The 57,121-nt window shown below is 67.2% G+C and carries 51 protein-coding genes (1 of these 51 cut by a window edge); 36 read left to right on the top strand and 15 right to left on the bottom strand.

The genetic code is table 11. From position 1 onward, the window contains the following. The 5 genes from K2Y56_RS22010 to K2Y56_RS21990 all read right to left on the bottom strand — a co-directional run. On the bottom strand, positions 1-749 hold the 5' portion of the coding sequence (locus K2Y56_RS22010) for an ABC transporter permease (RefSeq protein WP_292512801.1). The gene continues 193 nt to the left of window position 1, outside the view; only the first 749 of its 942 coding nucleotides appear in the window; it begins with the start codon at positions 747-749; its stop codon lies beyond the left edge, outside the window. Between the two features lie 145 nt (positions 750-894). Continuing rightward, positions 895-2,166 carry an extracellular solute-binding protein gene (locus K2Y56_RS22005; RefSeq protein ID WP_292512797.1) on the bottom strand — a complete coding sequence of 424 codons (1,272 nt, stop codon included), beginning with the start codon at positions 2,164-2,166 and terminating at the stop codon, positions 895-897. A 33-nt stretch (positions 2,167-2,199) separates the two neighbouring features. Beyond that, a complete protein-coding gene (locus tag K2Y56_RS22000) occupies positions 2,200-3,186 on the bottom strand; it encodes an ABC transporter ATP-binding protein (RefSeq protein WP_292512794.1) in 987 nt (328 codons plus the stop codon). Positions 3,187-3,246: 60 nt separating this feature from the next. Then, the gene (hydA, locus tag K2Y56_RS21995; protein ID WP_292512790.1) at positions 3,247-4,668 is read right to left on the bottom strand and encodes a dihydropyrimidinase; all 1,422 of its coding nucleotides are present in this window, start codon (positions 4,666-4,668) and stop codon (positions 3,247-3,249) included. Between the two features lie 24 nt (positions 4,669-4,692). Then, positions 4,693-5,814 (bottom strand): ring-opening amidohydrolase, encoded by a 1,122-nt coding sequence (locus tag K2Y56_RS21990; protein ID WP_292512787.1) that lies wholly within the window; start codon positions 5,812-5,814, stop codon positions 4,693-4,695. 214 nt (positions 5,815-6,028) lie between these two features. Here K2Y56_RS21990 and K2Y56_RS21985 point away from each other — a divergent pair, with 214 nt between their 5' ends. Further along, on the top strand, positions 6,029-7,345 hold the full coding sequence (locus K2Y56_RS21985; protein ID WP_292512784.1) for a Zn-dependent hydrolase: 1,317 nt from the start codon (positions 6,029-6,031) through the stop codon (positions 7,343-7,345). Here K2Y56_RS21985 and K2Y56_RS21980 read toward each other — a convergent pair. Continuing rightward, complete coding sequence (locus K2Y56_RS21980) at positions 7,273-7,779, bottom strand: ureidoglycolate lyase (protein WP_292512781.1); 507 nt, start codon at positions 7,777-7,779, stop codon at positions 7,273-7,275. The genes K2Y56_RS21985 and K2Y56_RS21980 overlap by 73 nt on opposite strands. 263 nt (positions 7,780-8,042) lie before the next feature. Here K2Y56_RS21980 and K2Y56_RS21975 point away from each other — a divergent pair, with 263 nt between their 5' ends. The 7 genes from K2Y56_RS21975 to K2Y56_RS21945 all read left to right on the top strand — a co-directional run bounded on the left by K2Y56_RS21975 (position 8,043) and on the right by K2Y56_RS21945 (position 14,563). Then, the gene (locus K2Y56_RS21975; protein WP_292512777.1) at positions 8,043-9,551 is read left to right on the top strand and encodes an ABC transporter substrate-binding protein; all 1,509 of its coding nucleotides are present in this window, start codon (positions 8,043-8,045) and stop codon (positions 9,549-9,551) included. A gap of 244 nt (positions 9,552-9,795) precedes the next feature. Then, positions 9,796-10,749 carry an ABC transporter permease gene (locus K2Y56_RS21970; protein ID WP_292512774.1) on the top strand — a complete coding sequence of 318 codons (954 nt, stop codon included), beginning with the start codon at positions 9,796-9,798 and terminating at the stop codon, positions 10,747-10,749. Positions 10,750-10,793: 44 nt separating this feature from the next. Further along, positions 10,794-11,672 (top strand): ABC transporter permease, encoded by an 879-nt coding sequence (locus tag K2Y56_RS21965; protein WP_292512842.1) that lies wholly within the window; start codon positions 10,794-10,796, stop codon positions 11,670-11,672. Continuing rightward, entirely contained in the window at positions 11,669-12,712 is a 1,044-nt protein-coding gene (locus tag K2Y56_RS21960; RefSeq protein WP_292512771.1) for an ABC transporter ATP-binding protein, read from the top strand. Before K2Y56_RS21965 ends, K2Y56_RS21960 begins: the two co-directional genes overlap by 4 nt. Next, a complete protein-coding gene (locus K2Y56_RS21955) occupies positions 12,709-13,746 on the top strand; it encodes an ABC transporter ATP-binding protein (protein ID WP_292512769.1) in 1,038 nt (345 codons plus the stop codon). Before K2Y56_RS21960 ends, K2Y56_RS21955 begins: the two co-directional genes overlap by 4 nt. A gap of 80 nt (positions 13,747-13,826) precedes the next feature. After that, entirely contained in the window at positions 13,827-14,150 is a 324-nt protein-coding gene (locus K2Y56_RS21950; RefSeq protein WP_292512767.1) for a nucleotidyltransferase domain-containing protein, read from the top strand. Then, positions 14,147-14,563 (top strand): HEPN domain-containing protein, encoded by a 417-nt coding sequence (locus K2Y56_RS21945; RefSeq protein ID WP_292512764.1) that lies wholly within the window; start codon positions 14,147-14,149, stop codon positions 14,561-14,563. Before K2Y56_RS21950 ends, K2Y56_RS21945 begins: the two co-directional genes overlap by 4 nt. 54 nt (positions 14,564-14,617) lie before the next feature. Here K2Y56_RS21945 and K2Y56_RS21940 read toward each other — a convergent pair whose 3' ends face one another. Continuing rightward, positions 14,618-15,772 carry a putative zinc-binding peptidase gene (locus tag K2Y56_RS21940; protein WP_292512762.1) on the bottom strand — a complete coding sequence of 385 codons (1,155 nt, stop codon included), beginning with the start codon at positions 15,770-15,772 and terminating at the stop codon, positions 14,618-14,620. 368 nt (positions 15,773-16,140) lie between these two features. Between K2Y56_RS21940 and K2Y56_RS21935 the strand changes: the two genes are divergently transcribed. The 3 genes from K2Y56_RS21935 to K2Y56_RS21925 are packed head-to-tail and all read left to right on the top strand — an operon-like array spanning position 16,141 to position 22,834. After that, on the top strand, positions 16,141-19,410 hold the full coding sequence (locus K2Y56_RS21935; protein ID WP_292512758.1) for a DUF2126 domain-containing protein: 3,270 nt from the start codon (positions 16,141-16,143) through the stop codon (positions 19,408-19,410). After that, on the top strand, positions 19,407-21,917 hold the full coding sequence (locus K2Y56_RS21930; protein ID WP_292512756.1) for a circularly permuted type 2 ATP-grasp protein: 2,511 nt from the start codon (positions 19,407-19,409) through the stop codon (positions 21,915-21,917). The genes K2Y56_RS21935 and K2Y56_RS21930 overlap by 4 nt, the downstream gene beginning before the upstream one ends. After that, complete coding sequence (locus K2Y56_RS21925) at positions 21,914-22,834, top strand: transglutaminase family protein (protein WP_292512754.1); 921 nt, start codon at positions 21,914-21,916, stop codon at positions 22,832-22,834. The genes K2Y56_RS21930 and K2Y56_RS21925 overlap by 4 nt, the downstream gene beginning before the upstream one ends. 21 nt (positions 22,835-22,855) lie before the next feature. Here K2Y56_RS21925 and mntR read toward each other — a convergent pair whose 3' ends face one another. After that, positions 22,856-23,308: a manganese-binding transcriptional regulator MntR gene (gene mntR, locus K2Y56_RS21920; protein WP_292512751.1), complete on the bottom strand. Its 453-nt coding sequence runs from the start codon at positions 23,306-23,308 to the stop codon at positions 22,856-22,858. Between the two features lie 91 nt (positions 23,309-23,399). After that, on the bottom strand, positions 23,400-24,344 hold the full coding sequence (locus tag K2Y56_RS21915) for a LysR substrate-binding domain-containing protein (RefSeq protein ID WP_292512838.1): 945 nt from the start codon (positions 24,342-24,344) through the stop codon (positions 23,400-23,402). 77 nt (positions 24,345-24,421) lie between these two features. Here K2Y56_RS21915 and K2Y56_RS21910 point away from each other — a divergent pair, with 77 nt between their 5' ends. The 7 genes from K2Y56_RS21910 (at position 24,422) to lpdA (ending at position 31,277) form a co-directional block, all read left to right on the top strand. Continuing rightward, on the top strand, positions 24,422-24,733 hold the full coding sequence (locus K2Y56_RS21910; RefSeq protein WP_292512747.1) for a septum formation initiator family protein: 312 nt from the start codon (positions 24,422-24,424) through the stop codon (positions 24,731-24,733). Positions 24,734-24,860: 127 nt separating this feature from the next. Beyond that, on the top strand, positions 24,861-25,928 hold the full coding sequence (gene pdhA / locus K2Y56_RS21905) for a pyruvate dehydrogenase (acetyl-transferring) E1 component subunit alpha (RefSeq protein WP_292512745.1): 1,068 nt from the start codon (positions 24,861-24,863) through the stop codon (positions 25,926-25,928). Between the two features lie 42 nt (positions 25,929-25,970). Next, on the top strand, positions 25,971-27,416 hold the full coding sequence (locus K2Y56_RS21900) for a pyruvate dehydrogenase complex E1 component subunit beta (RefSeq protein ID WP_292512742.1): 1,446 nt from the start codon (positions 25,971-25,973) through the stop codon (positions 27,414-27,416). Positions 27,417-27,426: 10 nt separating this feature from the next. Next, the gene (locus tag K2Y56_RS21895; RefSeq protein WP_292512739.1) at positions 27,427-27,702 is read left to right on the top strand and encodes a DUF5076 domain-containing protein; all 276 of its coding nucleotides are present in this window, start codon (positions 27,427-27,429) and stop codon (positions 27,700-27,702) included. 11 nt (positions 27,703-27,713) lie between these two features. Then, complete coding sequence (locus K2Y56_RS21890) at positions 27,714-28,307, top strand: Uma2 family endonuclease (protein ID WP_292512736.1); 594 nt, start codon at positions 27,714-27,716, stop codon at positions 28,305-28,307. 4 nt (positions 28,308-28,311) lie between these two features. Next, entirely contained in the window at positions 28,312-29,715 is a 1,404-nt protein-coding gene (locus K2Y56_RS21885; RefSeq protein WP_292512734.1) for a pyruvate dehydrogenase complex dihydrolipoamide acetyltransferase, read from the top strand. Between the two features lie 122 nt (positions 29,716-29,837). Next, complete coding sequence (gene lpdA / locus K2Y56_RS21880; protein ID WP_292512731.1) at positions 29,838-31,277, top strand: dihydrolipoyl dehydrogenase; 1,440 nt, start codon at positions 29,838-29,840, stop codon at positions 31,275-31,277. A gap of 54 nt (positions 31,278-31,331) precedes the next feature. On the opposite strand, the gene K2Y56_RS21875 is transcribed toward lpdA, so the two are convergent. Next, on the bottom strand, positions 31,332-32,153 hold the full coding sequence (locus K2Y56_RS21875) for a transglutaminase family protein (RefSeq protein ID WP_292512728.1): 822 nt from the start codon (positions 32,151-32,153) through the stop codon (positions 31,332-31,334). A 177-nt stretch (positions 32,154-32,330) separates the two neighbouring features. Then, a complete protein-coding gene (locus K2Y56_RS21870) occupies positions 32,331-33,239 on the bottom strand; it encodes a YihY/virulence factor BrkB family protein (protein WP_292512724.1) in 909 nt (302 codons plus the stop codon). Positions 33,240-33,391: 152 nt separating this feature from the next. On the opposite strand from K2Y56_RS21870, the gene K2Y56_RS21865 reads away from it, so the two are divergent. Together K2Y56_RS21865 and K2Y56_RS21860 are read left to right on the top strand one after the other, a co-directional pair. Further along, a complete protein-coding gene (locus tag K2Y56_RS21865; RefSeq protein WP_292512722.1) occupies positions 33,392-34,270 on the top strand; it encodes a DMT family transporter in 879 nt (292 codons plus the stop codon). Between the two features lie 122 nt (positions 34,271-34,392). Next, positions 34,393-36,075, top strand: coding sequence for an acyl-CoA dehydrogenase family protein (locus tag K2Y56_RS21860; RefSeq protein ID WP_292512719.1), 1,683 nt, complete (start codon positions 34,393-34,395; stop codon positions 36,073-36,075). A gap of 109 nt (positions 36,076-36,184) precedes the next feature. Here K2Y56_RS21860 and K2Y56_RS21855 read toward each other — a convergent pair whose 3' ends face one another. Both K2Y56_RS21855 and K2Y56_RS21850 read right to left on the bottom strand, forming a co-directional pair. Further along, a complete protein-coding gene (locus tag K2Y56_RS21855) occupies positions 36,185-36,370 on the bottom strand; it encodes a hypothetical protein (RefSeq protein WP_292512716.1) in 186 nt (61 codons plus the stop codon). A 92-nt stretch (positions 36,371-36,462) separates the two neighbouring features. Further along, the gene (locus K2Y56_RS21850; protein ID WP_292512712.1) at positions 36,463-37,737 is read right to left on the bottom strand and encodes a glycosyltransferase family 4 protein; all 1,275 of its coding nucleotides are present in this window, start codon (positions 37,735-37,737) and stop codon (positions 36,463-36,465) included. Between the two features lie 121 nt (positions 37,738-37,858). Between K2Y56_RS21850 and K2Y56_RS21845 the strand changes: the two genes are divergently transcribed. From K2Y56_RS21845 to K2Y56_RS21825, 5 genes are all read left to right on the top strand, one after another. Then, positions 37,859-39,103, top strand: a complete 1,245-nt coding sequence (locus K2Y56_RS21845; protein WP_292512710.1) for a glycosyltransferase — start codon at positions 37,859-37,861, stop codon at positions 39,101-39,103. A gap of 74 nt (positions 39,104-39,177) precedes the next feature. Continuing rightward, positions 39,178-39,540, top strand: coding sequence for a phasin (locus K2Y56_RS21840; RefSeq protein ID WP_292512707.1), 363 nt, complete (start codon positions 39,178-39,180; stop codon positions 39,538-39,540). Positions 39,541-39,680: 140 nt separating this feature from the next. Beyond that, the gene (locus tag K2Y56_RS21835) at positions 39,681-40,229 is read left to right on the top strand and encodes a hypothetical protein (RefSeq protein WP_292512705.1); all 549 of its coding nucleotides are present in this window, start codon (positions 39,681-39,683) and stop codon (positions 40,227-40,229) included. Positions 40,230-40,367: 138 nt separating this feature from the next. Then, the gene (locus K2Y56_RS21830) at positions 40,368-41,810 is read left to right on the top strand and encodes a Do family serine endopeptidase (protein WP_292512702.1); all 1,443 of its coding nucleotides are present in this window, start codon (positions 40,368-40,370) and stop codon (positions 41,808-41,810) included. A 937-nt stretch (positions 41,811-42,747) separates the two neighbouring features. Next, the gene (locus tag K2Y56_RS21825) at positions 42,748-44,805 is read left to right on the top strand and encodes a TonB-dependent siderophore receptor (RefSeq protein ID WP_292512700.1); all 2,058 of its coding nucleotides are present in this window, start codon (positions 42,748-42,750) and stop codon (positions 44,803-44,805) included. A 144-nt stretch (positions 44,806-44,949) separates the two neighbouring features. On the opposite strand, the gene K2Y56_RS21820 is transcribed toward K2Y56_RS21825, so the two are convergent. Further along, positions 44,950-45,636 carry an intradiol ring-cleavage dioxygenase gene (locus K2Y56_RS21820; RefSeq protein WP_292512698.1) on the bottom strand — a complete coding sequence of 229 codons (687 nt, stop codon included), beginning with the start codon at positions 45,634-45,636 and terminating at the stop codon, positions 44,950-44,952. Positions 45,637-45,774: 138 nt separating this feature from the next. On the opposite strand from K2Y56_RS21820, the gene K2Y56_RS21815 reads away from it, so the two are divergent. The 11 genes from K2Y56_RS21815 (at position 45,775) to K2Y56_RS21765 (ending at position 56,133) form a co-directional block, all read left to right on the top strand. Beyond that, positions 45,775-47,091 (top strand): replication-associated recombination protein A, encoded by a 1,317-nt coding sequence (locus K2Y56_RS21815; protein ID WP_292512695.1) that lies wholly within the window; start codon positions 45,775-45,777, stop codon positions 47,089-47,091. Between the two features lie 85 nt (positions 47,092-47,176). Beyond that, the gene (locus K2Y56_RS21810; protein ID WP_292512693.1) at positions 47,177-47,953 is read left to right on the top strand and encodes a hypothetical protein; all 777 of its coding nucleotides are present in this window, start codon (positions 47,177-47,179) and stop codon (positions 47,951-47,953) included. A 212-nt stretch (positions 47,954-48,165) separates the two neighbouring features. Beyond that, the gene (locus tag K2Y56_RS21805) at positions 48,166-48,714 is read left to right on the top strand and encodes a TerB family tellurite resistance protein (protein ID WP_292512690.1); all 549 of its coding nucleotides are present in this window, start codon (positions 48,166-48,168) and stop codon (positions 48,712-48,714) included. A 58-nt stretch (positions 48,715-48,772) separates the two neighbouring features. Continuing rightward, entirely contained in the window at positions 48,773-50,020 is a 1,248-nt protein-coding gene (locus K2Y56_RS21800; RefSeq protein ID WP_292512687.1) for an Hsp70 family protein, read from the top strand. 58 nt (positions 50,021-50,078) lie between these two features. Further along, positions 50,079-51,494 (top strand): RluA family pseudouridine synthase, encoded by a 1,416-nt coding sequence (locus K2Y56_RS21795; RefSeq protein ID WP_292512684.1) that lies wholly within the window; start codon positions 50,079-50,081, stop codon positions 51,492-51,494. 58 nt (positions 51,495-51,552) lie between these two features. Beyond that, a complete protein-coding gene (locus tag K2Y56_RS21790) occupies positions 51,553-52,056 on the top strand; it encodes a hypothetical protein (protein ID WP_292512682.1) in 504 nt (167 codons plus the stop codon). A gap of 49 nt (positions 52,057-52,105) precedes the next feature. Further along, positions 52,106-52,768, top strand: coding sequence for an HAD-IA family hydrolase (locus K2Y56_RS21785; RefSeq protein WP_292512679.1), 663 nt, complete (start codon positions 52,106-52,108; stop codon positions 52,766-52,768). A 49-nt stretch (positions 52,769-52,817) separates the two neighbouring features. Continuing rightward, positions 52,818-53,648 carry an ATP12 family protein gene (locus K2Y56_RS21780; protein WP_292512676.1) on the top strand — a complete coding sequence of 277 codons (831 nt, stop codon included), beginning with the start codon at positions 52,818-52,820 and terminating at the stop codon, positions 53,646-53,648. 73 nt (positions 53,649-53,721) lie between these two features. Beyond that, the gene (locus K2Y56_RS21775; protein WP_366849301.1) at positions 53,722-54,264 is read left to right on the top strand and encodes a chlorite dismutase family protein; all 543 of its coding nucleotides are present in this window, start codon (positions 53,722-53,724) and stop codon (positions 54,262-54,264) included. 110 nt (positions 54,265-54,374) lie between these two features. Then, the gene (locus K2Y56_RS21770; RefSeq protein ID WP_292512670.1) at positions 54,375-55,907 is read left to right on the top strand and encodes an acyl-CoA carboxylase subunit beta; all 1,533 of its coding nucleotides are present in this window, start codon (positions 54,375-54,377) and stop codon (positions 55,905-55,907) included. 97 nt (positions 55,908-56,004) lie between these two features. Beyond that, positions 56,005-56,133 carry a hypothetical protein gene (locus K2Y56_RS21765; protein ID WP_292512667.1) on the top strand — a complete coding sequence of 43 codons (129 nt, stop codon included), beginning with the start codon at positions 56,005-56,007 and terminating at the stop codon, positions 56,131-56,133. A 3-nt stretch (positions 56,134-56,136) separates the two neighbouring features. Here the strand turns inward: K2Y56_RS21765 and K2Y56_RS21760 are convergent. Next, positions 56,137-57,121, bottom strand: a 985-nt coding sequence (locus tag K2Y56_RS21760) for a right-handed parallel beta-helix repeat-containing protein (protein WP_292512664.1), incomplete at its 5' end; no start/stop codon positions are given.

The raw sequence follows: 57,121 nt of genomic DNA, 5'->3' as shown, positions 1-57,121 counted from the left end.
AGGGTGATCACGAAGATCGAGCCGATGGCGATGCCTGGCTTGGTCAGCGGCACCACGATATTCCACAAGGTCTGCCAGCCCGAGGCACCGGCATCGTAGGCGGCCTCCAGGAGCGATCGGTCGATCCGGGCCATCGAGTTGAAGATCGGGACGATCATGAAGACCGTGTTGAGGTGGACGAAGGCCAGCACCACCGAGAAGTCGGAATAGAGCAGTCCCTCGATCGGCCTGTCGATGATGCCGAGCCCGCGCAGGGTGTCGTTGACGAGGCCGTTGCGGCCGAGCAGCGGGATCCAGGAGATCATGCGGATCACGTTCGAGGTCCAGAACGGGATCGTGCAGATCAGGAACAGCACCATCTGGGTGCGGGGCGAGCGCACGTGGAAGGCGAGGAAATACGCCACCGTGAACCCGATGCCGAGGGTGAAGACCCAGGTCAGGAAGCAGAATTTCAGGGTCGAGAGATAGGTGCGCAGGGTGGTGCAGGGGTCCGATGTCGACAGGCAGCCATCGAACACGTCGATGTAGTTCTGCACCGTGAAGGCCGGGATGATCTCGTACTCGTTGTACTCCCAGAAGCTGACCATCAGCGTCAGGGCGAGCGGCACGATGAAGAACACCAGGAACACCAGCGCCATCGGCGCGGCCTGAAGGTACGCGAGGCGCCGTGCACGACGGGACGTCTTGGTCAGGCTCGGCGTCGCCGTGGCGGGAGCAACGGCAGGAGCGGTGAGGGCGATGTCGGTCATCGACGTTCCCCTCCCCTTTGCGGGAAGGGGGTAGGGGGGTGAGGGTTGCTGGGTGACCCGCCGCGGCGGCAAGCGGAACCACCCCCACCTCCTGTTCCTCCCCACAAGGGGGAGGAGCGCGCGTTCCGGAACGCAGCCATTCCCGTCACGCCGCGATGAACTCGTTCCATTTGCGGACCATGTAGGTGTTCTCGTCCATCACGGCGTTCCAGCAGGCGACGCCGCCCATGCGGTCCGCGAACGAGCCGCCGTCGCGCACGGCGCCGGCCTTCTCCAGGAGCGAGCCGTCGGGACCCTTGATGTCCTTCTCGGCCGGCTTGCCCTCCATCCAGAAGGCCCACTCGTAGGGCTCCATCTGGGTCTTGGCCGTCTCCAGCACCGCCGAGTAATAGCCCTGGCGATTGAGATAGGCCCCGGCCCAGCCCGACAGGAACCAGTTCACGAAGTCGTAGGCGGCATCGAGCTTCTTCCCGGACAGGGTCTTGGGCAGGCCGAAGCCCGAGGCCCAGGCGCGGTAACCCTCCTTGAGCGGCTGGTAGGTGCAGGCGACGCCCTGGCTGCGGACCTTGGTGACCGCGGGCGACCACATCGACTGGATCACCGTCTCGCCCGAGGCCATCAGGTTCACGGATTCGTTGAAGTCCTGCCACAGGGCACGGAACTGGCCGGCGCGTTTCGCCTCGATCAGCACCTTGATGGTCCGGTCGATCTCGGCCTTCGTCATGTTGCCCTTGTCGGGATAGGTGTAATCGCCCGACGCCTCGATCACCATCGCCGCATCCATGATGCCGATGGAAGGGATGTTGAGGATCGAGGCCTTGCCCTTGAACTCGGGGTTCAAGAGCTCCTTCCAGCTCGTGATCGGGCGCTTGATCAAGTCCGGGCGGATGCCGAGCGTATCGGCGTTGTAGGTCGTCGGGATCAGGGTGATCCACTCGGTCGGCGAGGACGCAAAGGTCTTGCCCGTCTGGCCCTCGAGGTAGAACACCTTCTTCGGGGCCGTGCCCTGGTCGCCGATCTTCTTCCCGTTCAATTCTCCCTTGGTGAAGACGGTGGTGATGTTGTCGGCCTGTTTGATGCGCCTTGCATCCATGCCCATCATGTTGCCCGAGGGGATGAGCTTCTTGAGGCTGAAATACTCGGAATCGACGATGTCGAACGAGTTCGGCTGCGTGATGACGCGCTTGGCCACCTCGTCGGTGACGACGGGGATGTACTCGATGATGATCCCGAGATCCTCCTTCACCTTGCGGGCGATGTCGGCCGATTGGTTCACGGCGGTGCCGAGGTAGCGCAGGGTCACCGGCTCGGCGGCGATGACGTTGGGAAAGCCGGTGATCGGCCCTGCGCCCAGCATCACACCGGTGGCGCCGGCACCCTGGAGCAATGTGCGGCGGCTCAGCTTGATCTCGGTCATCGTCGATTCTCTCGGTCGGGAGGGAAGAAGATATCAGGCGGAGAGCCGGTGCGCGGCCTCGGCATCCCAGCCGAGCGGCACGGTTTCCCCGAGGGCGACAGGGTTCGCGGCGAAGGCGTCGTCGTCGAGGATCGCCGTCAGGGGTCCGGCCTCGCTCATGCCGTCGGCTTCGAGCCCGACATGGACGGTGCTGCCCTGGTACTCCACGGAGACGATCCGGGCCGGCCGCGCGGCGGCGCCGGCTTGCGCTCCGAGCCGCATCCGGTCGGCGCGCACGGCGATGGGCGCCTCGCCAGGAAGCGCGATGATGTTGTGGCCGCCGATGAACTTGGCGACGAAGGCCGAGGCCGGACGCTCGAACACGTCGCGCGGGGTTCCGGCCTGCTCGATCCGGCCGCCATTCATCACCACGGCGAGGTCGGACAGCGCCATCGCCTCCTCCTGGCTGTGGGTGACATGGATGAAGGTGAGGCCGAGCTCCTTCTGAATTCGTTTCAGCTCGGTCCGCATCCTGACCCGCAGGAACGGGTCGAGGGCCGAGAGCGGCTCGTCGAGGAGGAGCACCTTGGGTCCGGTGACCAGCGCGCGGGCGAGCGCCACGCGTTGCTGCTGGCCACCGGAGAGCTGAGCCGGCAGGCGCTCGGCAAGGTGGGACATCTGGACGAGGTCGAGCATCGCCATCGCCTTGGTACGCCGCTCGGCCTTGCCGATCCCGCGCATCTTGAGGCTGAAGGCAACGTTGTCGCGGCAATTCAGATGAGGGAACAGGGCGTAGCTCTGGAACATCATCGCGGTGCCGCGCTCGGACGGCGCAGCGTCGCCGACCGCACGAGGTCCGATCACCACGTCGCCGCTGGTCACCGTCTCGTGGCCGCCGATCATGCGAAGCGTCGTGGTCTTACCGCAGCCCGACGGCCCGAGCAGGCAGCAATAGTCGCCCGACCGGATCTTGAGGTCGATGCCGTCGACGGCGGCCGTGCCACCGTAGCGCTTGGTCAGCCGGATCAGCTCGACGTCCATGTGGCCCCCGTTTTCGCCGACATCAGCAAAGGTCGGGCCAGGGCGCGGCGAGTGTCCCGCTTACTGCCGCGCCGCCGGATCAACCGCCCTGTCGATCACCCGCCCGTGCCCGACATCCCCGGTCACCCGGCCATCCTCCGCGATGACTTCACCGCGTGCAATCGTCATCACCGGCCAGCCGGTCACGGCAAATCCCTCCCAGGGGGTGTAGTCGGCGCCATGGTGGAGCGCCTCCTGCCGGATCGTCTCGCGGCGGTTCGGGTCCCATAACGTCAGGTCGGCATCGAAGCCCGGGCCGATCGAGCCTTTCCGCGGATAGAGCCCGTAGAGCTTGGCGTGGTTGGTGGCGCTGAGTTCGACGAAGCGGTTGAGGGAGATCCGCCCGGCCGAGACCCCTTCGGAAAACAGGATGGGCAACCGCGTCTCGATGCCCGGGATACCGTTGGGCACCCAGCGGAACGAGGTCCGGCCCTTCGGGTTCAGCTTGCCGGCAGGGTCGTCGTATCGGAACGGGCAATGGTCGGAGGAGACCACGTCGAACAAACCGGTCTGGATTCCGCGCCAGATCGCCGCTTGGTTCGAGGCCTCGCGGGGAGGCGGCGAGCAGACGTATTTCGCCCCCGCCATCGGGTCGTCGGAGCCGAGACCCTTCATGTGGTCGGCGGTCAGAGTCAGGTATTGCGGGCAGGTCTCGGCGCGGATGTCGAGCCCGCGCGAGCGTGCCCAGGCGATCTGCTCCATCGCCTCCTCGCCCGAGACGTGGACGATGACGATGGGGAGATCCACGAGCTCGGCATGGGCGATCGCCCGGTGCGCCGCCTCGCGCTCCACCACCTGCGGACGCGACAGGGCATGACCGAAGGGCCGGGTCTCGCCCGCCTTCTCGAGCCGGTCGGTCATGTAGCGGATGGCATCGTAGCCCTCCGCATGGACCATGACGCGGGCGCCCTTGCTACGGGCAAGGTCGAACACATCGAGGATCTGGCGGTCGTTCAGCACCAGGTCGTCGTAGGTCATGAACACCTTGAACGAGGTGTAGCCCTCGGCGATCAGCGCCGGCAGCTCCTGGCCGAGCACCGCCGGCGTCGGGTCCGAGAGGATGAGATGGATGGCGACATCGATATGGCACTGGCCTTCGGCGAGCGCCCTGTAGGCGTGCGTCGCCTCGCGTAAGGACGCGCCCCGCGGCTGAAGCGCGAAGGGCATGACGCAGGTATTGCCGCCGGCCGCCGCCGCCCGCGTCGCGGAGGCGAAATCGTCGGCCATGACGATGCCGGGGCCTGACGCCTGAGCGATGTGGACATGGCTGTCGATGCCGCCGGGCAGGACGAGGAGCCCGCTCGCGTCGATGGTGCGGGCGGCATCGGTGACCTTGTCTGCCACCGCCGCGATGCGGCCTTCGCGGATGCCGAGATCGGCGCGGATCGTGTCGGTGGCGGTGACGATGGTGCCGCCGCGGATGGCAAGGTCGAATTTGGGCACGTTTCTCAGACCTCCAGGATTTTTCTAGGCGTCGACGCGGGCGATGATCGCCACCGGGCCGCCGCCATCCGGCCCCTGATGCTCGGCGCCGCCGGACACGAACAGGTCTGTCCGCCCGATCGCAGCGGCCGCCACTCCGCCGACCAGGGCCCGCGCATGGCGGGTCGCGTTGATGTCGCTGTCGTCGTTCATGATGTGACGCCGCCCCCGGATCAGGCCGTCATACGAGGGCTCGGCCTTGGCGAGGAAGGCGATCACGCGCTCGGAATCCGCCGGGCTCAGTTGCCCGGCTCCTGAAAAGCCGAGATCGGCAAGAGCACCGTGGATCGCTCCAAGATCGATGCCGTCGCGCATGACCCGGTGGGCAATCCGATAGGGGCCGCTCCAGCCGGGTGCTTGCCCGAGCACGATGACCTCGTTGCGCATCAGTTCGATCCCGGCGGAGGCGCTGGCGCGGCCGGACCACAGGTCGCGGGCAACGCCGATCGCCTCATCGTCTAGGGCAGACCGGGCGATTTCACCGAGCGCAAGGCCGATGCCCAGGGCAGAGGCGCCGCGCGATAGGCCCATCGAGGCGTAGGTGTCGTGGGTGGCGACGCCGTGCCCGCGGGCAGCGGCCTCGGCGATGCGCGCGCTTGTGAGGAGCGGGCATTTCACCTGGACGAAATGCACGTCCGCCTCCGACGCGATGCCGGCCTGCGCCATGGCGCTCGCCACTGCCTCGGCGGTCGCCTCGACCTGCGCCATGCGGCCGATCTCTTCGGGCAGGAAGTCTCGCGAGAAGGCCGCACCCACCGCGAGGGCAGGGCCTTTCACGCCGGCCTCGCTCTCCCGCCGGGCGAGAATGAGGATATGCGGCGACAACCCGCCCTCGGTGCCGCCCGACATGACAAGAGCAACGCGGGCGGCCACGTCCGGCAGGGTGCAGCCGAGTGCCTCGGCGAGGAAAGCCTCGAGGGCCATCACCGAAAGCTGGCGGGTGAAATCGTTGACGCAGCCATTGCCCTCTGTCTTGCCGAAGATCGCGACGATCTCCTCCGGCCTGACCGCGCCATCGCCAATCAGGGTGCGCAGACCCGACACGTCGGCAGGATTGCCGGTCGGAACACGGAAGACGAGGCATTGCGGCATGATCGATTCCGGCATGAACTCCGCTGCCGATCTAGCGTATGCGGTGGGCATCGGGCGAGCACCGGATTGCGTGCAAGGTGCTGCCAAAAACAGCACGGTCGCGCACTCAATTGAGCAGCAACCCCGGATGAAAAGTCTCCGGCGCCCGTGATCTTGCGCCCTCGTTGCGAGAACGGCACGAGTCCCGCGTCAGGGTTTAGCGGACACCAACCGAGGAAGACGGCGACGCATGCACGAGACACGGCATAACCTGCGGGTCGATGGATCGCGCCTCTGGGCGATGATCCAAGAAACGGCGCGGTTCGGCGGCACGCCCGAGGGCGGCGTCGATCGGCTCACCCTGTCGGCGACGGACGGGCAGGTGCGGGACTGGTTCCGCGATGCCTGCGAAGCGGCCGGACTCGAAATCCATGTCGACGAACTCGGCACCCAGTTCGCCCTGCGCAGAGGCCGCGACATGAGCCTCGCGCCGGTAGCCTGCGGCTCGCACCTCGATACCCAGCCGACCGGCGGGCGCTTCGACGGCATCCTCGGCACGCTCGCCGGTCTCGAAGTGATGCGCACCCTCAATGATGCGGGGATCGAGACCGAGGCGCCGCTCATGGTGGTGAACTGGACCAACGAGGAGGGCTCTCGCTTCGCACCCGCCACCATGGCCTCGGCCGCCTATGCAGGCCTCTACACGGCAGAGGACATCCGCTCCCGCCGGGACGCGGCCGGGATCAGCGTCGGAGAGGCCCTCGACGCCATCGGCTATCGCGGCGGCGAGCCGACGGGTGCAAGGCCGATCGGCGCCTTCGTCGAACTGCATATCGAACAGGGACCGATCCTTGATGCCGAGGGTGAAACCATCGGCGTGGTCGACCGCTGCCAGGGTGTGGCCTGGTACGACGGCACGATCACTGGGTTCGAGAGCCACGCCGGGACGACGCCGATGCCGCGCCGTCGCGACGCCCAATGCGGCCTCGCCGAGATCGCCCTGGCAGCGGAGGCGATCGCCCTGGCCCACGCTCCCTCCGCCGTGGCGACGATGGGCGAGGCAGTGATCGCCGCGCCCTCGCGGAACGTCGTGCCGGGCCGCATCGCCTTCACTCTCGACATCCGTGATCCCGACCAGGGAACGCTCGATGCCATCGACGCGGCATTGCGCGAGCGCATCGCCGAGATCGGCACTCGCCGCAACCTCGCGATCACGCTCGACAAGATCTGGTCGCGGGCGCCGGTGGTGTTCGATGCGAGCGTCGTCTCGGCGGTGGAATCCGCGACGCGGGGGCTTGGACTTTCCCATCGGCGGATGGTGTCTGGCGCCCAGCACGACGCCTGCAATCTCGCCGACACGGTGCCGACCGCGATGATCTTCGTACCCTGCAAGGACGGAATCAGCCACAACCCGGCGGAATCGGCGACCCTGGCCGACTGCACTGCCGGCGCCGACGTCCTGCTCCAGACCCTTGTGGCGCTCGCGAACGCGCCTCAGGCCGGCTCGACGAGCAGCGTCTCGGGGATCGCGGCGAAGACGCAATCGGCCTCCGATCCGTCCTCGTAGGCGAGCATCGCGAAGGTGCCGGGTGTCTCGCGCGTCATCATGTGGGCGTGCCAGGCACCGGCCCGGTAGGTGAGGCCGACATGGCCGGGCACCGCGAAGGCGGTGAGCGTGCCCGGATCGGGCGCGCCATCGCGATCCTGCGCGACCACCACGACGTAGCCGGCGACGGAGAGCGGCAGGAAGCTCTGACTGGATAACGGGTGCTGCTCAAGGCGCCGCAGCGGCATGACGTCAGCGTAGGGCTCGCTGCGGATGAGGGCGAGGTTAGGCGGAACGGCCGGACGCCCGTTCCAGACCGGCGCGGCCCGGTCCTGGCGGGGAAGGGGGTCAGGCTCGGCGTGGAGCGTGCCGAAGCTCGCGAACAGGTCGGGCGCGATTGGCCGGATCACCAGGCGGATCGGGTCTCGGGGAGCGGGTGATGGCAGGGTCGTCATAAGCCTGTTCGTCTGTTGGCCGGGGCGCATTGGGTCCACGCAGTTTCCGCGCCGCCTGCGCCGCGGAGTTGGCCGCCCGCTTGCATACACCTTCCCGTCACAGTGCAGGGGAGGGTGTCATCAGTCAGTCGGCTCAGTTCACGCGTGCGGAAGCACAGTCCAACGGCCGGTCGAGCCGCCGATGGCTGCACCTGGGAGCCGCCCTGCTCCTGTCGAGCCTCGGTCCGTCCGCGGCCCAAGCACAGGGAACCCTGCGGATCGGCATGACAGCCTCCGACATTCCACTGACCACCGGCCAAGCCGACAATGGCGGCGAAGGCATGCGGTTCATGGGCTACACGGTCTATGACGGGCTCATCAACTGGGACCTGTCGAGCGCCTCGAAGCCGTCGGTCCTGATGCCCGGCCTCGCCGTGAGCTGGGGCGTCGACGGCACCGACAAGACCAGGTGGACGTTCAAGCTGCGCGAGGGCGTGACCTTCCACGACGGCTCGCCCTTCACGGCCGAGTCGGTGGTCTGGAACCTCGACAAGCTCCTCAAGAACGACGCGCCTCAATTCGATCCGCGCCAATCGGCGCAGGGTCGCTCGCGCATCCCGGCCGTGGCCAGCTACAAGGCGGTGGATGCGACGACGCTCGAAGTGGTGACGAAGTCGCCCGACGCGACGCTCCCCTACCAGATCGCATGGATCATGATCTCGTCCCCGGCCCAGTGGGAGAAGGTCGGCAAGAGCTGGGACGCATTCGCCAAGACGCCGGCCGGGACCGGGCCCTGGAAGCTCACCCTGTTCGCCCCGCGCGAGCGCGCCGAAATGGCGCCCAACAAGGAATACTGGGACAAGGCGCGGGTGCCCAAGCTCGACAAGCTCGTGCTGGTGCCGCTGCCCGAGGCCAATGCCCGTGTCGCGGCCCTGCGTTCGGGTCAGGTCGACTGGATCGAAGCCCCCCCGCCGGACGCCGTCGCATCGCTCAAGGGCGCCAAGTTCACCATCGTCACCAATGCTTATCCGCATAACTGGACGTGGCACCTGTCGCGGGCCGAGGGTTCGCCCTGGAACGACATCCGCATCCGCAAGGCCGCCAACCTCGCTGTCGACCGCGAGGGCATGAAGGAGCTCCTCGGCGGCCTGATGATCGCGGCGCAAGGGTTCGTGCCGCCGGGCCACCAATGGTTCGGCAAGCCGACCTTCAAGCCGACCTACGACCCGGAAGGCGCCAAGAAGCTCCTGGCGGAAGCGGGATACAGCCCGGCGAAGCCGGTCACGACGAAGATCCTGATCGCGCCTTCGGGCTCGGGCCAGATGCAGCCGCTGCCGATGAACGAGTTCATCCAGCAGAACCTCGCCGAGGTCGGGATCAAGATCGACTACGAAGTCGTCGAGTGGAACACCCTGATCAACCTCTGGCGCGGCGGCTCAAAAGCGGAGATGTCGCGCAAAGCGACAGGGATGAACTTCTCCTACTTTATCCAAGACCCCTTCACTGGCTTCATCCGTCACCTCCAGTGCAATTTGGCGGCGCCCAACGGCACTAATTGGGGCCATTACTGCGATCCGGAGATGGACAAGCTTTTCGACGAGATCCGCAATACCTTCGATCCGGCCGAGCAGGCCAAGGTGCTCGAGAAGGTCCACGAGAAATACGTCAGTGACGCACTGTTCCTGATGGTCGCCCACGACGTGAACCCGCGGGCGATGAGCCCGAAGGTGAAAGGGTTCGTCCAGGCGCAGAACTGGTTCCAGGATTTCTCACCGATCACCGTGGAGAAATGAGCGTCATGGTTCATTGCGAAGGACGGCACGCCTCGCGCGCACCGTCCCTCCCCCCAACGGACCTCGGGCTTGCCCGAGATCCGCACCTTGGTGCTCAAGTCGGACAGGCCCGTCTTGAGCGGGGGAGGGCAGCCCGCGAAGCGGGTCGGGACAGGAAAGCGCTGCGTTCGCCGGAGAGGTCGCGGTCCCTTCTCACGCCAGCTTCGCAGGCAGCCTTCCCCGTGTTGCGGAGAGGGTCGCCATCATGCTGAGCTTCATCCTCCGGCGCCTCGTCGCCGTGACGCCGGTGGCGCTCGGCGTCAGCGTCGTCTGTTTCATGCTGGTGCATCTCGCACCGGGCGATCCCTTGAGCGCGGTGCTCCCGGTCGACGCGACGCAGGAGACCATCGATTCCATGCGCGCCGCCTACGGCTACGACAAGCCACTGCCGGTGCAGTATTTCATCTGGCTCTGGCACGTGCTGCAGGGCGACCTCGGGACCTCGATCTCGAGCGGGCGCCCGGTGGTGTCCGAAGTCGGCCGCGCCGTCGTCAACAGCCTGATCCTCGCTTCGGTGGCGACACTGATCGGCTTCACCTTCGGCACCTTCTTCGGCTTCGTCGCCGGCTACTTTCGCGACTCCCTTCTCGACAGGCTGGCCTCGGCGGTATCGGTCTTCGGCGTCTCGGTGCCGCATTACTGGCTCGGCATGGTGATGGTGATCATCTTCTCGGCGACGCTCGGCTGGCTGCCGCCGACGGGTGCCGGGCCGGACGGCTCGGGCAACTGGCGGCCCGACTTCGAACACCTTCGCTACATGATCCTGCCGGCGCTCACGATGTCGGTGATCCCGATGGGCGTGATCGCCCGCACCATCCGGGCCCTCGTCGGCGACATCCTCTCCCAGGATTTCGTCGGCGCTCTGCGTGCCAAGGGCCTGTCGGAATTCGGCGTGTTCAAGCACGTCGTCAAGAACGCCGCGCCGACGGCCCTGGCCATCATGGGCCTCCAGCTCGGCTACCTCCTCGGCGGCTCGATCCTGATCGAGACCGTGTTCGCGTGGCCGGGCACGGGCTTCCTCCTCAACTCGGCGATCTTCCAACGCGACCTGCCGCTCCTTCAGGGCGCCATCCTGGTGCTGGCGATGTTCTTCGTCGCCCTCAACCTCATCGTCGACGTCGTGCAGACGGCACTCGACCCGCGCATCGAGAGGGGCTGATGGCCGGAACAACCACTCCCGTCACGGCCGGCATCGACCCTGCCATGGGCGCCGCCGGGCCGAAGCCGGAGGCCTTCGTCGCCTCGGTCGGATTCTGGGGCGGGGTCGGGCGCAAGCTCGTGCGCGACCCCGTGGCGATGACGGCCGCCGCCATCATCCTGATCATCGTCGCGGTCGCGATCCTGGCTCCCTGGATCACGCCGATGGACCCCTATCGCGGCTCGATGCTCAAGCGGCTGAAGCCGATCGGCGACGCGACCTACATCCTCGGCTCGGACGAGCTCGGCCGCGACATGCTGAGCCGCCTCATGATGGGGGGGCGGCTCTCGTTGTTCATCGGCGTTACGCCGGTCATCCTCGCCTTCATCATCGGCTCCGGGATCGGCATCCTCGCCGGCTACGTCGGTGGATGGCTCAACGTCATCCTCATGCGCACCATCGACGTGTTCTTCGCCTTTCCCTCGGTACTTCTCGCCATCGCCCTGTCGGGTGCCCTGGGCGCCGGCGTCCTCAACTCGATCGTGTCGCTGACCTGCGTGTTCGTGCCCCAGATCGCCCGGGTGGCTGAGAGCGTGACGACGCAGATCCGCTCGCGCGACTATGTCGACGCGGCCAAGCTCTCGGGCGCCTCGACGCTGACGATCCTGCGGGTACAGGTGCTCGGCAACGTGCTCGGTCCGATCTTCGTCTACGCGACGAGCCTGATCAGCGTCTCGATGATCCTCGCCTCGGGCCTGTCCTTCCTCGGTCTCGGCGTAAAGCCGCCGGAGCCCGAATGGGGCCTGATGCTCAACACGTTGCGTACCGCGATCTACGTCAACCCGCTGGTGGCGGCCCTGCCGGGCCTCGCCATCTTCATCGTGTCGATCTCGTTCAACCTGTTCTCCGACGGCCTTCGGTCCGCCATGGAGGTGAAATCGTGAGTGCGGCGATCGACATTCGGGACCGGGGTGGGCCGGCTCAGCCGCTCCTCACCGTGGACAAGCTCATCAAGCACTTCCCGATCAAGAAGGGCTTGGGCGGCAAGAAGGCGGTGGTGCGTGCCGTCGACGGGGTCGATTTCGAGATCCTGAAGGGCGAGACCCTCGGCATCGTCGGCGAGTCTGGTTGCGGCAAGTCCACGACCGCCAAGCTGATCATGGGTCTGATCGAGCATGATTCCGGGCAGCTGCTGTTCGACGGCGAAAAAATCGGCAGCCGCGCCCTGCCGATGCGTTCCTTCCGCGCCCAGACCCAGATGGTGTTCCAGGACAGCTACTCGTCGCTCAACCCGCGCATGACCGTCGAGGCCTCGATCGCCTTCGGCCCTCAGGTCCACGGCGTTCCGAAACGCCAGGCGATCGAGCGTGCGCGGTCCTTGCTCGCCCGCGTAGGCCTCGAGCCGACCCGCTTCGCCGCGCGCTATCCCCACGAGCTCTCCGGCGGCCAGCGCCAGCGCGTCAACATCGCCCGCGCTCTCGCCCTGGAGCCACGCCTCGTGGTGCTCGACGAGGCGGTCTCTGCCCTGGACAAATCCGTCGAGGCGCAGGTGCTCAATCTCCTCCTCGACCTGAAGCAGGACTTCAACCTCACCTATCTGTTCATCAGCCACGACCTCAACGTGGTGCGGTTCATCTGCGACCGGGTCGCGGTGATGTATCTCGGCCAGGTCGTGGAGATCGGTCCGGCCGACACGGTGCTGGCCTCGCCCTCCCACCCCTATACTGCCGCCCTCCTGTCCTCGATGCCGTCCCTCGATCCTGATAACCGGACCGAGGTGGCGCCGCTCGCCGGCGACCCGCCGAACCCGATCGACCCGCCCAGCGGCTGCCGCTTCCATCCGCGCTGCTCGCTGATGGAGCCGGTCTGCCCGGCCAACGTCCCGCCCCTCGACGGTGTCGGCGAGCTTCACCGCGTCGCCTGCCTCGCCCGCCAACCGGGCTCGGGCCACAGCCTTGCGCCGGCCCAGCAGGTGGCGGCATGACGGCATCCGCGATTCCCCCCACTTCCTCCGATCCGGCGGTCGAGATCCGCGGCCTCAGCGTCACCTTCGGCGGGAAGGTCCGTGCCGTCGACGGCGTCGATCTCGTCCTCGGCCGTGGCCAGGCGGTGGCGCTCATCGGCGAGTCTGGCTCGGGCAAGAGCGTGACGCTGCGGGCGATCATGCGCCTCAACCCCGAGAACAAGACCAAGATCGAGGGCTCGATTCGTGTCGCCGGCCAGGACGTCATGGCGATGTCCAAACGCGAACTCACCCGTCTGCGCGGGCGGGCCGTGGCGATGATCTTCCAGGAGCCGTTGCTCGCCCTCGACCCGGTCTACACCGTCGGGCGCCAGATCACCGAGGCGATCCGCCGGCACGAGGGCCTGAGCGAGACGCAGGCACGGGCGCGTGCCCTGGAGCTGTTCGAGCGCGTCCGCATCCCAAGTCCGCAGAGGCGTCTCGACGCTTATCCGCACGAGATGTCCGGCGGCATGCGCCAGCGCGCGATGATCGCCCTGGCGCTCGCCTGCCGGCCCAAGGTTCTGCTCGCGGACGAGCCGACGACGGCCCTGGACGCCACGGTCCAGATCCAGATCCTGCTGCTGCTGCGCGAATTGCAGGCCGAACTCGGCCTCTCGACGATCTTCGTCACCCACGACCTCGGCGCCGCGGTCGAGGTCGCCGACCGGATCGCCGTGATGTATGCCGGCCGCATCGTCGAATCCGGCACGGCGCGCCAGGTCGTGCTGAGCCCGAACCACCCCTACACGATCGGCCTGCTCAGCAGCCGCGCCGACGGGGCTTTGGTCAAGGGCTCGCGCCTGGAGACGATTCCCGGCAGCCCGCCCGACCTCGCCAACCGCAAGCCCGGCTGCCCCTTCGCACCGCGCTGCTTCCTCGCCATCGACCGCTGCCACAAGGAGGTCCCGCCCACCGTCGAGGTCGGCCCAGGCCATGGCGCCGCCTGCTGGCGCTCGGACGAGGCGGGAGCGGCGTTCAGGGAGCGGTTGGAGGCGGTGGCGGCGGTCGCATAGTCCGCGCCTTCATTTCTCCCGGCAGCACGCCATGATAGATGGGTCATGAGGAAGACGTGGGCGGTAAGGAGATCAGCGCGATGGCCGTGCGTCTGGACGACGATCCGGTACTCGCACGCTTCCGCGCTGCGGTAGAGCGGATCTACGGCGCGCAAGTCGAGCGCCTGGTGCTCTTCGGCTCGCGTGCCCGCGGCGAAGCCCGACAGGATTCCGACTACGATGTCGGTGTGTTCCTGCATGACCTGCGCGATTTCGACCGGGAAGCCCGGACCCTGGCCGAGATCGAGACCGACATCGTGATCGAGACTGGCGCCGTGATTCATGCGCTGCCGCTACGGGCAGGCTCCCACCGCGAACGCACCGGACTGATGCAGGAACTGCGGCGCGACGGCCGAGACCTGTGACTCCCGAAGCCGGCGATTATCTCGCCAAGGCGCGGGAGGAACTCGCCGAAGCCGGCGCGATCATGGGGATCGGCCTCGCAAAGGCCGCCGCACGCGGAGCGTATTACGCGGCGTTTCACGCCAGCGAGGCTCTGCTGGTGGCCCGGACCGGCAGGATCGCCAAGACACATACGGGCGTTCGCGCGGCGCTGGCGCAATTGCTGCGCGGGCCGCCACCATCCGATCGCGATCTGCTGACGTTCCTGGCGCGCGCCTACAAATACAAGGAAATCGGCGATTACGGTGTCGGACCGGGTATCGCGATCACCATCGGCGATGCCGAGGCCTTGCTGGCAGGGGCTGATCGGTTCATTGCCCGCGTGACGGCGTTGCTGGAAGCTGATCCGGCAGGGAGTCGTCCGGAACCGGATTGATCGCCCATCGTCTTGGCGGACCGTATCGGCCGGTTGGCGACACGCGGCTCTTCCTCACACGTTAGGCGCCGCGACCCGCTGGCGAAGCCCGGTGATCATCGCCTTGAGGGTTTCGGTGCTTGCGTCGCCCTGTGACGGCGTATGGCCCTGCACCGCGTAGACACGCTCATGCACGAAGGACAGCTTCGCGATCACCGCGGGCGTCAGCTTGAACGGGTAGAGGGCAGGCTGGCCCATCGAGCGGCTCAGAGAGTTGATCGCATAGGTGAGCGGCAGCCACGCCTCGATCATCCGGTCGAGGTCGGGGCTCTGGTAGGGATCGAAATCCACCGTCACGGCCGGCGTCATCTTCTGCCGTAGTCGTGGGTCGATGCACAGGCCGAACACGCTGGCCGTCTCCAGCGTGTCGACGATGTGGAGGTAATGCGCCCAGGTCTCGGCGAAATCTTCCCACGGGTGGCAAGTCGCGTAAGCGCTGACATAGCCCTCCGCCCAATCCTCGGGCGGACCGTGACTGTGATGGCGTTGAAGTGCGGCGGCGTAGTTCCGGCTCTCGTCGCCGAACAGGTCGCGGAAGGCCCACAGGCTGTCGTCGTGGCGGACGAGGACAGTCCAGAAATAATGCCCGATTTCGTGTCGGAAATGGCCGAGGAGGGTGCGGTAATACTCTCCGAACAGCATCCGGCGGCGCTCGCGCTCGACGTCGTCCGCTTCGGCGATGTTCATGGTGATGAGGCCGTCGAGGTGGCCGGTCAGCACCGGAGGCCCGATCCGATAGCTCTCTGCCGGGTCCACCAGGAAGTCGAAGGCGAGGCCGCTGACAGGATCCTCGTCGCGCGTCGTCAAAGGCAGGTTGAGGCGCATCAGCGAGTAGAACAGCCGGTGCTTGGCAGCCTCGATCTGGCGCCAGCGGGTCAGGTTCCAAGCGATGGCGAGGTCCGGAACCATTCGGTTGTGGCGGCAGGCGGAGCAGAAGCGGTCGGTGCTGTCCTCCGGCACCAGCCAGTTGCATGCGTCGTAGGCGGCGTTGGCGCAGAAGCGGTACTTGCGGCCCGGATCGGCATAGGCGTGCCAGAGGTCTCCGGACGGCTCCAGGGCAGAGACCTCGTGGACGCCTCCGACATAGCCGAGCCGGCGCTGGCAGCTGTCGCAACGGCTGCTCTCGAAGCTGACCGGCTGGTCGCAGGCCTGGCATTGGAAGATCTTCATGACGGGGTCACGCTGGCCAAACCAACTCCTCGGCGATCCCCGATGCCGGTGCGCCGTCGATGGCCGTCATCGGACAAGGCACCGGCGGCTCGCGAAGTTCCCGCCATGACCTACACGGGCCCATGATGCACGGGATTTGCTTCCGGCCGAAGGCGCGGCTCGAAGCCATGGCAACAACTCCCGGGACGCCTTGGAGGACCATGCCGGAATCGGGGTCGCGCCGGCGCCGTTACAGACGTACCATCGCCGTCCTATAGAACGCGCGGACCGGTTTCGATCTGCGGATCGATCCGGGGTTTCGATCGTCCGCTCGCCAGAGCGGGCCTCGCTGCCGAACACCTTGCAGACTCAACCTCGCGGGAGCCTCCGTGTCGATCAAAGCCGCCCTGCACCACGTCACGCACTACACCTACGACAGGCCGATCTCGCTCGGCCCTCAGGTGGTGCGCCTGCGTCCTGCGCCGCATACGCGCACGAAGGTGCCGGCCTATTCGCTCAAGGTCACGCCCGAGAACCACTTCATCAACTGGCAGCAGGACCCGAACGGCAACTGGCTCGCCCGCCTCGTCTTCCCTGAGAAGGCCAAGGAACTGAAGATCGAGGTCGACATCACCGCCGACATGGCTGTGATCAACCCGTTCGACTTCTTCGTCGAGGATTACGCACAGGCCCGGCCGTTCGACTACGACCCGGAACTCACCGCCGAGCTCAAGCCCTATCTCGCCACCGACGACGCCACAGGGCCGGAGATCGACGCCTTCCTGGAGCGGCTGCCGAGCGAGCCGAACACGGTGCTGTTCCTCGTGGCGCTCAACGCGCAGATCGCCTCCGAGGTCGCCTACGGCGTCAGGATGGAACCGGGCGTCCAGAGCCCGGCCGAGACCCTGACCCTCAAGAGCGGCTCCTGCCGCGACTCCGCCTGGCTCCTGGTGCAGGTGCTGCGGCGGATCGGACTCGCGGCGCGGTTCGTGTCGGGCTACCTGATCCAGCTCATCCCGGACACCACCGCCGTCGACGGCCCGGCCGGCACCACCACGGACTTCACCGACCTTCACGCCTGGGCCGAGGTCTACCTACCGGGCGCGGGCTGGATCGGCCTCGACGCCACCTCGGGGCTTCTCTGCGGCGAAGGCCACATTCCGTTGGCAGCAACGCCGCATTATCGCTCCGCAGCGCCGATCTCGGGCCTCGCCGAACCGGCCAAGGTCGAGTTCGGCTTCGAGATGACGGTGACCCGCGTGGCCGAGGCGCCGCGCATCACCAAGCCGTTTTCGGACGACGTCTGGACGGCGATGGACGCACTCGGCGAGCGCATCGACGCTGACCTCGCCGAGCAGGACGTCCGCCTTACCATGGGTGGCGAGCCAACCTTCGTCTCGATCGATGATTTCGAGTCGCCCGAGTGGAACGCCTCGGCCGTCGGTCCGACGAAGCGCGGCCTCGCGGACAAGCTCATTCGTCGCCTGCGTACCCGGTTCGCGCCCGGCGGGATGCTCCATTACGGCCAGGGCAAGTGGTATCCGGGCGAGAGCCTGCCGCGCTGGGCCTTTGCCCTGTTCTGGCGCAAGGACGGCAAGCCCATCTGGCGAAACCCCGATCTCATCGCCTCGGAGACCGGACCAGGCGAGGCGACGATCGACCAGGCGAAGGCCCTCATCGACGGCCTCGCCTCGACCCTCGGGCTCTCGGCCTATGTCCTGCCGGCCTATGAGGATCCGGTCTATTGGGAGGACAAGAAGGACGAGTTGCCGGTCAACGTCACGACCGCCGATGCCAAGCTGCCCAACCCCGAGACCAATACCCGAATCGCCCGAGTCTTTGCCCGTGGCCTTGGGGAACCCACCGGCTACGCGCTGCCATTGGCGAGCCTTCCCATCGGCAAGGGCGACGACGAGGTCCGGCAATGGATCTCGGAGCCCTGGGAGTTCCGCCGGGGCCACGCCTTCCTGACTCCCGGCGATTCCCCGGCGGGCTACCGCCTGCCGCTCTCCTCGCTCCCCCACGTGCCGCCCGAGCACTATCCCTATTACCAGCCTCAGGACCCGCTGGAGCGGCGCGGTGCGCTGCCAGAGGGCCATCCCGGCGAGAAAACCGTCAACGGATCGGGCGTGACCGGCGTCGCCGTCCGAACCGCGTTGGCGATCGAGCCGCGCGATGGGGTGCTGCACGTGTTCATGCCGCCGTTGCAGCGGGCGGAGGAGTACCTCGAACTCCTCGGCCATCTCGAGACCGTGGCCACGAAGCTGAAGCTGCCGCTGCACATCGAGGGCTACGAGCCGCCCTACGACCCGCGCATCGGCGTCATCAAGGTGACCCCGGACCCTGGGGTGATCGAGGTCAACGTCCATCCCGCCTCGAGCTGGCGCGAGGCCGTCACCATCACGAGCGAGCTCTACGAGGATGCCCGGCAGATCCGGCTCGGCGCCCAGAAGTTCATGATCGACGGGCGTCATACCGGCACGGGCGGCGGCAATCACGTCGTCCTCGGCGGTGCGACACCGGACGATTCTCCGTTTCTGCGCCGGCCCGATTTGCTGAAGAGCCTGGTGCTGTACTGGCAGCGCCATCCGAGCCTCTCCTACCTGTTCTCCGGCCTCTATATCGGCCCGACGAGCCAGGCGCCGCGCATGGACGAGGCGCGGCATGACGGGCTCTACGAGCTCGAGATCGCCCTCGCCCAGGTGCCGAAACCCGACGAGCCCAATATCCCGCGCTGGCTCGTCGACCGGATCTTCCGCAACATCCTCGTCGACGTCACGGGCAACACCCACCGTTCCGAAATCTGCATCGACAAGCTCTACTCGCCGGACGGGCCGACGGGCCGCCTAGGGCTCCTCGAGTTCCGTGGTTTCGAGATGCCGCCGGACCCGCGCATGAGTCTCGCGCAGCAGCTCCTCCTGCGCGCCATCGTGGCGTGGCTCTGGCGGGAGCCGCAGGACGGTAGATGCGTCCGCTGGGGCACCGGCCTGCACGACCGCTTCATGTTGCCCCACTTCCTCTGGACCGATTTCCTCGGTGTCCTCGGCGATCTGCGCACGGCCGGCTACGACTTCGATGCGGCGGCCTTCCAGGCGCAGTACGAGTTCCGATTCCCCGTCTTCGGCAGCATCGAGCAGGACGGGGTGAGTCTCGAATTGCGCCAGGCATTGGAGCCCTGGCACGTTCTCGGGGAGGAGGGGGCAATCGGCGGCACGGTGCGCTACGTCGATTCATCGGTCGAGCGACTCCAGGTGAAGGCGACCGGTTTCGTGCCGGGTCGCCACGTCATTGCCTGTAACGGTCGGCGCTTGCCGATGACCTCCACGGGGGTCTCGGGCGAGGCGGTGGCGGGCCTGCGCTTCAAGGCCTGGCAGCCGGCCTCCTCGATGCATCCCACGATCCCGCCGCATGCGCCGCTGACCATCGACATCCTCGATTCGTGGAGCGGGCGCTCCCTCGGCGGCTGCCGCTATCATGTCAGCCATCCGGGCGGCCGCAATTACGAGACCTTCCCGGTCAACACCTACGAGGCGGAAGGACGCCGCCTCGCCCGCTTCGAGGCCCACGGCCACACCCCCGGCAAGGTGGCGATGCCGCAAGAGGAGATCAGCCGCGAATTCCCCATGACCCTCGACATGCGGGTTCCGGCGCCGACATGAGCGATCCGGTCGGACAAGTGGCTGCGGAACGTATCGCGCGCTGGACCGCGGGCTATCGACCGCAGCCCGGCGTGCCCGACGAGTTCATGGATGCCAATGGACACGCGAAGGGTGCGTGGCCGCGCGTCCTCGGCCGCCTCGGCGCCATGGGCGAATCCGAGATCGCCGCGCGCTTCGCTTCGGCCGAGCGCCATATCCGCGATGCCGGCATCTCGTACCGGATCTACGGCGACAAGCGCGACCATGCCTGGCCCCTCGGCTCGATGCCCCTCGTCATCGAGGAGGCGGAGTGGCGGGCTTTGAGCGAGGGCATCGTCCAGCGCGCAGGGCTGATGGAATGGATCCTCTCCGACATCTACGGGGCAGGGAGCCTCGTCGCCGAGGGACTGCTTCCCGCCGCAGCGGTGGCCGGAAGCCCGGAATTCCTGCGACCGCTGCACGGCGTATCGCCGCCGGGCGGCCGCTGGCTCAAGCTCTACGCCGCCGATATCGGGCGGGGACCGGACGGGTGCTGGCGCGTGCTCGCAGACCGGACGCAGTCGCCTTCGGGTCCGGGCTACGCCCTGGAGAATCGCCTCGTCCTCAGCCGCGCGTTTCCGGATCTCTACACCGATCTCCACGTCGAGCGGTTGGCGAACTTCTTCCAGGCCTTCCGCGAGGGCCTCGTCGTCGGCGCGCAGCGCAGCGACCCACGCATCTGCCTCCTGACATCGGGACCGATGAGTTCGACCTATGTCGAGCAGGCGGCGCTGGCGCGCTATCTCGGCCTGCTCCTCGTGGAGGGCGACGACCTGGTTACCCAGGACGGCGTCCTGCACGTGCGCACGGTCTCAGGACTCAAGCGGGCCGACGTGCTCTGGCGCCGGATCGATTCCGATTTCATGGACCCGATCGAGCTCAATCCCGCCTCGCGCCTCGGCGTCCCCGGCCTGATCGAGGCCCTGCGCGCGGGCAGCCTCGTCGTCGGCAACATGCCGGGGTCGGGGATTCTCGAATCCGGCGCGCTCGCCCCCTACCTGCCGGGCATCGCACGCCGGGTCCTCGGGGAGGACCTGGCTCTCCAGGGCTCGCGCTCCTGGTGGTGCGGCGACCCCGATTCCCTCGCTCATGTCCGCGACAGGCTCGACGAGCTGACGCTGCGGCCGGTGGCGACGCCGGGCAAGGGCATGACCCGCGATGCGATCCTCGGTCCCCATGCGCTGGGCGCCGAACAGGAGCGGCTGGTGGCGGCCCTGCGCGACCGGTCCTTCGACTATGTCGCCGAGGAAGCTGCACCGCTCTCGACGACGCCCGGCTGGGAGCGGGGCAGCGGCACCCTTCGCCTCGTGCCGCGGCCCTTCGTGCTCCGGGTCTTCGCGGCGGCGACGCCCGACGGCTGGCGGGTCATGCCCGGCGGCTTCTGCCGGATGTCGGAGCGGCCCGACGTCGAACCGATCGAGATGCGGGCCGGGATCAAGGCGGCAGATGTCTGGATCCTGTCGGACAGGCCGGTCGAGCCGGTCTCGCTGATCCAGCAGGGCGCGCCCCGCGTGCGCCGCATCGCCGGCCACCTGCCGTCGCGGGCCGCCGACAACCTGTTCTGGTTCGGCCGCTACGTCGAGCGCGCCGAGATCGTCATCCGCCTCGTCGTCGCGCATCTCGGCAGCGTCGGCGACGCGGTGGTCGCCGACCTCGCCGGCGACGCGAAGGCGCCGACGGCGCTTCGCATCCGCGCCATCCTCGACGAGTGGGGCGCGATCAGCGCGCCGGACCTGCCTACCGCCTATCTTGCCCGCGAAGCCCTGTGCGGGCGCGATGTCCACGGCTCGGCGCTCTCGCACGGGCTCTCGGCCCAGGCGAACGCCGCCTCCTTGCGCGAACGGCTCTCGAGCGAGGCTTGGCGTGTGCTCACGGACCTGCGCGATGCCCTCGACCACGGCGACGGCGAGGCGCGCGCCGAAGCCCAGCTCCTCGGGCTGGCGGAACGGGCACTCAGCCATGTCGCCGCCCTGTCGGGCCTGGCGCAGGAGAACATGAACCGCACCGCCGGCTGGCACTTCGTCGACCTCGGCCGGCGCATCGAGCGGGCGATCAATACCTGTGCCCTGGCCCTGCGCTTTGCCGGCGACGAGGCGGGGGCCGAGGATCTCGCCGTGATGCTGTCGCTCTGCGATTCGCACATCACCTACGGCGCGCGCTACATGCACGGTGTCGCCCTCGACCCGGTGCGAGACATGGTTCTGCTCGACGCCTTCAACCCTCGCTCGGTGGCCTTCCAGATCGAGGCGATCACGCGGCACCTCGACGACTTGCCGGCCCTCCGCGCCGACGGCCTGCCCGAGCCGCATCGCCGCCTCGCCCTGCAGTTGCGGGCCGAGTTCTCCACCGGCGAGGCGGCCGATTTCGACAGCGCCTCGCTCGCCCGGCTGGAAGCCTCGTTCGAGACGCTGGCCGATGCCATCGCCGGCCGCTACTTCCCGAACGGCCCCCATGCCCTGCGGCCCGAGAAACTGATGGGGCTCGCGTGATCTACACGCTGCGCCATCTCACTCGCTATCGCTACGGCAAGCCGGTTCGCTTCGCCCGTTGCGCCCTCCGCCTTCGGCCGCAGGAGGGCGATGGCCAGCGGGTGATCGAGAGCACCCTGACGATCTCGCCGAACCCACGCACCCGCGTGGTGAGGCGCGATTACTTCGGATTGGAGATCGAAGCCGTCACCATCGACGCGGTCCACAGCGAGTTGCGGGTCGAGGCGCTCTCGCGCGTGGCGGTGGAGCGGCGGCCGCTGCCGGAGCCTGAATCCGGCCAGAGCTGGGAGGAGGTCCGGCTCAGAGCGCTGACCTCCCGCTCCCTCGGGGCCGACGCGCCGATCCACTACCTGTTTCCGAGCCTTCGCGTCCCCCTCGTCCCGGCCGTGACCGATTACGCCCGCGCGAGCTTCGCGCCGGGCCGCAGCGCCTACGGCGCCGCCTTCGACCTGATGGGGCGCATCCGCGCCGACTTCACATTCGATTCCAAGGCCACCACGGTGCAGACGCCCCTGGCAGAGGCCTTCGCGCAGCGTGCCGGGGTCTGCCAGGACTTCGCCCACATCATGATCGCAGGCCTCAGGGGCCTCGGGATGCCGGCTGCCTATGTCAGCGGCTATCTGCGCACCCTCCCGCCGCCGGGCCGTCCGCGCCTTCGCGGAGCCGATGCGAGCCATGCCTGGGTCTCGGTGTGGTGTGGGGATGGCTGGATCGGCCTCGACCCCACCAACGGCATCGGAGTCCGCGACGACCATATCCTCGTGGCGCAGGGCCGCGACTACACCGACGTCGCGCCGATCGACGGCATGGTCTCCTCGTCGGGCTCGCAGAAGCTACGCGTCGAGGTCGACGTCATCCCCGAAGGCGAAGCGATGCCGGAGGCCGTTGAGGCCGAGCCGGAAGCCGCCACCGCATAGGAGGGTGTCTGCTTGTCCGCGCTAGCTGCGCCCTTCCGAAAACCGCCGGAATGCCTCCAGCGTTTCAGCGCTGACATGGTGCTCGATGCCTTCGGCGTCGCGGCGGGCGGTCTCGGCGCTGACGCCGAGGGCGCAGAGGAAGTGCTCGACGATGCGGTGGCGCTCGCGGCTCTGGGTCGCCAGGGTCTGGCCGGCCGCGGTGAGGAAGACGCCGCGATAGGGGCGCTGCTGCACCAGGCCGTCCTCGGCAAGACGCTTGAGCATCTTGGCCACCGTCGGCTGGGCGACGCCGAGGCGGGCGGCGATGTCGACCTGGCGCGCTTCGCCGCCGTCGCCGATCAGGTCGGCGATGAGCTCGACATAATCCTCGACGAGTTCGAGCCGCCGCGCCTCGCGCGCCTGCCGGAAGCTTTCCACATGCACGTCTGCATCGATGAGGGTCGCTTCAGGCTCTGATCGCGGCGGTTCGCGCATGGTGCCGCTGACTCCCTGACCTATTCCGACGGGTCGCCGCCCGACCTGCCGCGTCTTGGGCCGATGCCGTGTGGCTCCGGCCGACTTCGTTCTAGCCAAGCCTGGCCCCGGATGGGAGCCCCCCGTTCGGGATCTGGCGATCGAAACCTGCAGGCGCCCGGAGTTGCGCCACAAAATCCCGCGCGAAGGCCGGAAGGGCGTCAAGGGCGCGAAGGCACAGGGTCAGGTCGCGCAATGCCCACGGATCGGTCAGGGGCACGAGGCCGATTCCCATGCTGCGGATCGCCCGTCGCGCCGTGGTCTCGGGGACGATGCCGACGCCGACGCCGCATTCGACGAGACGGCAGACGGCATCGAAGCTGCGCAACTGGACCCGCAGCCGCATGGTCCTTCCGTCGATGCGGGCGGCCTTGTCGGCAAGGAAGCGCGTGAGCGCGCTGGCTCTGTCGAGCCCGACGATGTCGTGTTCCAACACCTCGGCGAAGCCGACCTCGCCGCGCCCGTCGAGGGCGTGGCCGGAAGCGACCACGACGACGAAGCGATCCTGCCGGAACGGATAGGTCTGCAGGCTGCCGGTATCGACGGTGCCCGCCACGATGCCGAGATCGGCGGTCCCTTCCGCCACCAGCCCGACGATCTCGTCCGAAGTCCGCTCCTCGATGTCGACGCTGACGCCGGGATGGCTGGCGAGGTAGGCACTGAGCACCTCGGGCAGGAATTCGGTCAGCGCATTGGTGTTCGACAGGAGGCGGATCTGGCCGACGGTGCCGCCCGCGTAAGCCGCGAGTTCGCCCTGCATGCGCTCGACCCGGTCGAGAACGGCGCGGGCATGGGCCACCAAGGTGCGCCCCGCCGGCGTCAAGGCGACCCCTTGGCGGCTGCGCGTGAGAAGGGCGGCTCCGAGCGTCTCCTCCATGCCGCGCACCCGCGCCGAGGCGGCGGCGAGGGCGAGGTTTGCCCGCGCCGCCCCATGGGTGATCGAGCCCGCCTCCACCACGTGGCGGAACAGGCTGAGATCGACAAGGTCGAAGCGCATCATCCTGGCCGTTCCTGTCGCTGGTGAAAAGCTGGCCGTCAGGACTTCCTTAACCCTGTGCGCCGATGCTCATGCACATGGTTGTCCGTCGCCGCGTCCGTTCCGTCCTGATGCCGCTCGGCCTCTACGCCGTGTCGGCCCTCGTCGTCGGCTATTTCATACAGCAAGCCGAGGGCGGCAACCGCGGCCTCATCGCCAAGCGCGCCCTCAAGATCCAGGCCTACGGCCTCAACCAGGAGCTTGCCGCGGTGAAGGCGGACCGCGCGATCTGGGAGCATCGTGTCGCGCTCCTGCGCTCGGACCAGATCGATCGCGACCTCCTCGAAGAGCGTGCCCGCGTCGTCCTCGGCCGAGTCCACGCCAACGACGTGGTGATCATCGACCCCTGACGGCGCAGCGGCCAAGACGGGTGACAGATCCCGCCGTTGCTATCCTCCCGCCTGCACTCACCCTCGCTTTCCGGCCGACCCTGCCGTAAGACTTCGGCGGGCAAGATCAGGTCACGGGAGGTCGCCGATGGATGCCGCGAACGAAGCGGGTCACGCCAAAGCCGAAGCCGGAAAGGCCGCCCGCGAGAGCGCTCCCGATCATGCGCCGGCGCCAAACACGCCCCAGTTCACCAAGGACGAGGACCTTCACGCCTATCACGAGATGCTGCTGATCCGCCGCTTCGAGGAGAAGGCGGGCCAGCTCTACGGAATGGGGCTGATCGGCGGCTTCTGCCACCTCTATATCGGCCAGGAGGCCGTCGTCATCGGCATGCAGATGGCCTCGGTCGAGGGCGATCAGGTGATCACTGGATACCGTGATCACGGCCATATGCTGGCCTGCGGCATGGATGCCAAGGGCGTCATGGCCGAGCTCACCGGACGGCGCGGGGGCTACAGCCGCGGCAAGGGCGGCTCGATGCACATGTTCAGCCGTGAAAAGCAGTTCTTCGGCGGCCACGGCATCGTCGGAGCGCAGGTGTCGCTCGGCACCGGCCTCGGCTTCGCCGACGCCTATCGCAAGAACGGCAAGGTCAGCCTGACCTATATGGGCGACGGTGCCGCCAACCAGGGCCAGGTCTACGAGAGCTTCAACATGGCCCAGCTCTGGAAGCTGCCGGTCGTCTACGTCATCGAGAACAACCGCTACGCCATGGGCACATCGGTGGCCCGCGCCTCGGCACAGACCGATTTCTCCAAGCGCGGCATCTCGTTCGGCATTCCCGGCGAGCAGGTCGACGGCATGGACGTGCGCACCGTGCGCGAGGCGGCGAACCGCGCCATCGAGCACGCCCGTTCGGGGGAGGGACCCTACATCCTCGAGATGCAGACCTACCGCTATCGCGGCCATTCGATGTCCGATCCGGCCAAATACCGGACCAAGGACGAGGTCTCCAAGATGCGAGACGAGCACGACCCGATCGAGATGGTGCGCAAGCGCCTGATCGAGGCGCACGGCGTGCCCGAGGCCGAGCTCAAGGCGACCGACGCGAAGGTCCGAGAGATCGTCAACGACGCAGCCGAGTTCGCGACCCACGATCCCGAGCCCGATCCGTCGGAACTCTGGACCGACATCCTCCTCGAAGCGCGGGCCTGATCTTCTCCAGTCCGCCCGCCAACCCCGAGCGACGAGCACCCCATGGCGACCGACATTCTGATGCCTGCCCTCTCGCCCACCATGGAGGAGGGCAAGCTCGCCAAGTGGCTGAAGAAGGAGGGGGATTCGGTCAAATCCGGCGATGTCCTCGCCGAGATCGAGACCGACAAGGCGACGATGGAGGTCGAGGCCATCGACGAAGGGATTCTCGCCAAGATCCTGGTCGAAGAAGGCTCGGAAGGGGTGAAGGTGAACACCCCGATCGCCATCATCGCCGGCGAGGGCGAGGACGTGTCGGCAGCGGCCTCAGGCGGGGGCAGGAAGCCGAACGGGGCCGGCGAGCCCCAGCCCGCTCCGACTCCCGACATGAAGGCCGAAGGCCAAGCGGAAAAGACCGCATCCGCGTCCAAGACGTCGGACGACGCACCCAGGGCCCCTGCGGCGCCGGCCGTCATCACCAACAAGGCACCCGCCCCGGTGATGGAGGAATACCCCTCCGGTACCGAGATGGTGACGATCAGCGTACGCGAGGCTCTCCGCGACGCCATGGCGGAGGAGATGCGCTCCGACGATTCCGTGTTCGTGATGGGTGAGGAGGTCGCCGAATACCAAGGCGCCTACAAGATCACGCAAGGGCTGCTGCAGGAATTCGGCGCCCGCCGCGTCGTCGATACGCCGATCACAGAGCACGGCTTTGCCGGCATCGCAGTGGGTGCGGCCTTCACCGGCCTGAGGCCCATCGTCGAGTTCATGACCTTCAACTTCGCCATGCAGGCGATCGACCACATCATCAACTCTGCGGCGAAAACCCTCTACATGTCCGGCGGCCAGCTCGGCTGCCCCATCGTGTTCCGCGGCCCCAACGGCGCCGCCGCCCGCGTCGGCGCCCAGCACAGCCACGACTACTCCGCCTGGTACTCGAACGTACCGGGCCTCAAGGTGATCGCGCCCTACACGGCCGCCGACGCGAAGGGCCTGCTCAAGGCCGCGATCCGCGACCCCAACCCGGTGATCTTCCTCGAGAACGAGATCCTCTACGGCCAGACCTTCCCGGTGCCGAAGCTTGACGATTTCGTGGTCCCGATCGGCAAGGCCAAGGTCCACCGCACCGGCAAGGACGTGACCATCGTGTCGTTCTCGATCGGCATGACCTACGCGCTGAAGGCGGCCCAGGCGCTCGCCGAGGAGGGCATCGAGGCCGAGGTGATCGACCTTCGCACGCTCCGGCCCATGGATACCGACACGGTAGTGGAATCGGTCAAGAAGACCGGCCGCTGCATCACGGTGGAGGAAGGCTTCCCGCAATCGGGCATCGGGGCCGAGATCGTCGCCCGCCTGATGGTGGAAGCCTTCGACTTCCTCGACGCGCCGGTCCTGCGCATCACCGGCAAGGACGTGCCGATGCCGTATGCGGCCAATCTCGAGAAGCTCGCGCTGCCGAACGTCGCCGAGGTCGTCGAGGCGGCAAAGGCGGTCTGCTATCGATAGGGGCGGGATCGTGAGCGAACCCTTCGCCGAACTTAGCGTGCCGCCGGACGCCCTCGAACAGGGCGGCGTCGAAGTGTTGCGTGCGGCTGTCGTGGACGGAGCCGTGAGCGTTGCCCTGCGCCGTTCCTTCGACGACCCGGCGACCTGGGGCCGCCTGCTGATCGACCTCGCCCGCCAGGCTGCCCGAGCCTACAGCCTGGAGACCGGGATGTCGGAAGACGAGGCGTTCGACCGCATCCGCGCCGGGTGGGAGGCCGAGAGCCTCGACCCCGGCGGCTTCAACTAACGGCAGCGCCCATGGCCGACGCCGCGATCCGCGAAGCCACCTATGCCGATCTCGAGGCGGTCCCGGCGCATCTCGTCGCCGAGATCATCAATGGGGCGCTGGAGACGCATCCCTGGCCAAGGCCTCGTCATGGACGGGCTGCAAAACGCCTGGGCGGCGAGTTGTACGGACCCTTCGATCGCGGGCGTGGGGGCCCGGGTGGTTGGATCTTCATCGACGAGCCCGAACTTCGTCTTGGGGCAAACGTCGTGATACCCGATCTCGCGGGCTGGCGGCGGGAACGGATGCCGGTCGAGCCGGACACCGCCTTCATCGAGACGCCGCCAGATTGGGTCTGCGAGATCCTGTCTCCCTCGACGAGCCGCCTCGATCGCGGCCCCAAGCGCCGCATCTATGCCGAGGCCGGCGTCAGTCATCTCTGGCTCCTCGATCCTGGCGACGGCGTCCTCGAAGGCTTCGCGCTGACCGGCCGCCAGTGGCTGCTCCCCGGCACCGTCCAGCGCGGCGAGCCGGTCAGCCTACCGCCCTTCGATGCCGTGTCGTTCCCCCTCGACGACCTGTTTCCCTTCGACGACCCGGCCGCCCCCACTTCGCCAGAGACCTGACGCCATGCCGATCAACGTCCTGATGCCCGCCCTGTCGCCGACGATGGAGAAGGGCAACCTCGCCAAGTGGCTCAAGAAGGAGGGCGATGCGGTCAAATCCGGCGACGTGCTCGCCGAGATCGAGACCGACAAGGCGACGATGGAGGTCGAGGCCATCGACGAGGGCGTGCTCGCCAAGATCCTCGTCCCCGAAGGCACCGCCGACGTGCCGGTGAACGACCTCATCGCCATCATCGCGGGCGAGGGCGAGGATCCCGGAAGCGTCCAGGCGCCCGGCAATGGGGCCGCCAAGGCCGAAACCTCAAAGCCTGAGGCGCCACCTGCCACCGAGAACGCCACGCCCGGCGGCGGCACCATGTCCTATGCCCGCGTCAACGAGGCGCCGGAGGGCGCCAAACCGAGTGGCACGGCGCAGGCGCAGGGAGCGGGCGACCGGATCGTCGCTTCGCCGCTGGCCCGTCGCATCGCCAAACTCGAAGGAATAGACCTCTCGGCGGTCTCCGGTTCGGGCCCGCGCGGCCGGGTGATCGAGCGCGATGTGCGCGGGGCGATCGCGAGCGGATCGGCCAAGGCCGGAGCGCCGAAGCCGGCGCCCCCCGCTGCGGCGGAAACCGCGCCAGCGCCGGCCGCTCCCGGCCCGAAGGCTGCCGTCTCTGCGCCGGCCGGCCTCTCGGTCGATCAGGTCCGCGGCTTCTATCAGAAGGGCGCCTACGAGGAGGTGCCCCTCGACGGCATGCGCAAGACCATCGCCAAGCGCCTCACCGAGGCGATGCAGGTGGCGCCGCACTTCTATCTCACCGTCGATTGCGAGATCGACGCGCTGATGGCCCTGCGCGAGCAGCTCAACAAGAGCGCGGGAACGGGCAAAGACGGCAAGCCGCTGTTCAAGCTCTCGGTCAACGACTTCGTCATCAAGGCGATGGGCCTCGCCCTGATGCGGGTGCCCACCGCCAACGCGGTCTGGGCCGAGGACCGTATCCTGCGCTTCAACAACGCCGAGGTCGGCGTCGCGGTCGCGATCGACGGCGGGTTGTTCACGCCCGTCATCCGCAAGGCCGACCAGAAGACGCTCTCGACCATCTCCAACGAGATGAAGGACTTCGCCGCCCGCGCCCGCGCAAAGAAGCTCAAGCCCGAGGAGTACCAGGGCGGCGTCACCTCGGTGTCCAATCTCGGCATGTTCGGCATCAAGCACTTCACCGCGGTGATCAACCCGCCCCAATCTTCGATCCTGGCGGTCGGCGCGGGCGAGAAGCGCGTCGTCGTCAAGGACAATGCCCCTGCGGTTGTGCAGGTGATGACCGCGACCTTGTCCTGCGATCACCGCGTGCTCGATGGGGCGCTCGGCGCCGAACTGATCTCGGCGTTCAAGGGGCTGATCGAGGCGCCGATGGGGATGCTGGTGTGATCGCGTAGGTCGCTAACGCGCTCTCCTCCCGGCTAGGGGAGGGGAGGCGAACACCTCAATCCGCGAGAGCGGATCCACCCTCGGCACCGCTCCGCAAGGATCGGGCGCGTAGGAGCCCAGACATGCCCGAAACCTACGACATCCTCGTCATCGGCGCCGGCCCCGGCGGCTACGTGGCCGCCATCCGCGCCGCCCAACTCGGGTTCAAGACGGCGGTGGTGGACCGCGAGCATCTCGGCGGCATCTGCCTCAACTGGGGCTGCATCCCGACCAAAGCCCTGCTGCGCACCGCCGAGATCTACCATTACATGCAGCATGCGGGCGATTACGGGCTGTCAGCCAAGGAGGTCGGCTACGACACCGCCGCCATCGTCAAGCGCTCGCGCGGGGTCTCGTCCCGGCTCAACGGCGGCGTCGGCATGCTGCTCAAGAAGAACAAGGTCGACGTGATCTGGGGCGAAGCGTCGATCGAAGCGGCGCCGAAAGGCAACCAGGCCGGTACCATCGCGGTGAAGGAGACGAGCCGCGCACCGGCGCCGAAGGGAGCGCTTGCTGCCGGCTCCTATTCGGCCCGCCACATTATCGTGGCAACGGGTGCTCGGCCGCGCGCCATCCCCGGCATCGAACCCGATAAGAAGCAGATCTGGACCTATTACGAGGCCATGGTCCCCGAGAGCATGCCAAAGAGCCTGCTCGTCATGGGTTCCGGCGCCATCGGCATCGAGTTCGCCTCGTTCTACCGCACCATGGGCGCCGAGGTGACAGTGATAGAGCTTCTGCCGCAGATCCTGCCGGTGGAGGATGCCGAGATCGCGGGCCTCGCGCGCAAGCGCTTCGAGAAGCAGGGCATCAGGATCCTCACCGGCGCCAAGGTGACGAAGGTGGAGAAGGCGGCCGATTCCGTCACCGCCACCATCGAAACCGGCGACGGCAAGACCCAGCAGCTCACCGCCGAGAAGCTGATCTCGGCCGTCGGCGTCGTCGGCAATATCGAGGGGATCGGGCTCGAGAAACTCGGGGTGACGATCGAGCGCGGCATCGTCGTCACCGACGGATTGGGCAAGACCAACGTGCCGGGTGTCTACGCCATCGGCGATGTCGCCGGCCCGCCGATGCTCGCCCACAAAGCCGAGCACGAGGGCGTGCTCTGCGTCGAGACCATCAAGGGCCTGCACACCCACGCCATGGACAAGGCCAAGATCCCGGGCTGTACCTATTGCCAGCCGCAGATCGCCTCCGTGGGCCTCACCGAGGCGAAGGCCAAGGAGCAGGGGTTTGCCGTCAAGGTCGGCCGCTTCCCCTTCGCCGGCAACGGCAAGGCGATCGCCCTCGGCGAGCCGGACGGGATGGTGAAGACGATCTTCGACGCCAAGACCGGCCAGCTCCTCGGCGCCCACATGGTCGGGGCAGAGGTCACCGAGCTGATCCAGGGCTACGTGGTGGCGATGAACCTCGAGACGACCGAGGAAGACCTGATGCACACGGTCTTCCCGCACCCGACGCTCTCCGAGATGATGCACGAGAGCGTGCTCGACGCTTATGGGCGGGTGATCCACTCGTGATGTGACACGGAACTGCCCGGCCGCGGCATCGGACGAAATGCCTCCAGACGTGTCCTACGTCGCGGCGGCTGCCTCGGCCTCCTCGGCCCAGACCCTGAACAAGGTCAGCCGGTTCAGTCCGAAGGTGTGGGTGAGCGGCACGTCCGCGGCGTCCCGCCCTCGGGCGACCAGGATGCGGCCGCGTCGGGGGGCGTTGTTGCGCGGATCGAAGGTGTGCCAGGCGCCGCCGAGATAGACCTCGATCCAGGCGGCGAAGTCGCCCGGCGGATGCGGCTCGGGCTCGCCGATGAAGCTGAGATAGCCGGTGCAGTAGCGCGTCGGGATATTGAGCGCTCGGCAGAAGGCGACGCTGAGATGGGCGTAGTCGCGGCAGACGCCCCGGCCGACCGCCAGGGCGTCCGTGGCGGTACGGTCGACCCGCGAATAATCGTAACCGAAGGCGATGTGGTCGTGGACGTAGTCGCACACCGCCTGGACGCGTCCCCAGCCCGCCGGCGTGTCGGCGAACAGCCGCCAAGCCTCGTCGGAGAGAAGGTCGGATTCGCAATAGCGGCTGGCGACGAGGAAGGGCAGGGTCTCGGGCGGGAGATCCTCCACCGCATGCTGGACGGCGTCGGCGACGACGGGGTCCGGATCACCGTCATCCTCCATCTCGGCTTCGACCCGAAGGGTAAGCGGGCCGGCCGCGGCCACCAGCCGGGCACAGCGGTTGCCGAATGGATCGAGGAAGGTCTCGACCTCTGTCCCGGGATCGGCGGCCAGGGTGTCGGGGGAGGTCAAGGTGCCCCGACATTCGGGATGGGAGGTCAGCCGGGCGATCAACGGAGTCTGGTAGGCGAGCTCGTAGCCCATCTCGCAACCGAACTTGATCCGCATGCCGTCACCCCTCGCCCGCCCTCGTGACGACCCGCCTGCCTCATGCCTGCGCCGACTCGGACACGATAGGCCGCTGAGGTCACAGCCGGATGGCAGGATACCGAGGGCCGCGCGACCCGACGCCACGCCCGCTCCATCCTGAAACCCGCAACCCCTCCGGACGAGCCGGCGGACACCTCAAAGAGGCGCCGCCGTTTCCCGCACCGTCGCTTGCGCCCTGTCTCGCTTTTCCTGCATCCGCACCTGAAGGCGTCTGCGGCGCGCTGCAATGACGGTGCCATTGATCTCGCCGCCGAACAGGAACATCGCGGCGAGCCAGTACAGGAACACGAGGAACACCATGGCGGTAGCGAGGCCGCCATAGGTCGAGGCATAGGCGCCGGAGAAGCGGTCGAGGTAGAAGCCGAAGCCGAGGCCGGCGAGGAACCACAGGAGCAGCGTCACCGCGACTCCCGGCAGCACGGCGACGAGGGAGCGCCGTCCGGCAGCGACGAATTTGTGGGCGATCACCAGGACTGCGGCGATCAGGGTCGCGGTGATGCCGATCCGGCCGATGGCGACGGTGAGGCCGAGCGGCTCCAGCCCCGGCACGAACTTGATGAGGTTCCGCCAGATCAGGGGTCCGAGCACCACGAGGAGGGCGAAGGCCAGCATCGCGCAGGCGCCGCAGACGACGTAGCCGATCGATTCGAGCCGTGTCAGCCACCACGGCCGTGTCTCGCGCAGGCCATAGGCCCGGTTGAGCCCCACCCTCAGGCTCTCGACCCCAGATGACGAGAAGTAGAGGGCGAGCACGGCGCCGATCGTGAGGATTCCGCCGCGCTGCTCGGTGAGCACCCGGTGCATCTCCCCGACGATCGGCTTGGCGACCTCCCGCGGCCAGGCCTCGAAGATCAACACGCCCGCTTCGTCGGCGAGCGACTTGGTGCCAAACAGGCCGGCCAGGGCCGCGAGCAGGATCAGGAACGGGAACAGCGAGGTCAGCATCGAGAGGGCGATGTGGCTCGCGATCGCCCAGCCGTCATGAAGGACGAAGCGTTGGGCGGCGATAGCCGCGATGCCGAGGCTGGTACGCAGGCGGGTCACGGTCAGGGGCGGTTTCCTTCGAGTGCTGGACGCCTTCTAAACGCAAGGCACGGCACCCTTGCAACGCACCGGCGAGAAAAGCGGTCAGCGGACCGGGATTGCGTCTGCCTGGGTTGTCTTGGAGCGGGCGCTGTGATGCCTGCATCGCCGTGATGCCCCATGCCCCCGCGACCCGCGCTGCGATCAACGGATTGTTCGTCCTGATCTGGGCGACGGGCTTCGTCGCCGCCCGCTTCGTCGCTCCCCATGCCGAGCCGCTGACCTTCGTGGCCATTCGGGTCGCTCTCGTCGCGTTGGTCCTGGCCGCCCTCGGTCAGGTTCTCGGCGCGCGCTGGCCCAGCGGCCGCACCGAGTGGCGCGATGCGCTGGTGTCCGGGCTTCTGATGCAGGGCATCTACGTCATCGGGGTATTCTGGTCGATCAAGAATGGCCTGCCGGCCGGCATTGCCGCCCTGATCGGAAGCCTTCAGCCGTTGCTCACCGCGATGCTGGCACGGCCGCTCCTCGGGGAGGAAGTCAGCCGGCGCCGCTGGTTCGGAATCGCCCTCGGATTTGCCGGGACGCTCCTGGTGCTGGCGCCGAAGGTCGGGGTTGCTGGTGAGGCCGGCATCCCCATTCTCGCCCTCGGCGCCTGCCTCGCCGCCATGGCCGCCATGACCCTCGGCACGCTCTGGCAGAAGAGCCGTGCCGCCAATGTCGACCTGCTCGGCAACGCCACCGTCCAGTTCGTCGGCGCGACGTTTCTCGCTGTTCCCGTGGCTCTCGCCTTCGGAGACGGCCGCTTCGACGCGACGGCGCCGCTCTGGTTCGGCCTCGCCTATTCGGTCCTCATCAACTCGGTGGCGGGCATCCTGCTCCTGATGCTGCTGATCCGGCGCGGCGCCGTAGCGGGGGTCGCCTCGCTGCTCTTCCTGGTCCCGCCGGTCTCGGCGCTGATGGCCTATGCCCTGTTCGGCGAGGCGCTGATCCCAATCCAGATCGCCGGCATGGTCGTCGCCGCAGCCGGTGTCGCAGTGGCGAGCCGCGCCTAATCTTCGGCTTTATGAAATATACCACGCCGATTCAGCCCAGCTGCGGCGTCACGGCTCTACAGTGGCGCCGATCCTGCCTATATTGACCGGCAAGATATCATTCTTGCGAAGGAAGCGCCCCGATGTCCGCATCGCCCGCCGTCACGACCGAACCCCGGGATCTCGTCACCCTGGCCCGCGAGGCGGGAGAGGCCGCCAAGGGCCTCGTCGCCGAGGCGACCCGCCGGGTCCGCACACGGATCCTGTCGAGCGAGGGCAAGATCTCGGCCGAGAAGATGGAAGCCGAGCAGCACGCGACGCACGGGCTCGCCTGGCTCGCCACCTATGGGGAGGGTGTGCGCGAGCTCGGTGCCTATGCCGCCCGCCTCACCGAGACCGGGGAGTTCGGCGAGACCGAGGCACTCCTCGTGAAGATCGGACTCGGCGAGTACCTCGACCAGATGTTCTCGGGGATTCCGATGAGTCAGGGCGAGATGGTGCGCCCGACCGGCTCCCTCGGCCTATCGACCCGCGAAGTCGCCAAGTTCCGGAACGACGCCGTCGAGACCCTGATCGCCGAGGGCAACACCCCGGAGAACCGTGCCGCTCTCGTCGCCCGCATCCGCGACAACGGCGGCTCGGCCACCATCGGCAAGTCCGGCCTCGACGAGGACATGGAGGCGATCCGCTCCGAGATGCGCCGGTTCGGCCTCGCCGAGGTCGTGCCGCATGCCCACGAGTGGCACAGCGAGAACGCCTACATCCCGATGGAGATCGTTACCAAGATGGCCGAGCTCGGCGTCTTCGGGCTGACGATCCCCGAGGAATACGGCGGGATGGGCCTGCCCAAGATCTCGATGTGCGTGGTCTCCGAGGAATTGTCCCGCGCCTATATCGGCGTCGGCTCCCTCGGCACCCGCTCGGAGATCGCCGCCGAGCTTATCCTGTGCGGAGGCACCGAGGAGCAGAAGCACCGCTTCCTGCCCGGCATCGCGTCTGGCGACACGCTCCCCACGGCCGTCTTCACCGAGCCGAATACCGGTTCGGATCTCGCCTCGCTCCGCACCAAGGCCGTCAAGGACGGCGACGTCTGGAAGATCTCGGGCAACAAGACCTGGATCACGCACCCCGTGCGCGCCGACATCATGACCTGCCTCGTGCGCACCAAGCCCGAGGAGAAGGGCCATAGGGGCCTCTCGCTCCTCATCGCCGAGAAGCCGCGCGGCACCGACGAGGAGCCGTTCCCGGTCAAGGGCCTGTCGGGCGGCGAGATCCACGTCCTCGGCTATCGCGGCATGAAGGAATACGAGCTCGCCTTCGACAATTTCGAAGTCCCGGCCGGCAATCTGCTCGGCGAGGTCGAGGGCAAGGGTTTCGCCCAGCTCATGCAGACCTTCGAGTCGGCCCGCATCCAGACCGCGGCCCGCGCCGTCGGCGTGGCGCAGAACGCCCTCGATCTCGGCCTGCGCTATGCCGAGGAGCGAGTGCAGTTCGGCAAGGCGCTGATCAACTTCCCGCGCGTCGCCGACAAGATCGCCATGATGGCGGTGGAGATCAACATCGCCCGCCAGCTCACCTACTTCTCCGCCCGCGAGAAGGACGAGGGCAAGCGCTGCGACCTCGAGGCCGGGATGGCCAAGCTGCTCGGCGCGCGCGTCGCCTGGGCCTCGGCCGACAACGCCCTGCAGATCCATGGCGGCAACGGCTTCGCCCTCGAATACCAGATCAGCCGCGTGCTCTGCGACGCCCGCATCCTCTCGATCTTCGAGGGTGCGGCCGAGATCCAGGCCCAGGTCATCGCCCGCCGCCTGCTCGAGACGGCATAAGCGTTTCCCTCGCGGACCGGGTCGGGAACGAAGAAGCCGGGGCGGTCATCGCCCCGGCTCCTTCCATTGAAAGGGTCAGGACCCGCGCGCGATCACCGCGCGGTCCCGATCACTTTGTGATCTTCACCGAGACCGGATCGCTTGCGGGAAAAGTCTCCTCGACGGCGTCGTCGAGGCGCTCGTTCAACCGAGCCTGATCGTTCTCGGGCCTCTGGTCGTCGGTCGGCGTCGCGCCCCCCTGACGAAATCCGGGCTTCTCGTCCGCCTCAATCTTGGTCGTCGTCTCTGGTGGCATGGAGCCTCTCCTCGTCCCGCCCGGACACGAGGTGCCCGCGGCTTCGGAGGGTCAACGCGGGAGAGTGCCGGGGTTTCCGCCGAGCGCCGGTCTCACGACACTGGGACGGCAGACCGCGGCCGGGGAGACCTCGTGCGCGGTGCCGGGAGAGCGGAGGCTTCGCGTCTCACCACCTCGTAGACGTCTATGAGCCGGTCGAGATGCGCATCGAGGGTCAAGGGCTTGGCCCAATAGCGGTCATGGGCCGCCTGTCCCATGCGGCTGGCGACGTCGTCATCGGATAGCCGACGCAAGTGGGCGGCCAGGGCCTCGGCATTCCCGGTGCGGAACCAGAACCCGTTCGCGCCGTCCTCCACCGCCTCCCGGCCAGCGCATTCGTCGCTGACGATCACCGGCGTGCCACAGGCCAGGGCCTCGTAGACGGTGAGCGGCTGGCCCTCGTACCAGACGCTCGGGAAGACGAGGGCGCGGGCCTGCCGCATGGCCTCCGAGACCTCCGCCGGCCCCTTCCATCCAAGCATCACCGCTTCGGGATAGCGTGCCGCGACACTCTCGCGCTGCGGTCCATCGCCGATGAAGACGGGGCGGACGCCCGCGAGCCGGGCCGCTTCGGCGAAGATGGGCGCGCCCTTCTCGGTGGAGATCCGGCCGACGAACAGGAAGTCGCCTGGCAAGCCTTCACGACGCGGCATCCGCTCGACGGCGATCGGGTTGTCGATACGGTGAAAGCTGGTACCGGCCGGCAGGTAGGGCGCCACGACCCGCTCCTGCAGTTCGCTGATCGTCACGATGCGCGAGAACAGGGCGCGCAGGCCGGCGACATGATCGAGCCCTGCATGGCGCACCAGGCGCAGGACCTTGCGCGGGTAGCTTCGCGCATCGCAGTTTGTCGTCATGCAATCGAGAGACATCGGCCTTCGGTGACAGATGCGCTCGGCCGGATACTCGTAGAATCCGCCATTGGGGCAGACGAGGAAGAACTCGTGCATCGTGTAGAGCAGCGGCAGCCCTGAGCGCCGCAGGCTGACGCCGATCGAGGGGGACAAAGCCTTGGCGAAGGCGTGGACGTGGACGATTGTGTCGCGCGGATCGCAAAGGCACAATTCAGCAGCGAGCCGGCGCGCGGCCGTGCGGTTCCAGATTGCCTGAGCGGCGAAGACAAGGGGATTGCGGGCGGTCGAGACGTCGTCCTGACCGAGGCAGACGACGCGGATGCCGGCGGCCTCCAGGCGCGGATCGGCCGGGCCGACGGCGGCGAACAGGGTCACCCGGTTGCCGCGGGCGGCAAGGCCCAGCGCCTCGTCGATCGCGACCTTGGCCTGGCCGCCATTGATGAACGCATGGTCTGCGACGAGGACGACATGCATGGGGTCCGGCCTTCATCGCGCGTACTGACCTGCGATCTTTACCATCCGTGCGTTGATCGCCCGTAAACTTGGGGAAGCGCTTCGCCCCGTCGCGAAGACGTCATCGGAGCCGTCCCGACTCATGCACGTCGTCGTCCTGGCCGAATTCGCGGTGGCGAGCGGAGGAGCCGAGAAGGTCGCGGTGGAATCCGCCCGTGCGCTCGCCGAGGCAGGCGTCGACGTCACGTTCATCCAGGGCATAACGGGGCCTGCGGACCCGCTCCTCATCCATCCGCGGATCGCCAGGATCGGGTTGGGTCATCGCGATATCTGGAGCCGTCCGCGCCTCGAGGCGGCGGTCAGCGGCATCTGGGACGGAGGCTCGGCGAAGCGCCTGACCGCAGCCCTCGACGGCCTCGGCCGGCCGCCCGACTGCATCCACGTCCATCAATGGACGCGCAGCCTTTCGCCCAGTGTCTTTCCCGTCCTGCTGAAGCGCGGCGTGCCGGTGGTGGTGACGCTGCACGACTACTTCCTCGCCTGTCCGAACGGCGTCTACTACCGGTTCGACTTGGATCATCCCTGCACGAAGACCCCTCTTTCGGCCGGATGCATCGCAACCCCCTGCGACAGCCAGGGTCGCCTGCATAAACTCGTGCGGGTCGGCCGGTCCCTCGCCACGCGCGGCGCCATCGGGGATCGCCGGCTCGATGTCGTCCATGTCTGCGATGCCAGCCGGCATCGCATGGGCGATCTCCTCGGCGGCATGAATCTCTTCCATCACCGGATCGACAACCCGGTCGCCAGCCCCGAGGGAGCGCCGTCGGAGCCGGCACGAGGCGATTGTTTCGCGTATGTCGGGCGCCTGACTCGCGAAAAAGGGGCGGACCTCGTGGCCGAGGCCGCGGCCAAAGCCGGCATGCGGGCGCTCTTCATCGGGGCCGGTCCCCTGGAAGAGTCCTTGCGCGCGATGCCTCAGGTCGAGGTCATGGGATGGCAGTCTCCCGACGCCGTCGCGGCGATCCTCAGACGCCGGGCACGGGCGCTGGTCGCGCCTTCGCGATGGTTCGAGACCGGGCCACTGACCGTCTACGAATCGCTGGCCGCCGGCATCCCCGTCATCGCCTCGAATCGCTCGGGGGCTGCCGCGGCGGTTCTTGACGGGGTGACCGGCTTCGTCGTCGAACCGGAAACCACGTCCGTCGCGTCCGCGATGACTGAATTCGCTCGGGACGACCTCACGAATCGTCTAGGCCGCGCAGCCCATGCACGGTACTGGGCGGCACCGATGTCCGCCGCACGCCATGCCGAAAAGCTGAAATCACTCTACGAATTCGTCACAGGCGATGGATCAATGCTCGGCATTGCCGAGTCGACGAGCCCTTGACACTTATATTGCGTTGCAACATAGTTCTTCCGTGATGCAGCAAATTGGTCTGCATCCCCACTTGGAGGACAGTGATGAACGCCCCGACTTTCGAGATCCCCACCGAAATGCGTGATTTCGCGGAGAAGAGCGTCGATCAGGCGCGCAACGCCGTCGGTACCATGCTGGGCAACGCCGTGAAGGCGAACGAGCAGTTCCAGGCCTCCTCGAAGACGCTGCAGAGCTCGATGGAGGGCGCCTTCGCCAAGGGGCTCGATCACGTCCAGCAGAACGCCGAGGCGACCTTCGATTTCGCTCAGAAGCTCGTGCGGACCCGCGATCTCAAGGAGGCCTTCACCCTCCAGACCGAGTTCCTGAAGAGCCAGATGGCCGCGATGCAGAGCCAAGCCAAGGATTTCGGCGCGCTCGCTCAGACCGCGGTTCAGCCCCGGGCCTGATTGCTAAGCCTGACCGTCAAGCGGTCAAGCATGGGTCGGAGTGGCCGATAGCGGCCATTCCGCGATGACGGCTCGGCCGCGACTCTACGCTTCGTTCGGCCGCGACGGCACAGCGCCGATCCTGGAAGGAGACAGGCCGAATGGTGAAACGTCAGACCAAGCGGTCTTCGAGCCGCCGACGCCAGTCCCCGGTCGCCGCCGCGATACCCGAGACGGCAACGCCGAGGGACGATGCTCGAGGACCGACGGCGGGACCCGCCCCGGACCAGACGCTGGATACAGTCGAGGAGGCCCTCGCCGAGCCGGTCGTGTCGGCCATCTCGGCGGATCTCCCAGCCGATGCCGAGCACGTGGCCGAGGATCTTTCCCATCCGTTCCTAAGCCCTGAGCCGAGGGCGGCCGAGCATTCCCTTCCTCCGCCAAGCGAGATCCCGCTCGTGGTCGCGCAGGCGTCGCGAAAACCACCTTCCCTGGTCCCCGCCGACCTCGCTGCTGCCAGCGCGACGCTGCAGGTTTTCCTGCTCAACGAGGGGATCGCAGCTCTCGCGCATTGGCGTGCCTTGGCGGCGGTGCGATCTCCGGCGGATGCGATCCGCCTTCACCTCGACGAGATGCAGCGGGCGGCGGACGCCTCTCTCACCTGCATGGGCCGGATCGCTGGCCATTTCGGTCGGGCAGCGGCAGCCTGACGCCTTTTGGCGAAACCTCCCCCCTCGCGTCGGAGACTCGGCAGAGCTAGATAATCGGACAAGACGGTCCGTCGGTGCCGCGAATCCTTCGAACAGGATCGGCACGCTCGCGACCGTCATCGGTTTCCGGAGATCTCGATGCGCCGTTCCGCCCTGCTCGTCGCGCTGCTGGTCTCGCTGAGCCCTGATATGGCCTCGGCGCAGATCATGAAAACGCCCGACGTGGCGCCCGAGAAGGTAGCGCCGCAGGGCAGGGCGCAGGTCCAGCTCTCCTTCGCACCGGTGGTGAAACGTGCAGCGCCCGCTGTGGTGAACGTCTACGCCTCCCAGGTGGAGAAGCGCGGCGCCAGCCGCAATGCCATGGACGAGTTCATGCGCCGGTTCTTCGGCGAGGACGGATCGCGCGGCGGCCGCGGCGCGCCGGGCGAGCGCGCCCAGCGTTCACTGGGTTCCGGGGTCGTCGTCGACGAAAGCGGCCTCGTCATCACCAACAACCACGTCATCGACAACATGAACGAGGTCCGCATCGCGCTCGCCGACCGGCGCGAATTCGAGGCGACCATCGTGTTGCGCGATCCCCGTACGGATCTCGCCGTCGTCAAGATCAAGACGCCGCCGGCCGGCCTGGTGCCGATGCCCTTCGGCGACGCCGACACCCTGGAGGTCGGCGATTTCGTGATGGCGATCGGAAATCCCTTCGGCGTCGGCCAGACCGTGACTCAGGGCATCGTCTCGGCGCTCGCGCGCACCCAGGTCGGATCGTCGGACTACCAGTTCTTCATTCAGACCGATGCGGCGATCAATCCGGGCAATTCGGGCGGTGCCCTCGTCGACCTGCAGGGACGGCTGGTCGGCATCAACACCGCCATCTACTCGCAATCGGGCGGCAGCCACGGCATCGGCTTCGCCATTCCCGCCAGCATGGTCCACGCGGTCGTGGAGACCGCAAAGGCCGGCGCCTCCACCGTGCGCCGCCCCTGGCTCGGAGCGCGTGTCCAGAGCGTGACGCCGGACATCGCCGAGAGCATGGAGCTCGACCATCCAACCGGCGTGCTGGTGGCGAGCCTGCAGCCGAAGAGCCCGGCCGAGGAGGCGGGCCTCAAGCGCGGCGACCTCATCCTGACCATCGACGGCAAGGTGGTCGACGATCCCGAAGCCTTCGGCTACCGCTTCGCCCTGAAGGGGCTGAGCGGCAGCGCCAAGTTCGGTATCCAGCGTGGCACCACGCGCTCGACGGTCGCGGTCAAGCTCGGGCCGGCCCCCGAGACCCGCCCGCGAGACGCCCTCAAGATCCGGACGCGGTCGCCGTTCATGGGCGCGACGCTGGTCAACACGTCGCCGGCCCTGGCCGAAGAGCTACAGGTCGATTTTCCGGTCGAAGGCGTGGCCATTGCCAGCGTCGACGACGGGTCATTTGCCAATCGCGCCGGCCTCCAGAAGGGCGACGTCGTCCTGGCGATCAACGGCACTCCGGTGAGCGCCACCAAGGACGTCGAAAAGCTGACCCGCACGAGCTTCAGCGCCTGGGAGGTCTCGATCAACCGCGGCGGCACGGTGCTGACCTCGGTGTTCGGCGGGTGAGGGTTCAGCCCTGGCTCTACAAAACTTTAGTCCAGCCGTGGTTGCAAGTTTTGCCAAGATATGGCGGCTGCTGCGCCTTCATGCCGAGTTCGTGGAGCGTCACGAACAGGCAAGGGGCGTTCTAAACCGGTCGCCACAGTCGCGCGCCCTTTAAAAAATGAATGCGGCCGTTGCCACCCTCAGCCAGCACCGCGCTGCCCCATTGACGCTCGCCGCGATCGTGCCACGCGGCGCTTCTGGAGAATGGACGCCATCGGCAAGCATGCGGGATGCGGGGAAACCCACTTAGTAAAGGCAGTTCAGAGTGCAGGCTCGATACTGTCGGACAAGAGCAATGTACCGCCTAGAGCCGAGACGAGCGATGGCCGATCGGTAACCGCTTGGCTGATCACCCACCCAGGAGCAGACCAACATCGTTCGATCCTGCACCATCGAAGATAGAATCCGCGGCTTCGAACTGATGCTGCAGCGCAGGCGGCACACGCGACAGCTCCATAGCGGAAGTTCCAGCCGTTCGATTCGAGATCTGAACCATGACAGAAATCACATCCCACTCATTTCAACCCTTAGGATTGAATGAATTCAATTTCGAGGGGCGGCGTCAGATTATCGAGCGCGCAGCAAACACTTCCTGCCCCATTCATACCGGTGGTTCATGCGCAACATTTCGATTTTAACATAAATCAGTTTATAGCATTTCCAAATTTTTTATGAGGTAGTCTGTAACAATTGAAAATCTGGTCCCTTTATTATCAGTCGCGCAATATTGACCAAATGCATTTTCGGATCGTAACGGACGAATCCTAATTCAATTTGGTCGTCGCCCGTGCCTGAATTCAAAATGAACAAGAGTCGGTTAAGCACATTTGTGGTTTCGGCTGCTCTCGCGCTTGTGCCACAATTTAGCTCTCTGATCGGCATCGGGCCAAGTTCCGCCATGGCACAGATCGCGGCTGACGCGTCCCAAGAGGTAAATCTCGAAGAGCTGGCAATCACCGGAAATGGTAAATCAACAAGTAAGGTAGACGGCTATCTTGCTCGAGACAGCCTCAGTGCCACCCGCACCGACACACCCCTTCGGGAGGTGCCGCAAACGGTGGTCGTTGTACCGGACCACGTCTTGAGGGACGCCGCCGCAACGCGGGTCGATACTGCGCTTGATCTCGCGGGCGTCGGACGAGCAAACAATTTTGCAGGTCTCGGTCTGACGGAATTCACTATACGCGGCTTCTCCACAGGTGAGTATTACCGCAACGGCTTCCCCGTGAACCGTGGCTTTCCGAACTCGCCTGACATCGTCTCGATCGAGCGTATTGAGGTCTTGAAGGGCCCGTCGGCCTTTCTCTACGGCCGTGGTGATCCGGGCGGCACTTTCAATATCGTCACCAAGCAGCCGATGGCAGAACGATCTCTCGCGATCGCAACACAGTACGGCGGCTTCAACAAGAGGCGCGCCACCTTTGATGCCACGGGTGCCCTGGATCAGGAGGGCCGGGTGCTCGCCCGCGTAGCGGGGGCGGTCGAGGACAACGGTAGTTTCCGCGATTTCGTACGCAGTGACCGCTACTACGTCGCGCCGGCTATCGCCTGGAAGCCGTCAGCCGACACCACGATCACGCTTGAAGGCGAAATGGTCAGTACCGAGGCGACCTTCGACCGCGGTATCGTACCCATCAACGGCAACCTGCGTACCGTGGTGCGCAACCGCTTCATCGGCGAACCCGGCGTTGCGCCGGTCCGCAACGACAATGCGCTCGGGCAACTCCGTATTGAGCATCGACTAAACCCGGACTGGATGGTGAGCGCGGGCGTGCAGGCACTCGCCGGCCGTATCTTCGGCGACGGTGCGGGCGCAGTGAACGTACTCGGCGACGCCCGGACCCTGCGGCGCACCTTCGAGCGCCGTGACCTGACTTGGTCCGATTTCGACCTGCAGCTCAACATCGCTGGAAAGTTCGAGACCGGTGTCTTCCGTCACACTCTGCTGATGGGGTTCGAGTACGACAGCTATCGCTACCGGGAGAAATTCCAACGCTCGAACGCAAACGCCAGTCCTTTCGTCCTCGACCTGCTGACCCCCCGCTACGGGCAGTCTACGCTCCCGCCGCTCGGCACGATCACCAACTTCCTCCAGAACACTCAGGCCTATGGCGGCTTTATTCAGGACCAAGTCGATATCACCGTGAGACTTCACGCGCTCGTCGGCGTACGCGTTGAAGATATAGGCCTCGTATCAACTGACTATCGTAACGGCCGAACCACGAGCCTGCAGCAGACGGTCGCGACCCCGCGTTTCGGCCTCGTCTACGATCTCACCGATGCTGTCTCGCTATATGGAAGTTATGGCCGCTCCTTCCGTCCGAATACCGGCACGGATCGCGCGGGACGCCCCTTTGCCTTCGAGCAAGGCGAGGGCTACGAAGCGGGCGCCAAATTCAGCCTGCTGGACGGACTCTTGAGCGCCACCGCGGCCGTGTTCGATATACGGCGAACCAACGTCCTCACCGTCGATGCAACGGATCCGAACTTCAGCGTTGCAGCTGGCGAGGTACGCAGCCGTGGCTTCGACCCAACCGCAGCAGGCTATCTGGCACCGGGCTGGAGAGTGTTCGGCACCTACACCCATGCCAATGCCGCCGTCACGCGCGACAACACGCTACCCGCGGGGACGCGGATCGCGAATATCCCCGCCGACAGCTTTGCCTTGCAGAGTGTCTACGAGTTTCAGAACGCCGAGCTCCGCGGACTTGGACTCGGCGGCGGCGTAACGCATGTCGGGAAGCGTGTGGCAGGGACTGCGATCTCGACTTTTCGCCTACCAGAATACACAGTCTTCAACTTGATGTCGTACTACTGGATTGCGCAGGACGTGCGAATTTACCTCAATGTCGACAACCTCTTGGATACAACCCATTATGACCGCGCTTTCCAGAACCGGTATGCTACGCCAGGTGCGCCACGAACCATCCTGGGTGGTGTCTCGGCTCGATTTTAAGTTGCATTGCTGGACAAAAGTAATCCCTCGCTGAAACTCACGCTTGGCTTGCTATTGGCCCCGCTTCGTTGGTCCGCCAATTCCGAAGCGGACCATCGTATACTCGCCTGTCGTAAATGGTCGACTTGACCTCAAGCTCATCCACTATCGACCTTGCACCGCGATCGTGAGGCTCGCCAGATGCCGGCCGCCCTCCCTCATCATCGTGCAAAAGCCGAGGCGTTGCGGGTCCTCGGATCGGGCGAAGACGTCGGTGGCGTTGAGTGTGTCTCGTCTGAAGGCCCGGTTTCCGTAGGCCGCCTCTCGATAGACGGCCTCGTTGACCTCGTCGGGAAAATACATCTGGCCGGTGACCAGGGTCCGGGAATCCATGAAGACCTTGAAATGGACGTGGGTCGCCCGCCCCGGATACCAGCCCGGATAGATCGTCTCGAAGGCGACGGCACCCGCCCCATCGCTGACCTGCGTGCCGCGCAGGAAGGCCTGGCCGGCCGTCGAGATCCGGCGCCGGTCGCCCTGTCCCTCGTAGCCGGAATAGAGCCCCTGCGCGTCCGCATGCCAGACGTCGACGCGGGCGCCGCGAATGGGCGTACAGGCGCCGGCCTCGACGATGCGCAGGTTCAGCCGCAGCGGCATGCCGGGGCGTCCCTCGCCAAGTTCGGACCGGACCAGTCGTGGATCGAGATAGAACGGCCCTTCGATCGATTTGGGGGTGAGTCGGCAGGTGCCGGGCTCCGGCGAGGCCGCTTGCGCCGTCGCGAAGACAAGAGCGGGGGTCGTGGACAGGCCGACGAGCGCGGCGCGACGGGAGAGCCCGGGACGGATCGTCATCGATAAGGCACCCTCGCAGCCGGTGAAGGCGAGATCCTACAGCGATCCGGCCCGCATCGAACCGCGATATTCGACCGCAAGGGGATCGTCGCACTTTGGCAGTTGCGGCCCGCCGCCCTCCGGGTCTTGATGCGCGGCATGTCCGACCTCTTCGCCTCCGCCGGCCTCCAGAACGCCGCCCCACGACCTCTCGCCGACCGGCTGCGCCCGCAGAATCTCGCGGAGGTCGTCGGCCAGGAGCACCTGACCGGGTCGGACGGGGCGCTGACCCGGCTGCTCGCCGGCAAGGCCTTCGGCTCGCTGATCTTCTGGGGGCCGCCCGGCACCGGCAAGACCACGGTGGCGCGCCTCCTCGCCCACGAGACCGACCTGCATTTCGAGCAGATCTCGGCGATCTTCTCCGGCATCGCCGACCTCAAGAAGGTGTTCGAGGCCGCCCGCGGCCGCCGCGCGGCAGGGCAGGGGACCTTGCTCTTCGTCGACGAGATCCATCGCTTCAACCGGGCCCAGCTCGACGCCTTCCTCCCCGTGATGGAGGATGGCACCGTGACCCTCGTCGGCGCCACCACCGAGAACCCGTCCTTCGAACTCAACGCGGCCCTGCTCTCTCGCGCACGCGTCCTGTTGTTCCGGGCCCTCGACGAGGCCGCCATCGCCCGGCTGTTGTCCCGGGCAGAGGCGCTGACGGGTAAGCCGCTGCCCCTCGACGAGGATGCCCGCGGCGTCCTCGTGCGCATGGCCGACGGGGATGGGCGCGCCTCGCTCACCCTGGCCGAGGAGGTGTGGCGCTCGGCGAAACCGGAGGAGATCTTCGGCGCCGAGGAGTTGCAGGCGATCATCCAGCGGCGGGCGCCAATCTACGACAAGAGTCAGGAGGGCCATTACAACCTCATCAGCGCCCTGCATAAGACCGTGCGCGGCTCAGACCCCGACGCGGCGCTCTACTATCTCTGCCGCATGCTCGACGGCGGCGAGGACCGGCTCTTCATAGCCCGCCGCCTCGTCAGGATGGCGGTGGAGGATATCGGGCTCGCCGACCCGCAGGCACTGGTCGTCGCCACCGCCGCCAAGGACGCCTTCGATTTCCTCGGCTCGCCCGAGGGCGAATTGGCGCTCGCGCAGGTCACCGTCTATCTCGCCTGCGCGCCGAAATCGAACGCGGTCTACACCGCCTACAAGGCGGCCATGAAGGTCGCCAAGGAGAACGGCTCGCTGCCGCCGCCGCGCACCATCCTCAACGGCTCGACGAAGCTGATGCGGAAGATCGGCTACGGGGAGGGCTACCGCTACGACCACGACGAGCCGGATGCCTTCTCGGGCCAGGATTACTGGCCCGAAGCCCTCGGGCGCCAGCATCTCTACGAGCCGACCGATCGCGGCATGGAGAGCCGTTACGGCGATCGCCTTGCCCATTGGGAGAGGTTGCGCCGGCAACGCCGCGGCGAGGGGGAGTAATCCTCCGCGGCAACTCGAATAGGTTCGTCGGGCTCCGGGAAGCGAGGCCGCCATTAAATCGTGCTTGTGGCAGCGAGCCGAATCGATGCAACCTCAGATCGAATTGATCGATGTGGGTGCCGCCGTGCTGAATCTCGGGCTCGTTCTGCCAATCGTCGGCGTCGTCCTCATCATGACGGCGGCCGTCCTCGTCTGGCGTCGCCCGCTGGAAGCGAGTTCGCTGACGGCAATGCTGATCGCCGGCGCCGCGCTGCTGCTGCTGTCCGACCAGGGAATCCGGAACTTCAAGCTCAGCGCAACCGGGCTGGAGGTGACGCGGGACGAGCTCAAGCAGGCGACGGTGGATTACACAAAGCAGATCGCCAAGCTCGGCTCCGACATCGAGGAACAGAAGCGAATCGTCGCCGAGCAGAGCAAGCTGCTCGGCGAGCATCAGAGCCGGCTCGACGGCGCCAGCCCCGCCTCCGCGCCCGACGCGCGGGCGAAGCCGAGCGTCGAATTGAACAAGATCCAAGAGATCTCGGACCGGTTCGCGCGAAATTCGAAATACGCGATCCTGGTCTTCTATCGCACCGGGACGGCGCAGAAGGCTGCGGGCGACGCCATGGCGGCGGAGTTCCTGAAGCGCGGCTTCCAGAGTTCTGCGACGAATACAGATCTCAACGAGATCGTGCCGCAACTGAGCGGCGAGCGCCGGGCGGGCAACGTCCTCATCGTCGCGAAATCCGCCAAGCTTCCCATCCTCAGCGACGTGCAAGCCGTCGTCGAGCAGGCCGCGGCGGCCCACAAGCTCAATCCTCCAACCCTCGACGACGAGGAATGGACCTTCAAACGGGGTGACGTGCAAATCTACATCTTCTGATTGCGCCGGTATCGGAACAATGTCTCATGGGGGAGGTGAGCGGCGCGTTCCCACGGCCGGCCGCGGCCGGGATGACGGGGCCTGTTCTCCGGCCCGGCGGACGGGCTGGACTCGACCATGCGCCATCCAGCACCAAGTCTGCATTCAGCACAAAGCCTTGGCCCAGCCGTCGATCGACGGATGGCCCTTACTCAGCGGGAGAAGTGAACCGCATGGTGATCATTCTCGGTGTGCTCGGCATGGTCGCCGCGGTCCTGTTCTTCGTCATTCGGGCGCACGGTACGGTGCAGTCCCTGCGAGAGGTCGATCGCGACACCAAGGGCCTGCAGGCGCGAGCGAAATCGACATTGCAGGACATCATCGGCACGCCATTGAGGCGCGTGCGCGACGTACGCCTCGCCGCCGTGATCCTGATGATCCAACTCGTGCGCACCGGCAGCCCGATCACGGCCGCAGAGAAAGCGAGCATCCTGTCCTTCATGGAGGACCCGCTCGAGATCGAGCAGGTGACGGCCTTCTACGATCGTGCCTGGGGCTATACCGAGCACCGGCGGCCCTTCTCCCTGGTGGCGGACGAGTTGCTGCCGCTCCTGCGGGAGAAACTCACCGAGCCCGAACGACTCCACCTCGTGGAGATGCTGAGCGCCGTCGCCAGCGCCCATTCCCCGGCAAGCGACTTGCAGGGAGAGGCATTGGTCCGGCTGAAGCGCCGCCTCATCTCGTCCGTCACGACGTTGAAAGCGAACCGATCCGACGGCTGAGCGGTGGACCGGACGCGGCCGAGCCTGTAGGGGGCCCGCTTTCCTCCGGAGACCCTTCATGGCGGCCTGTGGCCTCGATTTCGGCACGTCCAACACCACCCTGGGCCTCGCCGCCGGGCCTCGGCCGGCTTTGGTGCCTCTGGAGGGCGCCAATCTCACGATCCCCAGCGCAATCTTTTTCGAACCGGGTCGGCAGGCGCTCGTCGGGCGGGCAGCGATGGCGGCCTATGTCGAGGGCACGCCGGGGCGGCTGATGCGAAGCCTGAAATCAGTGCTCGGCTCCTCGCTCCTCGAAGAGACGACGCCAGTCGGGCGCGAACGCATCCGCTTTCGCGACGTCATCGCCCGCTATCTCGCCGTCGTGAAGGCGCGGGCCGAAGCGGCGGCGGACACGAGCCTCGACACCGTCGTCCATGGCCGCCCGGTCCATTTCGTCGATGGCGATCCCGAAGGAGACGCCCGCGCCGAGGACGCCCTGCGCGAGATCGCCAGGAGCATCGGATTCGCCGAAGTCTCGTTCCAGTTCGAGCCGATCGCCGCCGCCCTCGATTACGAGCGGCAGGTCCGCGCGGAGGAGATCGCGCTGATCGCCGATATCGGCGGCGGCACCTCGGACTTCTCGATCGTGCGGCTCTCGCCGGAGCGGCACGCAAAAGCCGACCGCGCCGGCGACATCCTCGCCAATGATGGCGTCAGGATCGGCGGCACCGATTTCGACAGGCGCCTCAGCCTCGGCACGGTGATGCCGCTTCTCGGCCTCGGCAGCCCGATGAAACGGCCCGACCTCGACGTGCCGACCTCGTATTTCCACGATCTCGCCACCTGGTCGAGCATCAACCGGCTCTACAACGCCAAGACGCTTCGCGAGGTCGAGGAGGTCCGTAGAGACGCGCAAAGGCCCGACCTGATCGACCGGCTCTACACGGTCATCGAGGCCGAGCGCGGCCATTCGCTGGCGATGGAGGTCGAGGGCGCCAAGATCGCGGCCTCGGAGACGGGGAGGGGCGGCGTCGATCTCGATTGGGTCGAGCCGAGTCTCGCAGCCGACCTCGATCGGACCGGCCTCGTCGCCCAGACCGGCGAGCTGAGCCGGCGCATCGCCGAGCGGATCGGCCGCTGCCTCGCACAGGCCGGGCTCGCCGCGGATCGGATCGACGCCCTGTTCCTCACCGGAGGCTCCACCGGCCTGCCGCATGTGCGAGCCGCCCTCGTCGCGGGCGTGCCGCGGGCGCGTGTCGTCGACGGCGACACATTCGGATCGGTGGGAACCGGGTTGACGATCGAGGCGGCGCGCCGGGCCGCGTGATAGTGAAGACCAGCCGGTCCGGCTTTGCCGAGTCGCGACACGGGTGTTACGAGCGGCCATGACCACAAGACCCCCTTCACGCGGCGGCCCAGGGCGCAAAGGCCCCGGCAAGGCGCCCGGCGCCGCCCGTGGCGCCAAACCGTTCCGTCCGGGCAAACCGGGCCGGGCTGATGCCTTCCGCCGCCCGGAGCGCGAGCGCACCGGCCCGCGCACCAGCGCACTCGATGCCGCCCAGAGAGCGGCCCAGGTCCGCGGCGACGACTCGGCCAAGCGCGCCCCGTGGCGCCCGGGTGACGCGCCCGATCCCGTGGCCGAGGCGGAGAACCGCCCGGCCAGGGCTCCGCGCACCCGCACCCCACGAGATTCATCCGACTCGGATGCGCCTCGTCCGCGCCGTTCCGCCGCCACCGCGCCGGAGCCGGCAACGGAAGGCCCGACCCGCCGCGAGCAGCGCGCTGCCGCCTCCGCGACCCTCGCCTCCGGCGTCCAGACCCTGACGGTGGAGGCGGACGAGGCCGGGATGCGGATCGACCGGTTCCTGACGACACGGTTCCCGCAGCTGCCCTTCGCCCGCGTCCAGAGCATCGTCCGCAAGGGCGAATTGCGGGTCGACGGCAAGCGCGCCAAGCCCAACGACCGGCTGGAGCCGGGATCGAGCGTGCGCGTGCCGCCACTCAAGCTCGATCCGGTGCCGGAGCGCCCGCGTGGCCTCGACCGCGACGCCAGTGATTCCGCCTTCCTGCGCTCGATCGTCCTCTACGAGGATGCCGAGATGATGGTGCTCAACAAGCCGTTCGGCCTCGCGGTCCAGGGCGGCTCGGGCACGGTCCGCCATCTCGACGGGATGCTCGAGGCGCTGACGGGTCCCGACGGGCAGAAGCCGCGCCTCGTCCACCGCCTCGACAAGGACACCGCCGGCTGCATCATCGTCGCCAAGACCCGTCTCGCTGCCGCGACGCTATCCAAGAGCTTCCGCTCGCGCGCGGCCCGCAAGGTCTATTGGGCGCTGACCGCCGGCGTCCCCCGCGTCCACCAGGGCCGGATTTCGACCTACCTCGCCAAGGAAGAGCCGACCGATGCGGATGCACGAATGCGCGTCGCCAAGCACGGCGACGAGGGCGCGTCCCACGCCCTGACCTACTACGCGATGGTCGACAACGCCGCTCAGAAGCTGTCCTGGCTGTCCCTGAAGCCGGTCACCGGCCGCACTCACCAGTTGCGCGCCCATGCGGCCCATATCGGCCACCCGATCGTCGGCGATCCGAAATATTTCAGCGTCGAGAATTGGGAATTGCCCGGCGGCATCCAGAACCGCCTGCATCTGCTGGCGCGGCGGATCGTGATCCCGCATCCACGCACGGGTCAGCCCATCGACGTGACGGCGCCGCTGCCGCCGCACATGGCCCAGAGCTGGAACCTGCTCGGCTTCGATGCGAGCCGGTACGACCCGATCGTCGAAGCTCCGGAGGCGTGAACTTCGCCGCAGCCGGTGCGGAGGGTCTTGACCGGAACATGCTTGGCAATCGGCCCGCATGCCTTATCCTTCCTCGGTGACCATGGGCGCGGGCAAGAACCCGTCGCCGCGGGCCTGTGGCGGAGCAGAAATGTATCGACCGACCTCGACGACCAGCCCCTCGCGCGTGCTCGGCCTTGCCCTGTCCTGCGGCCTTCTGGCGGTCGCGCTCGGGATCGCAGGCGCCCTCGCTCAAGGTACTGGCCCGGCGGGCAAGGCTCCTGCGGCACAGGCCGCTCCGCCGCCAGCGCCGGTGCCACCCAGTCCGGCACCGCAGCCCTCGCCAGCGCCGCAGCCTCCGGCAGCACAGGCTCCCGCCACCCAGTCTGCTGGGGCAGCGAAGCCGCCGGCCGCGACGCGGTCGGAGAGACGGCGGCGAAACTCCTATGCCGCCTGCAACCGGCAATCCCATAATCGCGGCCTGCGCGGCGGCGCACGGCGGCGCTTCCTTGTCCGGTGCAAGCTCGGCTACGAGCGGCCGAGGGTGCCTCCCGCCCCGCAGCAACCGGCTCGCCAGCCGTGACGGAACCCGCTTTATCCATCGCAGCCTCGTCCGCCGGTCGGTTCGTCCGGTGAGGCTCGTGGTCTTCGATGTCGACGGCACGCTCGTCGACAGCCAGCACCTGATCGTCGCCGCGCAGAGCGTGGCCTTCACCGAGCACGGCCTGCCCACCCCCGAGCGGCGCGAGGCGCTCTCGGTGGTCGGACTGTCGCTGCCCCAGGCCTTCCGGCGCCTCGTCGGGGAGGCAGGCCCGGTCGAGAGCCTCGCCGAGAGCTACAAGCGCGCCTTCAACGCGCTTCGCCTCGATCCCTCCTACGAGGAACCGCTGTTTCCCGGCATGGGCGAACTTCTCGCCCGGCTTCATGCCCGCGACGACCTCCAACTCGGGATCGCCACCGGCAAGTCACGGCGCGGCGTCGAGCACCTCATCGCCGCCAATGGCTGGGAGGGCTGGTTCGCCACCACCCAGACCGCCGACGACGCTCCCTCGAAGCCCGACCCGGCGATGCTGGAACAGGCAATGGCGGAAGCCGGGGCCGAGCCCTCGTCGACGATGATGATCGGCGACACTACCTATGACATGGCGATGGCGGTGAGTGCGGGCGTCGTCGCGGTGGGTGTCGCATGGGGCTATCATCGGCCCGGCGCCCTGTTCGGGGCCGGCGCCGTTACGGTCGCCGACGACGCGAGGGCCCTGGCCGCCCTGCTGAATGGCCGGATGCCGGCCGTTTGAGGCTGGTGCCACGCTCGCAGCTCCTCCTCGAACATACTATCTGACGCCCATGAGCGACGATCCTCCTAGCGACGACACACTTGCCGACTGGCTCGGCCAACCCACCCACTCGCCGGCCGATTCCGCCGCGAATGCCCTCCGTTCGGTCCGCGCCGGCGGACGCCCGGCCTTGCCGAAGCGGTTCTACGGCAAGGCCGGCTTCGCTCCTGCCGAGGGCGGGTTCCGTCTTACTCTCGACGGGCGGCCCGCCAACACGCCCGCAAAGCAGCCTCTGACGGTTTCGACCGAAGCCCTCGCAAACGCCGTCGCCGTGGAGTGGGAGGCACAGGTCGAGGTGATCGACCCGGCTGCGATGCCGCTCACCCGCCTCGCCAACACCGCCATCGACGGGGTGGCGCCGCGGTTCGGCGAGGTGGCCAAGGACCTCTGCGCCTATGCCCGAACCGACCTCGTCGTCTACCGGGCGGGCGATCCGGCACGTCTCGTCGCCGCACAGGCGGCGGCGTGGGACCCGGTCCTCGACTGGGCGCACGAGGCCCTGGGCGCCCGTTTCATCCTCAGCGAGGGGATCCGCCACGTCGATCAGCCGGAGCGCTCGGTCGAGGCCCTGGAGCGGGCCGTGGCGGCGATCGAGGGGCCGTTCCGCCTCGCTGCGGCCCATACGATGACGACCCTGACCGGCTCGCTCCTCATCGCCCTCTCCGTCGTCCATGGCCGTCTCACACCGGAGGAAGCCTGGGCCGCCGCCCATGTGGACGAGACCTATCAGGCCGAGGTCTGGGGCCGCGACGAGGAGGCCGAGGCGCGGATGGCAGGGCGATGGGCCGAGTTCGAAGCAGCCGCGCGGATGATCGCCCTCGCCGGAACCGGATCGGCGTAACGCCGCGCTTCAGGCACGCGAACTGCAAGCCGGGCGTGAAGTTTCGCGCCGGGGATCGTGAGCGATGGTCGATATCTTCACCTTCACGGGCGGCAGCGGCGGGGCGTGGCGTGTCGTCGAGAGCCGGACGGTGAAGGGCGAGGGGCTTCGCGCAGTCGAGAGTCTCGCCGTCGCAAGGGAGCCGGACGACACCGCGATCACGTCGCCGGCCTGGACCCTCCGCGGCTTCATAAGCAACGTCCGTTACGCGACGAAGACGGAGGTGGAGACGTTGCGGTCGGTCCAGCAGGGCCTCGCCCGGCCGCGGGCGACGCTCGCCGCGCTGATCCCGATCCGGAAGAACGCGGCCTGGTGGGCGCTGGCGCAGGACGAACGGCGGGAGATCTTCGAGGAGACCTCGCACCACACCGCCATCGGCCTCGACTACCTGCCGGCGGTGGCGCGCCGGCTCCACCACAGCCGCGACCTCGGCGAACCCTTCGATTTCCTCACCTGGTTCGAATACGCGCCGGAAGACGCGCCGGCCTTCGATCGCCTCGTCGATCGCCTGAGGGCGACGCGGGAGTGGAATTATGTCGACCGCGAGATCGAAATCCGGCTGGCGCGCGCCGCTTGATCTCAAAATCGTTTTCGCGTCCGGGCACCCGTGCTAAGGCGCGTTTCGACCACAACCGCCAAGCATGAACAATTTCGGCGGCATCGCTCCAGCGTCAAGGCCCGATCAGCATGAAGGACATTCTCGAGAAGCTCGAGGAGCGGCGCGCCCAAGCGCGCCTCGGCGGCGGCGAGAACCGCGTCATCGCCCAGCACAAGCGCGGCAAGCTGACGGCGCGCGAGCGCATCGAGCTCCTCCTCGACCACGGGTCGTTCGAGGAATTCGACATGTTCGTGCAGCACCGCTCCTCCGATTTCGGGATGGAGAAGCAGAAGATCCCCGGTGACGGCGTCGTCACCGGCTGGGGCACGATCAACGGCCGCACCGTCTTCCTGTTCTCGAAGGACTTCACGGTGTTCGGCGGTTCGCTCTCCGAGGCGCACGCCCAGAAAATCGTCAAGGTCCAGGACATGGCGCTGAAGATGCGCGCGCCGATCATCGGCATCTTCGATGCCGGCGGCGCCCGCATCCAAGAGGGCGTCGCGGCGCTCGGCGGCTACGGCGAGGTCTTCAAGCGCAACGTCGCCGCCTCCGGCGTGATCCCGCAGATCTCGGTCATCATGGGCCCTTGCGCGGGCGGCGACGTCTATTCGCCGGCCATGACCGATTTCATCTTCATGGTGCGCGACACTAGCTATATGTTCGTCACCGGACCGGACGTGGTGAAGACCGTCACCAACGAGGTCGTCACCGCCGAGGAGCTCGGCGGCGCCAAGGTCCACACCACGAAGTCGTCGATCGCCGACGGCTCCTTCGAGAACGACGTCGAGGCGATCCTGCAGATCCGCCGCCTCCTCGACTTCCTGCCGGCCAACAACATCGACGGCGTGCCGGAGATCGAGAGCTTCGACGACCCGTTGCGGCTCGACAAATCCCTCGACACCCTGATCCCCGACAACCCGAACAAGCCCTACGATATGGGCGAGCTGATCCGCCGGGTCGTCGACGAGGGCGATTTCTTCGAGATCCAGGCCACTTACGCCCGCAACATCATCACCGGCTTCGGCCGCATCGAGGGCCGCACGGTCGGCTTCGTCGCCAACCAGCCGATGGTGCTGGCCGGAGTCCTCGACTCGGATGCATCGCGAAAAGCAGCGCGGTTCGTGCGCTTCTGCGACGCCTTCTCGATCCCGATCGTCACCTTCGTCGACGTACCGGGCTTCCTGCCGGGGACGGCCCAGGAATATGGCGGCCTGATCAAGCACGGCGCCAAGCTCTTGTTCGCCTATAGCCAGGCGACGGTGCCGCTGGTGACGATCATCACCCGCAAGGCCTTCGGCGGCACCTACGACGTGATGGCCTCCAAGCACGTCGGCGCCGACATCAACTACGCCTGGCCCACCGCCCAGATCGCCGTGATGGGCGCCAAGGGCGCGGTGGAGATCATCTTCCGCAGCGAGATCGGCGACGCGGACAAGATCGCCGAGCGCACCGCCGAGTACGAGGACCGCTTCCTCTCTCCCTTCGTGGCGGCCGAGCGCGGCTATATCGACGAGGTGATCATGCCCCATTCAACCCGAAAGCGGATTGCGAGGGCCCTTGGCATGCTGCGCACCAAGGAGATGGAGCAGCCCTGGAAGAAGCACGACAACATTCCGCTCTGAGCGGGACGGGTCACCGGGCCGGCGCTGATATTTTCCATGCCGAGGTTTTCGCGGGGCGTGCCATCATCGTCGCCCAACGAAGACCGAGGAGAGCACCATGGCGCAGGAAAACAAGCGCGGCAGCCGCGAGGCCAAGAAGCCGAAGAAGACGGTGCAGAAGACGAACGCCTCAGCGCCCTCGACAAAGGACATGGTCAGCTCGGCGGTGAAGGCGGCCAAGAAGTAGGCGCTACTCGGTCCGATTGCCCTCGACGACGTTGCCGGTGGCATGGTCGTCGTCGTCGAGGCTGCTGCCGAACGGATAGCCGGCATCGGCCGAGCAATTCATCGTCCATCCCCAGCCGCCGCGCGATCCGACCTTCACGGGGTCCGGACGCCACAGGCCGGTGTAGCGGAAGCTGTTGCCGGTGATGCGGTTGTCCGAGGGCGTCTGGTGCCGGACCGTGCCGCCCTCGCCGCAATTGCGGTAGAGGTGGATACCGCCGCCGGAGCCGAGCACGAAGCGGTTATCGGCGATCCTGTTGCGGGCCGATCCATCGACCGCCACCATCTCGCGGTCCGTCGCCACCGAGAAGGTATTACCCGAGATGGTGTTCCCGCCGCTCTCGGCGTCGAGATAGAGCCCCACCGCAGTCGAGGTGCCGTCGAGCGTCGAGCCCGACAGGGTCACGCCGGTGACGCCGGGGCCGAGATAGAGCGGGATCGAGCCGAGCGCTGTCAGGTGGGAATCGAGGATGCGGATCCGTGTGGGCGCTGCCGCCTGCGCCCGCTCGGTATGGCCGAGGCGGCGCGACGAGGCCTTCACCGCCTCGCCCTGGCCGTTGAGGCCCATTCCCCAGATCCTGATATTGCCGAGTATACGGCAGTTGCGAAGGGTGACGCCGCTGGGCCGCTCCCAGCGCTCGACTGTCGGATCGGGACGGCGCGAGCGGATCTCGACGGCGAATTCATAGAATTTCGGCACAGGCTCCGTGCGCCCGAGAGTGGCGCCGCCGCAATCGAGTTCGATTCCGGAGGCGGACGCGCTTTCGATCACGATCCGCCGCTCGATGCGATCGTCCGGACGCAGCCGGATCGAGCACGTCAGGAACACATTATCGTCTTCAGCAGCCGGAGGCGCGAGGAGCCTTGCGCGGGCGGTCTCGTCGCAGGGTGGCGCCAGGGCCTGGGCAGGACTTGGGGCGGCCGCCCCCCAGACGGTGACGGTAAGGAAG

It is taken from the genome of Methylobacterium sp. (assembly GCF_019745455.1).
Classification (GTDB): domain Bacteria; phylum Pseudomonadota; class Alphaproteobacteria; order Rhizobiales; family Beijerinckiaceae; genus Methylobacterium.
The sequence above is the reverse complement of the archived record's forward strand: the minus strand, read 5'-3'. Positions and strand labels throughout refer to the sequence as shown.

What these genes read in the sequence shown, in the direction of transcription:
- K2Y56_RS22005 (WP_292512797.1), bottom strand. Translation starts at nt 2,166, where the DNA reads ATGACCGAGATCAAGCTGAGCCGCCGCACATTGCTCCAGGGTGCCGGC.
- K2Y56_RS22000 (WP_292512794.1), bottom strand. Translation starts at nt 3,186, where the DNA reads ATGGACGTCGAGCTGATCCGGCTGACCAAGCGCTACGGTGGCACGGCC.
- K2Y56_RS21990 (WP_292512787.1), bottom strand. Translation starts at nt 5,814, where the DNA reads ATGCCGGAATCGATCATGCCGCAATGCCTCGTCTTCCGTGTTCCGACC.
- K2Y56_RS21985 (WP_292512784.1), top strand. Translation starts at nt 6,029, where the DNA reads ATGCACGAGACACGGCATAACCTGCGGGTCGATGGATCGCGCCTCTGG.
- K2Y56_RS21980 (WP_292512781.1), bottom strand. Translation starts at nt 7,779, where the DNA reads ATGACGACCCTGCCATCACCCGCTCCCCGAGACCCGATCCGCCTGGTG.
- K2Y56_RS21975 (WP_292512777.1), top strand. Translation starts at nt 8,043, where the DNA reads ATGACAGCCTCCGACATTCCACTGACCACCGGCCAAGCCGACAATGGC.
- K2Y56_RS21970 (WP_292512774.1), top strand. Translation starts at nt 9,796, where the DNA reads ATGCTGAGCTTCATCCTCCGGCGCCTCGTCGCCGTGACGCCGGTGGCG.
- K2Y56_RS21965 (WP_292512842.1), top strand. Translation starts at nt 10,794, where the DNA reads ATGGGCGCCGCCGGGCCGAAGCCGGAGGCCTTCGTCGCCTCGGTCGGA.
- K2Y56_RS21955 (WP_292512769.1), top strand. Translation starts at nt 12,709, where the DNA reads ATGACGGCATCCGCGATTCCCCCCACTTCCTCCGATCCGGCGGTCGAG.
- K2Y56_RS21950 (WP_292512767.1), top strand. Translation starts at nt 13,827, where the DNA reads ATGGCCGTGCGTCTGGACGACGATCCGGTACTCGCACGCTTCCGCGCT.
- K2Y56_RS21940 (WP_292512762.1), bottom strand. Translation starts at nt 15,772, where the DNA reads ATGAAGATCTTCCAATGCCAGGCCTGCGACCAGCCGGTCAGCTTCGAG.
- K2Y56_RS21930 (WP_292512756.1), top strand. Translation starts at nt 19,407, where the DNA reads ATGAGCGATCCGGTCGGACAAGTGGCTGCGGAACGTATCGCGCGCTGG.
- mntR (WP_292512751.1), bottom strand. Translation starts at nt 23,308, where the DNA reads ATGCGCGAACCGCCGCGATCAGAGCCTGAAGCGACCCTCATCGATGCA.
- K2Y56_RS21915 (WP_292512838.1), bottom strand. Translation starts at nt 24,344, where the DNA reads ATGCGCTTCGACCTTGTCGATCTCAGCCTGTTCCGCCACGTGGTGGAG.
- K2Y56_RS21910 (WP_292512747.1), top strand. Translation starts at nt 24,422, where the DNA reads ATGGTTGTCCGTCGCCGCGTCCGTTCCGTCCTGATGCCGCTCGGCCTC.
- pdhA (WP_292512745.1), top strand. Translation starts at nt 24,861, where the DNA reads ATGGATGCCGCGAACGAAGCGGGTCACGCCAAAGCCGAAGCCGGAAAG.
- K2Y56_RS21900 (WP_292512742.1), top strand. Translation starts at nt 25,971, where the DNA reads ATGGCGACCGACATTCTGATGCCTGCCCTCTCGCCCACCATGGAGGAG.
- K2Y56_RS21890 (WP_292512736.1), top strand. Translation starts at nt 27,714, where the DNA reads ATGGCCGACGCCGCGATCCGCGAAGCCACCTATGCCGATCTCGAGGCG.
- K2Y56_RS21885 (WP_292512734.1), top strand. Translation starts at nt 28,312, where the DNA reads ATGCCGATCAACGTCCTGATGCCCGCCCTGTCGCCGACGATGGAGAAG.
- lpdA (WP_292512731.1), top strand. Translation starts at nt 29,838, where the DNA reads ATGCCCGAAACCTACGACATCCTCGTCATCGGCGCCGGCCCCGGCGGC.
- K2Y56_RS21875 (WP_292512728.1), bottom strand. Translation starts at nt 32,153, where the DNA reads ATGCGGATCAAGTTCGGTTGCGAGATGGGCTACGAGCTCGCCTACCAG.
- K2Y56_RS21865 (WP_292512722.1), top strand. Translation starts at nt 33,392, where the DNA reads ATGCCCCATGCCCCCGCGACCCGCGCTGCGATCAACGGATTGTTCGTC.
- K2Y56_RS21860 (WP_292512719.1), top strand. Translation starts at nt 34,393, where the DNA reads ATGTCCGCATCGCCCGCCGTCACGACCGAACCCCGGGATCTCGTCACC.
- K2Y56_RS21855 (WP_292512716.1), bottom strand. Translation starts at nt 36,370, where the DNA reads ATGCCACCAGAGACGACGACCAAGATTGAGGCGGACGAGAAGCCCGGA.
- K2Y56_RS21850 (WP_292512712.1), bottom strand. Translation starts at nt 37,737, where the DNA reads ATGCATGTCGTCCTCGTCGCAGACCATGCGTTCATCAATGGCGGCCAG.
- K2Y56_RS21845 (WP_292512710.1), top strand. Translation starts at nt 37,859, where the DNA reads ATGCACGTCGTCGTCCTGGCCGAATTCGCGGTGGCGAGCGGAGGAGCC.
- K2Y56_RS21840 (WP_292512707.1), top strand. Translation starts at nt 39,178, where the DNA reads ATGAACGCCCCGACTTTCGAGATCCCCACCGAAATGCGTGATTTCGCG.
- K2Y56_RS21835 (WP_292512705.1), top strand. Translation starts at nt 39,681, where the DNA reads ATGGTGAAACGTCAGACCAAGCGGTCTTCGAGCCGCCGACGCCAGTCC.
- K2Y56_RS21830 (WP_292512702.1), top strand. Translation starts at nt 40,368, where the DNA reads ATGCGCCGTTCCGCCCTGCTCGTCGCGCTGCTGGTCTCGCTGAGCCCT.
- K2Y56_RS21825 (WP_292512700.1), top strand. Translation starts at nt 42,748, where the DNA reads ATGGCACAGATCGCGGCTGACGCGTCCCAAGAGGTAAATCTCGAAGAG.
- K2Y56_RS21820 (WP_292512698.1), bottom strand. Translation starts at nt 45,636, where the DNA reads ATGACGATCCGTCCCGGGCTCTCCCGTCGCGCCGCGCTCGTCGGCCTG.
- K2Y56_RS21815 (WP_292512695.1), top strand. Translation starts at nt 45,775, where the DNA reads ATGTCCGACCTCTTCGCCTCCGCCGGCCTCCAGAACGCCGCCCCACGA.
- K2Y56_RS21810 (WP_292512693.1), top strand. Translation starts at nt 47,177, where the DNA reads ATGCAACCTCAGATCGAATTGATCGATGTGGGTGCCGCCGTGCTGAAT.
- K2Y56_RS21805 (WP_292512690.1), top strand. Translation starts at nt 48,166, where the DNA reads ATGGTGATCATTCTCGGTGTGCTCGGCATGGTCGCCGCGGTCCTGTTC.
- K2Y56_RS21800 (WP_292512687.1), top strand. Translation starts at nt 48,773, where the DNA reads ATGGCGGCCTGTGGCCTCGATTTCGGCACGTCCAACACCACCCTGGGC.
- K2Y56_RS21795 (WP_292512684.1), top strand. Translation starts at nt 50,079, where the DNA reads ATGACCACAAGACCCCCTTCACGCGGCGGCCCAGGGCGCAAAGGCCCC.
- K2Y56_RS21790 (WP_292512682.1), top strand. Translation starts at nt 51,553, where the DNA reads ATGCCTTATCCTTCCTCGGTGACCATGGGCGCGGGCAAGAACCCGTCG.
- K2Y56_RS21780 (WP_292512676.1), top strand. Translation starts at nt 52,818, where the DNA reads ATGAGCGACGATCCTCCTAGCGACGACACACTTGCCGACTGGCTCGGC.
- K2Y56_RS21770 (WP_292512670.1), top strand. Translation starts at nt 54,375, where the DNA reads ATGAAGGACATTCTCGAGAAGCTCGAGGAGCGGCGCGCCCAAGCGCGC.
- K2Y56_RS21765 (WP_292512667.1), top strand. Translation starts at nt 56,005, where the DNA reads ATGGCGCAGGAAAACAAGCGCGGCAGCCGCGAGGCCAAGAAGCCGAAG.